The 56,634-nt window shown below is 67.3% G+C and carries 56 protein-coding genes (1 of these 56 only partly in view); 30 read left to right on the top strand and 26 right to left on the bottom strand.

Features of this window, described 5'->3' with window-relative positions; translation table 11 throughout:
• A protein-coding gene (gene dapE, locus HF886_RS13960; RefSeq protein ID WP_169652602.1) for a succinyl-diaminopimelate desuccinylase crosses the window boundary here: on the bottom strand, window positions 1–367 show its beginning. Its footprint begins 710 nt before the window's first position; 367 of the gene's 1,077 nt are visible here — the first part of the coding sequence; its start codon is at window positions 365–367; its stop codon lies off the left edge, out of view.
• A 99-nt stretch (window positions 368–466) separates the two neighbouring features.
• On the opposite strand from dapE, the gene dapD reads away from it, so the two are divergent.
• Together dapD and HF886_RS13950 are read left to right on the top strand one after the other, a co-directional pair.
• Window positions 467–1,420: a 2,3,4,5-tetrahydropyridine-2,6-dicarboxylate N-succinyltransferase gene (gene dapD, locus HF886_RS13955; protein ID WP_169621631.1), complete on the top strand. Its 954-nt coding sequence runs from the start codon at window positions 467–469 to the stop codon at window positions 1,418–1,420.
• 80 nt (window positions 1,421–1,500) lie between these two features.
• Complete coding sequence (locus tag HF886_RS13950; protein ID WP_240955140.1) at window positions 1,501–2,832, top strand: amino acid permease; 1,332 nt, start codon at window positions 1,501–1,503, stop codon at window positions 2,830–2,832.
• Here HF886_RS13950 and HF886_RS13945 read toward each other — a convergent pair.
• The 8 genes from HF886_RS13945 to HF886_RS13910 form a co-directional block, all read right to left on the bottom strand.
• Complete coding sequence (locus HF886_RS13945; protein ID WP_169652601.1) at window positions 2,801–4,366, bottom strand: substrate-binding domain-containing protein; 1,566 nt, start codon at window positions 4,364–4,366, stop codon at window positions 2,801–2,803. The genes HF886_RS13950 and HF886_RS13945 overlap by 32 nt on opposite strands.
• Window positions 4,367–4,521: 155 nt before the next feature.
• Entirely contained in the window at window positions 4,522–5,727 is a 1,206-nt protein-coding gene (locus HF886_RS13940) for a helix-turn-helix domain-containing protein (RefSeq protein WP_346765149.1), read from the bottom strand.
• Between the two features lie 208 nt (window positions 5,728–5,935).
• Window positions 5,936–7,378 (bottom strand): acyl-CoA synthetase, encoded by a 1,443-nt coding sequence (locus tag HF886_RS13935; protein WP_169652600.1) that lies wholly within the window; start codon window positions 7,376–7,378, stop codon window positions 5,936–5,938.
• Window positions 7,379–7,421: 43 nt separating this feature from the next.
• Window positions 7,422–8,117 carry a rhomboid family intramembrane serine protease gene (locus tag HF886_RS13930; protein WP_346765147.1) on the bottom strand — a complete coding sequence of 232 codons (696 nt, stop codon included), beginning with the start codon at window positions 8,115–8,117 and terminating at the stop codon, window positions 7,422–7,424.
• A gap of 84 nt (window positions 8,118–8,201) precedes the next feature.
• A complete protein-coding gene (dapC, locus tag HF886_RS13925) occupies window positions 8,202–9,287 on the bottom strand; it encodes a succinyldiaminopimelate transaminase (protein WP_169621721.1) in 1,086 nt (361 codons plus the stop codon).
• Between the two features lie 57 nt (window positions 9,288–9,344).
• Window positions 9,345–9,668, bottom strand: a complete 324-nt coding sequence (gene fdxA, locus HF886_RS13920) for a ferredoxin (RefSeq protein WP_072699889.1) — start codon at window positions 9,666–9,668, stop codon at window positions 9,345–9,347.
• A gap of 186 nt (window positions 9,669–9,854) precedes the next feature.
• Window positions 9,855–12,410 (bottom strand): bifunctional FO biosynthesis protein CofGH, encoded by a 2,556-nt coding sequence (locus tag HF886_RS13915; protein ID WP_240955139.1) that lies wholly within the window; start codon window positions 12,408–12,410, stop codon window positions 9,855–9,857.
• Window positions 12,411–12,490: 80 nt separating this feature from the next.
• Window positions 12,491–12,691 (bottom strand): hypothetical protein, encoded by a 201-nt coding sequence (locus HF886_RS13910; protein ID WP_169621627.1) that lies wholly within the window; start codon window positions 12,689–12,691, stop codon window positions 12,491–12,493.
• Between the two features lie 210 nt (window positions 12,692–12,901).
• Here HF886_RS13910 and HF886_RS13905 point away from each other — a divergent pair, with 210 nt between their 5' ends.
• The 3 genes from HF886_RS13905 (at window position 12,902) to HF886_RS13895 (ending at window position 15,683) form a co-directional block, all read left to right on the top strand.
• Window positions 12,902–13,378, top strand: a complete 477-nt coding sequence (locus tag HF886_RS13905) for a PH domain-containing protein (RefSeq protein WP_169621626.1) — start codon at window positions 12,902–12,904, stop codon at window positions 13,376–13,378.
• A gap of 95 nt (window positions 13,379–13,473) precedes the next feature.
• Complete coding sequence (locus HF886_RS13900) at window positions 13,474–14,940, top strand: PH domain-containing protein (protein ID WP_169652688.1); 1,467 nt, start codon at window positions 13,474–13,476, stop codon at window positions 14,938–14,940.
• Window positions 14,937–15,683: a uracil-DNA glycosylase gene (locus tag HF886_RS13895; protein ID WP_169621719.1), complete on the top strand. Its 747-nt coding sequence runs from the start codon at window positions 14,937–14,939 to the stop codon at window positions 15,681–15,683. The genes HF886_RS13900 and HF886_RS13895 overlap by 4 nt, the downstream gene beginning before the upstream one ends.
• Here HF886_RS13895 and HF886_RS13890 read toward each other — a convergent pair.
• The 5 genes from HF886_RS13890 to typA form a co-directional block, all read right to left on the bottom strand.
• A complete protein-coding gene (locus HF886_RS13890; protein ID WP_169621625.1) occupies window positions 15,637–16,077 on the bottom strand; it encodes a hypothetical protein in 441 nt (146 codons plus the stop codon). The genes HF886_RS13895 and HF886_RS13890 overlap by 47 nt on opposite strands.
• A gap of 52 nt (window positions 16,078–16,129) precedes the next feature.
• Window positions 16,130–16,273 carry a hypothetical protein gene (locus tag HF886_RS13885; RefSeq protein WP_169652582.1) on the bottom strand — a complete coding sequence of 48 codons (144 nt, stop codon included), beginning with the start codon at window positions 16,271–16,273 and terminating at the stop codon, window positions 16,130–16,132.
• Window positions 16,274–16,373: 100 nt separating this feature from the next.
• The gene (gene mshB / locus HF886_RS13880) at window positions 16,374–17,279 is read right to left on the bottom strand and encodes an N-acetyl-1-D-myo-inositol-2-amino-2-deoxy-alpha-D-glucopyranoside deacetylase (RefSeq protein ID WP_169652598.1); all 906 of its coding nucleotides are present in this window, start codon (window positions 17,277–17,279) and stop codon (window positions 16,374–16,376) included.
• Window positions 17,276–19,219: an ABC transporter family substrate-binding protein gene (locus HF886_RS13875; protein ID WP_169652687.1), complete on the bottom strand. Its 1,944-nt coding sequence runs from the start codon at window positions 19,217–19,219 to the stop codon at window positions 17,276–17,278. The genes mshB and HF886_RS13875 overlap by 4 nt, the downstream gene beginning before the upstream one ends.
• Before the next feature lie 79 nt (window positions 19,220–19,298).
• A complete protein-coding gene (gene typA, locus HF886_RS13870; RefSeq protein WP_169652597.1) occupies window positions 19,299–21,197 on the bottom strand; it encodes a translational GTPase TypA in 1,899 nt (632 codons plus the stop codon).
• A gap of 354 nt (window positions 21,198–21,551) precedes the next feature.
• Between typA and HF886_RS13865 the strand changes: the two genes are divergently transcribed.
• Window positions 21,552–21,731, top strand: coding sequence for a hypothetical protein (locus HF886_RS13865; RefSeq protein ID WP_169621621.1), 180 nt, complete (start codon window positions 21,552–21,554; stop codon window positions 21,729–21,731).
• Between the two features lie 2 nt (window positions 21,732–21,733).
• On the opposite strand, the gene HF886_RS13860 is transcribed toward HF886_RS13865, so the two are convergent.
• Window positions 21,734–22,138, bottom strand: a complete 405-nt coding sequence (locus tag HF886_RS13860; protein WP_169621620.1) for a (deoxy)nucleoside triphosphate pyrophosphohydrolase — start codon at window positions 22,136–22,138, stop codon at window positions 21,734–21,736.
• A gap of 25 nt (window positions 22,139–22,163) precedes the next feature.
• Between HF886_RS13860 and HF886_RS13855 the strand changes: the two genes are divergently transcribed.
• Window positions 22,164–22,460 carry a 4a-hydroxytetrahydrobiopterin dehydratase gene (locus HF886_RS13855; RefSeq protein ID WP_169652596.1) on the top strand — a complete coding sequence of 99 codons (297 nt, stop codon included), beginning with the start codon at window positions 22,164–22,166 and terminating at the stop codon, window positions 22,458–22,460.
• On the opposite strand, the gene HF886_RS13850 is transcribed toward HF886_RS13855, so the two are convergent.
• Window positions 22,396–23,706 (bottom strand): mannosyltransferase, encoded by a 1,311-nt coding sequence (locus tag HF886_RS13850; RefSeq protein WP_296551731.1) that lies wholly within the window; start codon window positions 23,704–23,706, stop codon window positions 22,396–22,398. The two genes, HF886_RS13855 and HF886_RS13850, sit on opposite strands and share 65 nt — an antisense overlap.
• Before the next feature lie 351 nt (window positions 23,707–24,057).
• On the opposite strand from HF886_RS13850, the gene HF886_RS13845 reads away from it, so the two are divergent.
• Together HF886_RS13845 and HF886_RS13840 are read left to right on the top strand one after the other, a co-directional pair.
• Complete coding sequence (locus tag HF886_RS13845; RefSeq protein ID WP_169621717.1) at window positions 24,058–24,894, top strand: hypothetical protein; 837 nt, start codon at window positions 24,058–24,060, stop codon at window positions 24,892–24,894.
• 207 nt (window positions 24,895–25,101) lie between these two features.
• Window positions 25,102–26,541, top strand: a complete 1,440-nt coding sequence (locus tag HF886_RS13840) for an MFS transporter (RefSeq protein WP_169652595.1) — start codon at window positions 25,102–25,104, stop codon at window positions 26,539–26,541.
• On the opposite strand, the gene HF886_RS13835 is transcribed toward HF886_RS13840, so the two are convergent.
• Together HF886_RS13835 and HF886_RS13830 are read right to left on the bottom strand one after the other, a co-directional pair.
• On the bottom strand, window positions 26,528–27,250 hold the full coding sequence (locus HF886_RS13835; protein ID WP_206038784.1) for a DUF1906 domain-containing protein: 723 nt from the start codon (window positions 27,248–27,250) through the stop codon (window positions 26,528–26,530). The two genes, HF886_RS13840 and HF886_RS13835, sit on opposite strands and share 14 nt — an antisense overlap.
• A 112-nt stretch (window positions 27,251–27,362) precedes the next feature.
• On the bottom strand, window positions 27,363–28,295 hold the full coding sequence (locus tag HF886_RS13830; protein ID WP_169621616.1) for a winged helix-turn-helix domain-containing protein: 933 nt from the start codon (window positions 28,293–28,295) through the stop codon (window positions 27,363–27,365).
• A gap of 188 nt (window positions 28,296–28,483) precedes the next feature.
• Here HF886_RS13830 and HF886_RS13825 point away from each other — a divergent pair, with 188 nt between their 5' ends.
• Both HF886_RS13825 and HF886_RS13820 read left to right on the top strand, forming a co-directional pair.
• Window positions 28,484–29,872 carry a carotenoid oxygenase family protein gene (locus tag HF886_RS13825; RefSeq protein WP_169652594.1) on the top strand — a complete coding sequence of 463 codons (1,389 nt, stop codon included), beginning with the start codon at window positions 28,484–28,486 and terminating at the stop codon, window positions 29,870–29,872.
• Window positions 29,873–29,898: 26 nt separating this feature from the next.
• Window positions 29,899–30,486, top strand: coding sequence for a mismatch-specific DNA-glycosylase (locus HF886_RS13820; protein WP_169621614.1), 588 nt, complete (start codon window positions 29,899–29,901; stop codon window positions 30,484–30,486).
• On the opposite strand, the gene HF886_RS13815 is transcribed toward HF886_RS13820, so the two are convergent.
• Window positions 30,458–30,808 carry a DUF1330 domain-containing protein gene (locus HF886_RS13815; RefSeq protein WP_169652593.1) on the bottom strand — a complete coding sequence of 117 codons (351 nt, stop codon included), beginning with the start codon at window positions 30,806–30,808 and terminating at the stop codon, window positions 30,458–30,460. The genes HF886_RS13820 and HF886_RS13815 overlap by 29 nt on opposite strands.
• An 85-nt stretch (window positions 30,809–30,893) precedes the next feature.
• Between HF886_RS13815 and HF886_RS13810 the strand changes: the two genes are divergently transcribed.
• Both HF886_RS13810 and HF886_RS13805 read left to right on the top strand, forming a co-directional pair.
• A complete protein-coding gene (locus tag HF886_RS13810) occupies window positions 30,894–31,673 on the top strand; it encodes a helix-turn-helix domain-containing protein (protein ID WP_169621612.1) in 780 nt (259 codons plus the stop codon).
• 95 nt (window positions 31,674–31,768) lie between these two features.
• Window positions 31,769–31,984: a maltose regulon activator MalT gene (locus tag HF886_RS13805; RefSeq protein WP_169652592.1), complete on the top strand. Its 216-nt coding sequence runs from the start codon at window positions 31,769–31,771 to the stop codon at window positions 31,982–31,984.
• 50 nt (window positions 31,985–32,034) lie between these two features.
• Here HF886_RS13805 and HF886_RS13800 read toward each other — a convergent pair whose 3' ends face one another.
• Complete coding sequence (locus tag HF886_RS13800; RefSeq protein WP_169652591.1) at window positions 32,035–32,814, bottom strand: CPBP family intramembrane glutamic endopeptidase; 780 nt, start codon at window positions 32,812–32,814, stop codon at window positions 32,035–32,037.
• Between the two features lie 244 nt (window positions 32,815–33,058).
• On the opposite strand from HF886_RS13800, the gene HF886_RS13795 reads away from it, so the two are divergent.
• Window positions 33,059–34,756 carry a fumarate hydratase gene (locus HF886_RS13795; protein WP_169621609.1) on the top strand — a complete coding sequence of 566 codons (1,698 nt, stop codon included), beginning with the start codon at window positions 33,059–33,061 and terminating at the stop codon, window positions 34,754–34,756.
• A gap of 73 nt (window positions 34,757–34,829) precedes the next feature.
• Here the strand turns inward: HF886_RS13795 and HF886_RS13790 are convergent, their stop codons facing one another.
• The gene (locus tag HF886_RS13790) at window positions 34,830–35,216 is read right to left on the bottom strand and encodes a hypothetical protein (protein ID WP_169621608.1); all 387 of its coding nucleotides are present in this window, start codon (window positions 35,214–35,216) and stop codon (window positions 34,830–34,832) included.
• A gap of 120 nt (window positions 35,217–35,336) precedes the next feature.
• A complete protein-coding gene (locus tag HF886_RS13785; protein WP_240952353.1) occupies window positions 35,337–36,083 on the bottom strand; it encodes an ABC transporter ATP-binding protein in 747 nt (248 codons plus the stop codon).
• Window positions 36,084–36,512: 429 nt separating this feature from the next.
• On the opposite strand from HF886_RS13785, the gene HF886_RS13780 reads away from it, so the two are divergent.
• From HF886_RS13780 to HF886_RS13735, 11 genes are all read left to right on the top strand, one after another.
• On the top strand, window positions 36,513–37,868 hold the full coding sequence (locus HF886_RS13780) for an 8-oxoguanine deaminase (protein WP_169621606.1): 1,356 nt from the start codon (window positions 36,513–36,515) through the stop codon (window positions 37,866–37,868).
• Between the two features lie 41 nt (window positions 37,869–37,909).
• Window positions 37,910–39,493, top strand: a complete 1,584-nt coding sequence (locus HF886_RS13775; RefSeq protein ID WP_169621605.1) for an ABC transporter permease subunit — start codon at window positions 37,910–37,912, stop codon at window positions 39,491–39,493.
• 11 nt (window positions 39,494–39,504) lie between these two features.
• Window positions 39,505–40,539, top strand: a complete 1,035-nt coding sequence (locus HF886_RS13770; RefSeq protein WP_169621604.1) for an ABC transporter substrate-binding protein — start codon at window positions 39,505–39,507, stop codon at window positions 40,537–40,539.
• 381 nt (window positions 40,540–40,920) lie between these two features.
• On the top strand, window positions 40,921–41,175 hold the full coding sequence (locus HF886_RS13765; protein ID WP_169621603.1) for a hypothetical protein: 255 nt from the start codon (window positions 40,921–40,923) through the stop codon (window positions 41,173–41,175).
• On the top strand, window positions 41,172–41,828 hold the full coding sequence (locus tag HF886_RS13760) for a Rieske (2Fe-2S) protein (RefSeq protein WP_169621602.1): 657 nt from the start codon (window positions 41,172–41,174) through the stop codon (window positions 41,826–41,828). The genes HF886_RS13765 and HF886_RS13760 overlap by 4 nt, the downstream gene beginning before the upstream one ends.
• Window positions 41,825–42,409, top strand: a complete 585-nt coding sequence (locus HF886_RS13755; RefSeq protein WP_169621601.1) for a glutathione S-transferase family protein — start codon at window positions 41,825–41,827, stop codon at window positions 42,407–42,409. Before HF886_RS13760 ends, HF886_RS13755 begins: the two co-directional genes overlap by 4 nt.
• A gap of 20 nt (window positions 42,410–42,429) precedes the next feature.
• Window positions 42,430–42,930 carry a thiamine pyrophosphate-binding protein gene (locus HF886_RS13750; protein WP_169621600.1) on the top strand — a complete coding sequence of 167 codons (501 nt, stop codon included), beginning with the start codon at window positions 42,430–42,432 and terminating at the stop codon, window positions 42,928–42,930.
• Entirely contained in the window at window positions 42,927–43,550 is a 624-nt protein-coding gene (locus tag HF886_RS21105; RefSeq protein WP_240955133.1) for a thiamine pyrophosphate-dependent enzyme, read from the top strand. Before HF886_RS13750 ends, HF886_RS21105 begins: the two co-directional genes overlap by 4 nt.
• Window positions 43,537–45,090, top strand: a complete 1,554-nt coding sequence (locus HF886_RS21420) for a GMC family oxidoreductase N-terminal domain-containing protein (RefSeq protein WP_346765368.1) — start codon at window positions 43,537–43,539, stop codon at window positions 45,088–45,090. Before HF886_RS21105 ends, HF886_RS21420 begins: the two co-directional genes overlap by 14 nt.
• Complete coding sequence (locus tag HF886_RS13740) at window positions 45,087–45,977, top strand: aromatic ring-hydroxylating dioxygenase subunit alpha (protein WP_346765367.1); 891 nt, start codon at window positions 45,087–45,089, stop codon at window positions 45,975–45,977. The genes HF886_RS21420 and HF886_RS13740 overlap by 4 nt, the downstream gene beginning before the upstream one ends.
• Complete coding sequence (locus tag HF886_RS13735) at window positions 45,974–47,467, top strand: aldehyde dehydrogenase family protein (protein WP_169652589.1); 1,494 nt, start codon at window positions 45,974–45,976, stop codon at window positions 47,465–47,467. Before HF886_RS13740 ends, HF886_RS13735 begins: the two co-directional genes overlap by 4 nt.
• Window positions 47,468–47,513: 46 nt before the next feature.
• Here HF886_RS13735 and HF886_RS13730 read toward each other — a convergent pair whose 3' ends face one another.
• Window positions 47,514–48,470: an isopenicillin N synthase family oxygenase gene (locus tag HF886_RS13730; protein ID WP_169652588.1), complete on the bottom strand. Its 957-nt coding sequence runs from the start codon at window positions 48,468–48,470 to the stop codon at window positions 47,514–47,516.
• A gap of 89 nt (window positions 48,471–48,559) precedes the next feature.
• The gene (locus HF886_RS13725; RefSeq protein ID WP_169652587.1) at window positions 48,560–49,138 is read right to left on the bottom strand and encodes a helix-turn-helix domain-containing protein; all 579 of its coding nucleotides are present in this window, start codon (window positions 49,136–49,138) and stop codon (window positions 48,560–48,562) included.
• A gap of 150 nt (window positions 49,139–49,288) precedes the next feature.
• Between HF886_RS13725 and HF886_RS13720 the strand changes: the two genes are divergently transcribed.
• The 5 genes from HF886_RS13720 to add are packed head-to-tail and all read left to right on the top strand — an operon-like array spanning window position 49,289 to window position 54,984.
• A complete protein-coding gene (locus HF886_RS13720; RefSeq protein ID WP_169652586.1) occupies window positions 49,289–50,845 on the top strand; it encodes an ABC transporter ATP-binding protein in 1,557 nt (518 codons plus the stop codon).
• Complete coding sequence (locus HF886_RS13715; RefSeq protein WP_240955131.1) at window positions 50,842–51,921, top strand: ABC transporter permease; 1,080 nt, start codon at window positions 50,842–50,844, stop codon at window positions 51,919–51,921. Before HF886_RS13720 ends, HF886_RS13715 begins: the two co-directional genes overlap by 4 nt.
• Window positions 51,918–52,880, top strand: coding sequence for an ABC transporter permease (locus HF886_RS13710; RefSeq protein ID WP_169652585.1), 963 nt, complete (start codon window positions 51,918–51,920; stop codon window positions 52,878–52,880). Before HF886_RS13715 ends, HF886_RS13710 begins: the two co-directional genes overlap by 4 nt.
• 57 nt (window positions 52,881–52,937) lie before the next feature.
• Window positions 52,938–53,963, top strand: coding sequence for a BMP family protein (locus HF886_RS13705; RefSeq protein WP_296551742.1), 1,026 nt, complete (start codon window positions 52,938–52,940; stop codon window positions 53,961–53,963).
• Between the two features lie 4 nt (window positions 53,964–53,967).
• Window positions 53,968–54,984: an adenosine deaminase gene (gene add, locus HF886_RS13700; RefSeq protein WP_169652584.1), complete on the top strand. Its 1,017-nt coding sequence runs from the start codon at window positions 53,968–53,970 to the stop codon at window positions 54,982–54,984.
• Here the strand turns inward: add and HF886_RS13695 are convergent.
• Complete coding sequence (locus tag HF886_RS13695; RefSeq protein ID WP_169652583.1) at window positions 54,981–55,553, bottom strand: TetR/AcrR family transcriptional regulator; 573 nt, start codon at window positions 55,551–55,553, stop codon at window positions 54,981–54,983. The genes add and HF886_RS13695 overlap by 4 nt on opposite strands.
• Complete coding sequence (locus HF886_RS13690) at window positions 55,550–56,350, bottom strand: ABC transporter permease (protein ID WP_169621590.1); 801 nt, start codon at window positions 56,348–56,350, stop codon at window positions 55,550–55,552. The genes HF886_RS13695 and HF886_RS13690 overlap by 4 nt, the downstream gene beginning before the upstream one ends.
• Window positions 56,351–56,634 lie beyond the last annotated feature (284 nt).

The raw sequence follows: 56,634 nt of genomic DNA, 5'->3' as shown, positions 1-56,634 counted from the left end.
GGGTCAGGTCGTGCGCCGGGTCGGCGATCGTGGCCGCCAGATGCAAGAACACCGCGTCGCCGGCCTTCATGTCCGAGGTGCCGCAGCCCCACAACACGCCACCGTCGAGCCGGGAGGGCACGTTGTCGGCGATGGGCACGGTGTCGAGGTGCCCGGCCAGCATCACCCGGCTCCCGAGCCCGCGGTGGGTACGGGCGAGCACGCAGTTGCCGCTGCGCACGACCTCGAACCCGTCGGTCTGCTCGCGCAGCGCCTTCTCGACCGCATCGGCGATGAGCGTCTCGTCCTGCGACACGCTCGGAATATCGACGAGGGCGGCGGTCAGTTCGATCGGATCGGCATGCAGGTCCAGGTGCGGTACGGCCATATGTGAACGATACGGAGCACGGTGTCTCCCGCGCGGGCCGCGTCGGGTTTTCCCAGGGCCTGATCGGCCCGATCCTGGGCTCAAGTACGATTCTCGACCGTGAGTGCACACGGAGCAGCAGCAGTAGGCATCGCGAACATTGCGGCCGACGGGACCGTTCTCGACACCTGGTATCCGGCGCCCACGCTGGGCGAATACGCCGAAACGGGAACGGTGCGGCTCGAGGGCACCGACATCCCGTCCGACTTGGCGCTCGTTGCCGGCGCCGACGAGGCGCGGGACGTGAACCAGGTCGTGGTGCGCACCACGATCGCAGATCTGTCCGCGCCGCCGGTCGACACGCACGACGTGTACCTGCGTCTGCACCTGCTCTCCCACCGCCTGGTCAAGCCGCACGGACAGAGCCTGGACGGCATCTTCGGGTTGCTCGCCAACGTCGTGTGGACCAACTACGGCCCGTGCGCGGTCGAGAACTTCGAGACCGTCCGATCGCGTCTGCGCATCCGCGGACCCGTCACCGTCTTCGGTGTCGACAAGTTCCCGCGCATGGTCGACTACGTCGTGCCGACGGGAGTCCGCATCGCCGACGCCGACCGCGTGCGACTGGGCGCCCATCTCGCCTCCGGCACCACCGTGATGCACGAGGGCTTCGTGAACTTCAACGCCGGCACTCTCGGAAACTCGATGGTCGAGGGCCGGATCTCCGCGGGAGTCGTCGTCGACGACGGTTCCGATGTCGGTGGCGGCGCGTCGATCATGGGCACGCTGTCCGGTGGCGGCAAGGAAGTCATCTCCGTCGGCAAGCGTTGCCTGCTCGGCGCGAATGCCGGTGTGGGCATCTCGCTCGGCGACGACTGCATCGTCGAGGCCGGCCTGTACGTCACCGCCGGCACCAAGGTGACGGGCCCGGACGGCACGGTCGTCAAGGCCAAGGACCTGAGCGGAGCGTCGAACCTGCTGCTCCGCCGCAACTCTGTGAGCGGTGCCGTCGAGGTCGTGCCCAACAAGGGCACCGGCGTCGAACTGAACGCCGCACTGCACGCCAACGACTGAGGAAGATAGTGAGCCAAGTTCCACAAACGGACGATCCCGAGGACCTCGGGAGCGGACTGAAAGTCCGGCATCTGACGATGATGGGACTCGGCTCAGCGATCGGTGCCGGACTGTTCCTCGGGTCCGGCGTCGGTATCCAGGCGGCCGGCCCGGCCGTGCTCGTCTCCTACATTCTCGCCGGCATCATGGTCATCTTCGTGATGCGGATGCTCGGCGAGATGGGCGCTGCTCTGCCCGTCAGCGGATCGTTCTCCCACTACGCCCGCATCGGTATCGGCCGCTGGGCCGGCTTCTCGATGGGCTGGCTCTACTGGTTCATGCTGATCATGGTGCTCGGCGTGGAGATCACCGGTGCGTCGGCGATCGTGCAGTCCTGGTTGCCGGGGGTGCCGCAATGGACGGTCGCGCTGGTGTTCGTGAGCTTCTTCGCGGTCATCAACCTCGCCCAGGTCGCGAATTTCGGTGAATTCGAATTCTGGTTCGCCGCGCTCAAGGTCGCTGTCATCATCGGCTTCCTGATCATCGGCGTCCTGCTGGTGTTCGGGCTGCTCCCGGGGACCGAACCGGTGGGGACCGAGCATCTGCTGGGCGACGGCGACGGATTCGCACCCAACGGCATGGCGGGAATCGCGGCCGGCCTGCTCGCGGTCGCCTTCGCGTTCGGTGGCATCGAGATCGTGACCATCGCCGCGGCCGAGTCCAAGGATCCCGAGCGGTCCATCGCGGTGGCCGTGCGCACGGTGGTCTGGCGGATCACGCTGTTCTACCTCGGCGCGATCTCCATCATGGTGCTGGTCCTGCCCTGGACCACGGCGAGCGGCGAAACGTCTCCGTTCATCGCGGTGCTGGACGTCGCGGGCCTGCCCTACGCATCCGGGCTCATGGAACTCGTCGTGGTGGTCGCACTGCTCTCGGCGTTCAACGCCAACGTGTACGGCACCTCGCGGATGGCGTACTCGCTGGCCCGTGGCGGCGACGGACCGGCATTCCTCGGCAAGCTCACCCACCGTGGTGTTCCGCGCAACGCTGTTCTGCTCTCGGTGTTCTTCGGCTTCGTGAGCGTGCTGCTCAACTGGTTGCTGCCCGACACCCTGCTGGAGATCCTGCTCAATGCTGTCGGGTCGGCGCTGCTGGCCATCTGGATCTTCATCGTGGTCGCGCACCTGCGTTTGCGGCGACGGTTCGAGGAAGAGGGAACGCTGCGGCTGCGCATGTGGGCCTTCCCCTACCTGAGCTGGTTCACCCTGGCGATGCTGATCGGCTTCATCGCCCTGATGCTGTCCGACAGCAACGCTCGCGTTCAGCTCGCGTCGACGTTCGTCCTGTTCCTGTTCATCACCGCACTCGGTTTCCTGTGGCATCGCAGGCAGGACGCACGGGTCAGCGACGACTTCGGTCTGCCAAGGCACTGACGAGGATCTGGGCCAGTTCGCTGGGGTCGCCCGCCAGGTAGCTCGAGCCCCCGGTTGCCGTCGCGATCTCGGCGAGAACGTCTCCGTCGGCGGTGTCGGTCACTCCGACGGTCAGCACCGGTACGGGCCGGGCGGGGTCGCGGAGTCGGCCCAGAGCGGCGAGAAGTTCGTCCTTCCCGATCCCGCCCGGATCATCGTTCCCTCCGTCCGTCACCACGATCACGCTGTTGACGGCTCTCGGGTCGTATCCGGCCTGAGCCGTACGGAAGGCCTCGAGCACGGTGTCGTAGAGCGCCGTACCGGTGCCGGTGGAGTCGGGAACCCACTTGTCGAGCGAGGTCACGATCTCGCGCTGGGTCTCGCTTCCGATCATCGTGTCGAAGCGGCGAACGGGCGCGATCTCCACGTAGTCGCGTCCCGGGACGCCGATGTCGCTGGCGAACATCCACAGTCCGGCAGACACGCTGTCAGGGAACACGTCGTCGGCGGCCTGCGCGGCCTGCGCCACGAGTTCGAGCGGGGTGGTGCCGTCCACCGGCCGCCGCATCGACTCCGAGACGTCCACCACGATCAGGGTGCGCACCGGCAGCGCGAGCAGAGTCCAGGTTCGCATCGCCTCGCTCATGATCGCGTCGTCCTGAAGCTCGAGCACCGGGACGGTTCCCAGTCCGCGGATATCGGGCAGTGCGTGTCCTACTCCGTCACGGAAGCCTTCGCGCGACAGGATCGCGCGCGCATCCGCCGCGTGCAGCGCGTCGGCGAGCGCCGCGCCGGTGCGCGCCGCACGTGCGTTGCGGTCCGGGTCGGGTGCGGTCACCACGATCGGATAGTCGACCATCACGGTGCCGTTCTCCGGTATCCACACGTCGAGGTCCCGCTCACGGGTCCGGCGGTGCACCTGCACCTGCTGCTCGGTGGTCACGATGACGTCGTCGCCCTCGATGCGCTCGAGTGCCGCCTGACCGGTCGGCGGTTCCTCTCGGCGTGCACCCTCACGCTGAGCGTGCACGGCGAGCGCCGAGCGCACGGTCCCCACGGCGACCGGGTTGTCGGCGGTTTCGGCGAGGGCAGCCCGGATCACGCCTGCTGCCGTACCCGTGCGCAGGGGGTTGCCGAGGTCGAGGCCGGCGAGACCGAGTGCCGACCGCCAGTTGGGGGCTACCGGCACGGCGTCCGGGGCACCCGCGAGAACCAGCGGCGACGTCGCGAGCGGAAACGAGATCGTTCGCACCGAACCGGCAGCGTTGTCCTGGGCCCGTCGCGCCCACCATCCCCCTTCGGGGATCCACAGGTCGGGCGCGCCGGCCCCGGTTCCCAGCCTGCTCGCGACGTCGCCGGGTTCCTCCGCGGTGATCTCGAAGGCCGCGCATCCGGTGTCGGCACGAGCGAGCGCCTCACCGACCGCGGGAGCCAGCGCAGGCGCCACCGCAAGCGCGTACTCGTCCGTCGTGGAGCATCCGATCCCCCATTGCCCCGACACGAACGACAGCGCCGCGACGGCCAGTGCCGCCACCACGATCCCCACCAGAACCATTCGCGCACGATCGGAATTTCTCCGACGCCGCGACGTCGCGCCGGGTTCGTCCGTCACGTGTTCCCCTCCCGCCACGATCGGCCGTCCACCCCGACCCGTGTGAACTAGGCCACATGGTATCGGGTGAACTTCCGATGCGTGACGAGACGGTGAGGTCAGCTCGCTTCGGGATACAGCCCTTCGAGCCTGCGGGCGATCAGAGCGGCCTGCAACTGCCGCAGGCCCGACGGGCGGGTGGGATCGAAGCCGGTGAGCTGCGCGACCCGCTTGAGGCGATAGTCGACGGTGTTGGCGTGCACGTGCAGCGTGCGCGCCGTGAGCTGCCGGCTGAGATCGTGCGCGATGTGCGTCTCGAGGGTCTCGACGAGTTCTGCGGCGTCGTCGAGCGGTTCGAGCACGCGGGCGAGATGCTTACGCGCCGGGCCGGGCCGGGTGAGCTGATACTCGAGGGCGAGGTCCGCGATGCTGTAGGCCCCCGCCGGCCGGCCCAGGCGGCGCACCAGATCGAGGAGTTCGTGCGACTGTTTCGCGGCCGACGGGATCTCCGGAACCTCCGCGTGGACGAGCGCGACGGTCACCTCCACCCCCGCGACGGTGCCGATCCGCTCCCGGAACTCGTCGATGAGTGCGGTAGCCGACGAACCGGGCAGCAGGACGGTGCCGCCCTCCGGGCCGAGCAACGCCAGATGCTTGCCTTCGCACAGCGTTTCGAGTTCGATCTCGACGCGGCGCAGGGTGCGGCGCGCCACCACCTCCGGCCGGACGTGGGGATTGCGTTCGTCGGGGTGCCGCGCAAGCGAGACTGCAAGAACCGTGTAGCCGTCGGCAAGCTGGAGACCCGAGCGTTGCGCGACCGATGCCGCGTCCTGTCCGCTGAGCAGCGCGGTCACCAATTCCTGGGCCGCGACATCGCGTTCACGCCGAATGGCGTCGAGTTCCGCGACGAACCCGGTGGTCGCGGCTACCGTGACCTTTTCGAGGAGCGCCATCCACAACCGTGACGCGTCGGCGACCGCGGCGACGTCACCCTCGCGTGCCTTCTCGGTGACGAGTTCCCAGCCCAGGCGGATGCCCTCGTGGTAGATGCGCAGCATGTATTCGAGACGGAACCCGGCGCGTGCCCATTGCGCGGCGCTGCTGCGCAGGTCGGCAAGATCCGAGTCCGACGGCAACTCTCCGGCGTCGAGCAGATGGATCGCGATACGAAGACAGCGGACGGTGACCTCGGTGACGTCGCCTCGCAGCGACTCGCCAGGGCGCAGCGAACACGGCGCGACATTGTCCGCGAAGTGCGCCACGAGCTTGCGCGCGACGGCGGGCAGATCTCGCAGCGGTACCGACGCAGGCTTCCCGTCGACCACGAATCTGGGAACCTCGCTTTGACGACCGCCACCCCGGCCGTGCTCCGCTATACGGATCTGATCCGTTACAGACATCCCTCGAACCCCCATCGAAGTAACAAACCTATATACCGTGCAGTAGAGAATCCGCCTCGTACCGCGGCATGCGCAACCCCTGGGGCGTCTTTTCTATGATCCGGAGTCGCACGAAACGCTGTACGACCGGCGGTCACGGGGCGTCGGACGCCAGTTGCTTCTTCTGCACCTTTCCCATCGCGTTACGGGGCAGCGCGTCCACGACACGCACCTCGCGCGGGCGCTTGTGAACCGAAAGTTGTTCTGCAACATAGCTTATCAATGTGTCTTCGTCCACCTCCGGGCCCGAGGGCGCGGGGACGACGAACGCCACGATGCGCTGCCCCAGGTCGGCGTCGGGCAGGCCCACCACGGCCACCTCCCCCACCGACGGATGGCCGAGAAGCACCGTCTCGATTTCTCCGGCGCCCACCCGGAAACCGCCGGATTTGATCAGATCCGTCGACTCGCGGCCCACGATCCGGTGGAAACCGGCGCCGTCGACGACCGCCACGTCGCCTGTGACGAACCACCCGTCCTGGGTCCAGGAGGCGGCCGTCGCGTCGGGCCGGTTCAGGTAGCCGTCGAACAGCATCGGCCCACGCACCTGCAGGACGCCGATGCTCTCGCCGTCGTGCGGCACGTCGGCACCGTGCTCGTCCCGCAGTCGCGTCTGCACGCCCGCGACCGGCGTCCCGACCCAGCCGGGACGGCGCTCACCGTCCACCCGGGTACTCAGGGTGAGCATCGTCTCGCTCATGCCGTACCGCTCGATGGGCGTCAGGCCCGTCAGCTCCCGAAGTTTCTCGAACACCGGAACCGGCAACGGGGCACTTCCGGAGACGAGCAGGCGGGCACCGCTCAGCGCGCGGGCCGACTCCTCGTCCTGCACGATGCGCGACCACACCGTCGGAACACCGAAGTACAGGGTGCCGCGTGCGCGTGCGTACGCCTCCGGGGTGGGAGTACCCGTGTGGATCAGGCGGCTACCGATCCGCAGCGGGCCGAGCAACCCGAGCACGAGACCGTGGACGTGAAACAACGGCAGGCCGTGCACCAGTGTGTCGCGGTCCGTCCAGTCCCATGCCTCGGCGAGCGCATCGATTCCGGCGGCGATCGCGCCGCGGCTGAGCAGGACGCCCTTCGGCGCACCCGTGGTACCCGAGGTGTAGAGCACGAACGCGGTGCGACGCGGCGACGGTTCGGGCACGTGGTGCCAGTCGCGGGCGTGGAGTCGCACGGGGAGCACCGGGAGTTGCGGCACCTCGGGGTGCTGGGTGTCCGGAGCGGCGCCGACCCACGCCTGAGCGCCGGAATCCTTCAGAATGTGCGACAGTTCCGCCGGTCCCGAGTCCGGCGGAACCGGCACGACCGTCACCCCCGCGAGAAGGCAGCCGACGATCGCGACCACGGTCGTCGCGGTGGGGTGCGCGAGCACCGCGACCCGCTCGGCCCGCGCGACCCTCGCCGCGAGCGCGGTTCCGGCACCGAGGACGTCGCTCCGGGAGAGGGTGTGGCCGTCGATGCGGACGGCGTCGGGAATGTCGTCGCCGCGAGCGACGGCCAGTGGATTCAGCGAACGGAGGAGTGCAGACACACGCGACAGGATTCCATACCTCCCGGCGGCACCGGCACTCTCGTCACGACGCGACGCCGCCGAGCGACCCCGAGTTGAGCACCGCCGGACGCCGGGGCGGCAGCACGGTTCCGAGCACGGCGCCGAGCAGCATCCCGATCAGCACGGCGACACCGTGGGCATCGTCGAACGCCACGAGCACCACCCCGAGAAGAAATGTGGCCGAGGAGGCCAGCAGCAATCGCCGCCGCGCCCCGACCACCGGCCAGAGCCCCGCGATCGACGCGGCGAGGGCCAGTGTGGCGCCGGAGGTGCCGGCACCCACCGACGGAGAAACGAAGGTCGTGAACAGTCCCCACAGGATCTGTCCGACGACGAAGAGCGCGGCCGCGCGGTACCAGCCCCATATCCGCACTGCTGCGATGGCGACCACCGCGAGCAGGACAAGGTTCGCGGCGGTCACGACGACACCGCCGTCCTCGACGAGCCCCGCGGTCAGCACGCGCCACCACTGTCCCCCGTCGCGCGTGCGGACCGGTTCACGCCGGAACAACTCGACCAGGGACGGCACGATCAGCCTCGTCACCGACGCCACCGCAACCACGCCCCACAGCACGACGGCGGCCATCGGCGGGGGCCACCACCACGCGCGCGCCGCCGCGCGGGACGAGCGAGGATCGGGCATCGCGGCCAGGGCGGTGAGCGCTACGACGGCAGCGTAGAACGCCCACAGCAATGGGTCGTCGCCGGATGCACTCACGCGCTCAATCTACCGGCGATCCGGGTACGGGCACACGGCAACGCCGCCGCGTCGGAGCGTAGGCGCCGGGGACCGGACGGAGCGTCAGCGCAGTCGCCGGGCGGCAGCGTCGATCGCATCGTCGGTGGCGGTGAGCGCGATCCGCACGTGCAGCACGCCGCCGGGACCGTAGAACTCTCCGGGCGCCACGAGGATGCCCCGCTCGGCGAACCAGTCGACCGTCGCCCGGCACTCTTCGCCGCGGGTCGCCCAGAGGTACAGGCCCGCCTCCGAGTGATCCACAGTGAAGCCCGCGCCGCGGACGGCAGCGAGCAGGACGTCGCGGCGTGCCCGGTACTTCTCCCGCTGGATGTTCTCGTGCTCGTCGTCGTTCAGCGCGGCGGTCATCGCCGCCTGGATCGGCAGCGGCAACATCATGCCCGAGTGTTTGCGCACCTCGAGCAGGTCGGCGACGAGTTCGGCATCGCCGGTGACGAACCCGGCGCGATAGCTCGCCAGGTTCGACGTCTTCGACAGCGAATGCACCGCGAGCAGGTTCGTATGGTCTCCGTCGCACACGCTCGGGTGCAGGATCGAGAGGGCTTCGCCCTCCCAGGTCAGCCCGAGGTAGCACTCGTCGGATACGACGATCGCGTCGCGGCTTCGCGCCCAGTCGACGACCTTGCGCAGGTGGTCCAGCCCGAGCACCTTGCCGGTGGGGTTCGACGGCGAGTTGACGAAGACCAGCGCCGCGCCTTCGGGGCCGAGCCGGTTGAGTCCGTCGGCGCGGATCAGGCGCACCCCGGCGAGCAATCCGCCCACCTCGTACGTCGGGTACGCCAATTCGGGGATGACCACGAGGTCGTCGGCGCCGAGGCCGAGCAGCGTGGGCAGCCACGCGATCATTTCCTTGGTCCCGATCGCGGGGAGCACCGCTGCGGGATCGAGGCCGGTGATGCCGTAACGGCGCGCGAGCGCGGCCACGGCCGCCTCCCGCAGTTCCTCGGTTCCGTGGTTGGTGGGGTACCCCGGTTCCGCGGCGACCGATGTCAGTGCATCGCGGATGACCGGAGCGACCGGATCCACCGGGGTGCCCACCGACAGGTTCACGATCCCGTCGGGGTGCGCGGCGGCCTTGGCCTTCGCCTCGGACAGCGAGTCCCACGGGAAGTCCGGGAGATTCCCGGCCACCGACCGGCGTACGCGTGCCTTCACCGCAGCACCGCCCGTTCGTTCATCGAGCGACACCTACTCCTCGCCCATGGGAGGGAGGTTCTTGATGAACGGCGGGTCGTAGGCGACCTTGCCGAGCTTCGCCGCTCCGCCGGGCGAACCCAGGTCGTCGAAGAAGTCGACGTTGGCCTTGACGTAATCGGACCACTCGTCGGGCACGTCGTCCTCGTAGAAGATCGCCTCGACCGGGCACACCGGTTCGCAGGCTCCACAGTCCACACACTCGTCGGGATGGATGTACAGCATGCGTCCACCCTCGTAGATGCAGTCGACGGGGCACTCCTCGATACATGCCTTGTCCAACACATCCACACACGGTTCCGCAATCGTGTACGTCACTGCTGTCTCCCTGCCTCTCTGTCGGCCCGCCGACCCGGCCGCACCGGCGATCCGCCGGCCGTGCGCGGTCCATCGTTCGTGGCGCACTCACCACTCGTCCAGTATCCCCCGTTGTTCGGGCACGCCTGTGCATTAGGGTGCCCTGACCCGGCAACGTGTACCCGCGAGTACCCGGACTCCGAAAGGCTACCGAACTGTGACGTCGAGCCCCCGGGGCGCGTACGCGGTGGTGCGCTGACGCGCGGGACGGCCGATGCCCTCGGCGATCGCGACGAGTTCTTCGACGGACTTCTCCGAGCCGTGCTGTGAACCCGCCATCCGGGAGATCGTCTCTTCCATCAGCGTGCCGCCCAAATCGTTGGCGCCGCCTTCGAGCATCGCGCGCGTTCCGGCGACACCGAGCTTGACCCAGCTGGTCTGGATGTTGTCGATCCGGCCGTGCAGCATCACGCGGGCCAGAGCATGCGCGGCCCGGTTGTCGCGCATCGTCGGACCAGGGCGCGACGCACCGGCCAGATACAGCGGCGACGACTGATGGACGAAGGGCAGCAACACGAACTCGGTGAACCCGCCCGTGCGGTCCTGGATGCCGCGAAGCACGTTCAGATGCCCGACCCAGTGGTGCGGCTGGTCGACGTGCCCGTACATCATCGTCGAACTCGAACGCAGACCCACTTCGTGCGCGGTCGTGACGACTTCCACCCACTCGGCGGCCGGCAGTTTGCCCTTCGTCAGCACCCACCGGACCTCGTCGTCGAGGATCTCGGCGGCTGTTCCCGGAATGGTGTCGAGTCCGGCCTCGCGCAGATCGATCAGCCAGTCGCGGATCGACGTACCGCTGCGTGCCACGCCGTTGACGATCTCCATCGGCGAGAACGCGTGCACGTGCATGGACGGAACACGTGCTTTGACCGCCCGTACCAGGTCGGCGTACCCGGTCACCGGCAACTCGGGGTCGATACCACCCTGCATGCAGACCTCGGTGGCGCCGGCGACATGCGCCTCCCAGGCGCGGTCCGCGACTTCCTGGGCCGACAGCGTGAACGCGTCCGCGTCACCCTTGCGCTGCGCGAACGCGCAGAAGCGGCAACCGGTGTAACAGATGTTGGTGAAGTTGATGTTCCGGTTGATCACGTAGGTGACGTCGTCGCCGACGGTGTCGCGGCGCAACTGGTCGGCGAGCGCGACCAGTGCTTCGAGACCGGCTCCGTCCGCGTTGGCGAGCGCGACGTACTCGTCGTCCGAACATCCCGCGGGATTCCGCTCGGCCGAGCGAAGTGCGGCCAGCACGTCGCTGTCGAGCCGGACCGGAGCCGACTCACCGAGGGCGAGCACCTGTTCGCGCACGGTTTCCCAGTCGCCGAACGCACTGCCCAGGTCGGAGCGGTACTCGGTGTTGCGTCCGCTCACGTCGATCTCGGAGTTGAGGTCCACCCGGCCGGACGACTCCCAGTCGATGTCGGGTTCCTGCCACGGCAGGCCGGTCGGCAGCACGTCGCGGGCCAGTCCGGTCTCCGGGTCGGCGAGGGCGCGCACGTGCGTGGTGATCCGGGGATCGATCCACGGCTGCCCCGCCAGGACGTACTGCGGCTGGGCTGCGATCCGCTCGGTGAGCACGTAACCCGCGTCGGCGCTCACCGCGGCGAGCGTGTCGAGGTTCGGCCACGGCCGTTCGGGATTGACGTGATCCGGGGTCAGCGGCGAGACTCCGCCCCAATCGTCGACGCCGGCGCCGAGAAGAGCGCGGCACTCGTCGAGCGAGACGAGGTTGGGCGGCGCCTGGATACGCATGCCCGGTCCGAGGACCAGCCGCGACACCGCGACCGCCGCGAGGAACTCGCCGAGATCGGCGTCGTCCGCGTCGCGCATCACGGTGTCGTCCTTGGCGCGGAAGTTCTGGACGATCACTTCCTGGATATGGCCGAATGCTTTGTGCGTCTTCCGGATCGCGTGGATCGAGTCGGCACGCTCGGCGACGGTCTCACCGATACCCACGAGAATTCCCGTGGTGAACGGCACCGACAGACGCCCGGCGTCGGTGAGCACGCGCAAGCGCACCGCGGGATCCTTGTCGGGGCTGCCGTAGTGGCACTGTCCCTTGTCGGTGAACAGTCGCTCCGAGGTGGTTTCGAGCATCATGCCCATCGACGGCGCGACCGGCTTGAGCCTCGACATCTCGGCCCAGCTCATGACGCCGGGGTTGAGATGCGGCAGCAGGCCGGTCTCCTCGAGAACCCGGATCGACATTGCGCGCACATAGTCCAGCGTCGAGTCGTAGCCGCGCTCTTCGAGCCACTGCGCAGCCTCGGGCCAGCGCTCCTCGGGCCGGTCCCCGAGCGTGAACAAGGCTTCTTTACAGCCCAACTCGGCGCCCTGGCGCGCGATCTCGAGGATCTCGTCGGGTTCGAGGTACATTCCGCGGCCTTCGGCGCGGAGTTTTCCCGGCACCGTCACGAATGTGCAGTAGTGGCAGCGATCCCGGCAGAGCCGGGTGATCGGGACGAAAACCTTGCGGGAGTAGGTGACGGTGCCGGGCCGCCCGGCGGCGAGCAGACCCGCATCACGCACCCGGGCCGCGGAGGCACACAGGTCCTCGAGATCGGATCCGCGTGCCTGCAACAGAACTGCGGATTCGTCGACGTTGAGCGTGACGCCGTCGCGCGCCCGGCGCAACGCCCGACGCATCGCGGAAGGCGCCGGCGGCGGTACCGCCCCGGGACGCACGGCGGGCGTCGGGAGCATCGCGGACTGCGCGGTGTCGTCTGCGGAATCGGTCATTGGCCGATCATCCGCCTCACCCGGCGCCCATGCCACCTCGGGGTCTATTCCCGCGGGTAGTCGTCGTCCGACGGCACTTCGCGGTGCTGTTCGTAGGTGTCGACGGGGTCGGCTTCGAGGGGCACATCGGAGGGCGGCACGTCTGCGGGTTCCTCACCCACAGGAATAGCCTGATCGATGCGATCGGCTTCGGAATCGTCACCCTGAGGGATGTCGATGTCGAGAGCGTCCGACGATTCGGTCATGGCGATCCTCCTTGTGCGATTCCGGCCCGGACGGGCCGGGCTCGAGTTCCGGCATCAGCCTAGCCTGGATGCCGACACGGATGTCGGGCCGCCGTCACAGGCCCCGGCGAGTATGGGAGGGCCATAGTGAACAGCGATGCCGAGGTGCGTTCGGAACCTCCGGTGGAACAGACGCCGCCGCGGGCCGAGGCGCCGGTGTCACAGGTTCGAATGGCCGACCCGGCGTGGCGCCCGAGCGACAAAGCACGCTTGTTGTGGTCGATCAACGCCGCTCTGCTGTGGGTGCCGGTCGTCGTCGCGCAGATCGTGTGGTGGGTCGTCGATCCCCGTCTCACGCTCTGGCATGTCGCCGCCGCCGCGGCGACCGTCGTCGTCGGCGGACTGCACATCGCGGTGGTGCCGCAGTGGCGGTACCGCGTCCACCGCTGGGAGATCAGCGATACAGCTGTGTACACGCGATCCGGATGGTTCACCCAGGAACGGCGCATCGCGCCCATCTCGCGCATCCAGACGGTCGACACCGAGCGCGGCCCCATCGACCGCCGGCTCGGCCTGGCCACCGTCACCGTCACCACCGCGTCGTCCGCAGGTGCCGTCGAGATCACCGCACTCGACGTGGCCGTCGCGGACGAGACAGTCGCGCGACTGACCGACATCGCCGGCCGCGACGGGGTCGACGCGACGTGACCACCGATCCGCACCCCGACCAGGACCGGGTCGCCGCGGTGTCCGCGCCCGACCGGACCGACGAGCCCGCATCGTGGTCGAGGCTCGACCCGCGCATGCTGCTCGTCCACCCGGTCGAAGAGATCCTGCGCCTGCTGCCCGTGCTGGTCGGCACGGTCGTGCTCGGCAGCAGCAGCGGCAACCCGTACTGGGGACTCGCAGCCGCCGCGGTGCTCGTGGTGATCGGCTTGTCCCGGTGGTTCACGACGACGTACCGCGTGGGACCTGTCCACGTCGAACTCCGGCGCGGGCTGCTCCAGCGACAGGAACTGTCGATCCCGCGGAGCCGGATCAGGTCGGTCGACGTCGAGCAACGGGTCCTGCACCGGCTTCTCGGTCTCGCCGTCGTGAAGATCGGGACCGGCCAGTCCGCCGGCGCAGGCCGCGACCGCAACCGGTTCGAACTCAACGGACTCGCCGCCGACTCCGTTCCGGCGTTGCGCGACGCCCTGCTCGGCGACAGGTCGGCGCGCACCGACTCCGGCGATGCCGACGCAGCGGCGACGGCACCTTCGGCGGAAACGTCGCCCGAAATCGAGATCGCCCGGTTCGATCCGCGCTGGGTTCGGTACGCCCCTTTCTCCGCGACCGGCCTGATCGGTATCGCTGCCGTGGTGGGCATCGCCTTCCAGTACGGGCTGGGCGAGCGTCTCGCCGAGTCCCGCAGCGTCGAACGCGGTGTCGCGGCATTCGAGGCTGCCGGTGTGGCGGTCTCGGTCGTGGTCCTCACGCTGGTCGTGCTGCTGATCGCGAGTATCGGCGCCTGCGTGCGTTACGTGTTGCTCTACGGAAACCTGCGGGTGACCGACGACGGGCGCATGCTGCGCATCGGCCACGGCCTCGTGAAGGTCCGTCATTCGACCCTCGATCGCGAGCGCTTGCGCGGCGTCAACCTGCGTGAGCCGCTCGCTCTCCGGCTCGCCGGCGGCGCGCGTCTCGACGCGATCATGACGGGCGTGGCCGCGGAAAGCGGCGAATCGTCGCTGGTACTGCCGTCGGCGCCGGAACGCGACGTGCACCGCGTCGCCGCACAGGTGCTCACCGATCCACTCCCCGTACACGTGCCGCTGCTCGCCCACGGTCCCGCGGCGCGTCGCCGTCGTTACACGCGCGCACTCGTCCCTGCGGGTCTTGTCGCCGCCGCCGTGATCGGCGCTCTGGCGGTGACCGGGCGCTCGTTACCGCTTCCGGCAACGGTCGCGGTAGCCGTAGGACTCCTCGCGGGGGCATGCGCACTCGCATGGGACCGTTATCGCGGACTCGGCCACGCCGTCGTGCCCGGTCGTCTCGTGACGCGGAGCGGATCGATGGACCGGCAACGCGTGAGCCTGGACGCCGAGGGGATCATCGGCTGGACGGTGCGGCAATCTTTCTTCCAGCGCCGGGCAGGCGTGGCCACGGTCGTCGCCGCGACGCCGGCCGGGGCAGGACACTACGAGGTGATCGACATTCCCGAGGAACTCGCATGGTCGCTGGTCGAGGCGGTCACCCCCGGCTGCGCCGACTCCTGGACGCGGCGATGAGGGGCCCGCTGCCCGGCCCGGAACCGGACAACCTCGAACAGATGGACGCCGAACTCGTCGAGTGCCGGGCGTGCCCGCGGCTGGTGGCATGGCGCGAGCAGGTCGCGCGGGAGAAGCGTGCCGCCTTCCGCGACGAGGAGTACTGGGGACGGCCGGTGCCCGGCTTCGGGCCGGACGACGCGTCCCTGCTGATCGTCGGGCTCGCGCCTGCGGCGCACGGAGGAAACCGCACCGGGCGGATGTTCACGGGCGATCGTTCGGGTGACGTGCTGTACGCGGCGCTGTACGAGGCGGGTTTGGCGTCGCAGCCGGTCGCGACGCACCGCGGCGACGGTCTCGAACTGTTCGGAACGCGCATCACCTCACCGGTGCACTGTGCTCCGCCGGCGAACAAACCGACGGTCCTCGAACGGGACACGTGCCGCCGCTGGCTCGAACAAGAACTCGATCTGCTGTCACCGACCCTGCGGTCGGTGGTCGTACTGGGCGGGTTCGGGTGGCAGTCACTGCTGCCGGTACTGGCCTCCGCGGGATGGACGGTGCCCACGCCACGGCCGAAGTTCGCCCACGGGGCGCATGTCGTCCTGGACCCGGTCTCGGACGCGCGGCAGCCCCTCCACCTGTTCGGGTGCTATCACGTGAGCCAGCAGAACACCTTCACCGGGCGGCTGACGCAGGACATGGTGGCGACGGTGCTCAGGGACGCTGCTCGGGCGGCCGGACTGCCCGTGAAATCTCCTTGATGCGAACCGAGAACAGGTACACACCCGCCGGCGCGAGGGCCGCGACCGGCAGGAGCAGGATGCGCCAGTCGGCGACGACCACCTGGTCGCCGCCGGGACCGCCCGCCAGGCACAGCAGGAACACGACGCCCCACGCCACCAGCGGAAGCGCGGCGCGGCCCAGCGATCCCGTCTCGGTGCGCATCGCTGCCACCAGGAGAAGATTCAGCACGGCGGCCAGCACGATGACAATGGGGAACGGCACCCCGCCGAGATAGAGGCCCAGGTAGAACACGGACAGTACGGCGCACAGCCCGCCGCTGATCACGAGCAGGGCGACTACGCCCCTGCGCGGTGCGGGTTCGGATACGGACGCGGGACCACCGGACAGCCCGGTTGCGGGATCGACCGTCATGACACGATAGTGCGCCACACGGCCACGAGCGGCGCAACCGGGTCCTGTGCGATCACGGGACGGGCGGGTAGCCGAGCATCGTCAGCAGGGCACTCTGCTGATCGGCGAAGTGGTAGAGGGCGTCGTAGTACTCCGCGCGGATCTCGCCTGCGTAGGGCCGCAGCGAGTCCACGAACGCGACGATCTGGTTTTGCACGGACCAGTTGTACATCGAACCCCCTGCGGTGAGGCCGCCCCCGCGCGGCAGTACCTATGACCGCGGCGCCAGGACCGCAGTATCTATGACCCAGGTCACACTAGCCGATGCCGGCGAACAGGTCATCCTCACGACCGGTGTCGTCGACGCGACCGCGTTCCCCCCGGGCCAGCACGAAGTACTCCTCGGCGAACACCGGTTGCGCCACCATGTTCGACAGTGCGAACGCGCCCCCACCGGGAGCCAGGACGACCTGGGTCGCATGGGCGGCCATCGCCGAACGTTTCGCGTCGAGCACACCGCTGACGTCGACGACGGTGGTCACCTGGTCGTCGGGCACACTCGGAAGCTCGTCCGCTTCCGGCATGCGCCAGCCTTCGGGCAGGTGGTCCAAAGCGGCGATTCCCGCGTCCAGAGCCGAGCGTTCGGTGACGGTCCAGTACACCTTCGCGGGAGTCCAGGGCGCACCCGCCTCCGGAAAGTCTTCGGTGCCGGACACTTCGACGGCAGCGGTGACGCGGTCGTGGACCGCGATGTGATCGGGATGCCCGTACCCACCGCGCGGGTCGTAGGTGACGACGACGTGTGGGCGGGTCTCCCGGATCACCGCGACGAGCGCCTCCAGCGCCTCGTCGGCGTCGGCGTTCACCCACGCCCTCGGGTTCTCGGCAGAGGGTGTCCCGGCCATTCCCGAGTCTCGCCAATGGCCTGCACCGCCGAGAAAACGCGGGCCGTCCACCCCGAGCGCCGCAAGAGCGCGACCGAGTTCGAGGATGCGGTACCCGCCCAGTTGGTCGGCCTGATCGGCCGCCAATTGCGCCCAGCGGTCCCCGATGACCTCACCTTCCTCGCCGAGCGTGCAGGTCACGACGGTGACCTCGGCGCCTTCTGCAGCGTAGCGGGCGATGACGCCGCCTGTGGTGAGCGATTCGTCGTCGGGATGGGCGTGAACCAGCAGCAGCCGACGATCCGCAACGTTCGGCGTCTGAACGAAATCTGTTGTCACGGTGTACTCCTCCACCACAAATGTGCGTCTCCGACGATGCCGGCGGGAACCGAACCGGCCAGCGACACGTTGTCGATCTCCGGCCCGGCCGCGACCACGGTGCGATCCTGCAGGATCGGGAGGTTCACGGCGAGCGCCCACAGGCCGGGCTGCGCGGCGGTGATGACCTCGCGGGGGTCGGCGGTGCCGCGCACCGCAGCGAGCAATTTTTCCTCGAGTTCGGGATCGCACGCCCCGGACAGGTTGCTCGGCGCATCGAGCATTGCCCGTATCTCGTCTTCTTCGTCGTCCGAGCTTCCACCGGTCGACCCGGTAGTGCGGGCGGCCTCCGTGGCCTCGTCACCGGGGTTCGTGGAGTCCCCGCCCTCTGCCTTCGGCGGATCGGTGGCGCGGGCAGCGCCCTCGACGACGGGCAGCACCGGCGGACACCCGAACCGGGACAGCGCTGCGGTCGCGGGATCGTCCCCCACCCGCATCCATCCCAGGACCGCATGCACGCTGCCGTCGACCAGCGACTCGCCGTACAACTCGTCCGGGGGTAGCTCCGTCACGGTCGCGGCGATACCGGCGTCGCGCAGGACATCGGCCGCCGTGCGCGCGACCGCGAGGGTGGTCTCGGCGTCTTCCGGCACTCCGATCACGAAGTTCAGAGGTTCGCCGTTGCGGAGAAGGAGAGTGTCGTCCGCTTCCGGGGCGGGCGGTGCGCCGGTAGGTGACGACGTCGGGTCGGCAGACGGACCGTCGGCGTCGGCGGGCGGTTCCTCGGGCAGGGGTTCCGGAGCGACGGGCATGTATCCCGCTTCCGCGAGCAGACCGAGTGCCTCTTCCCTGCTGGGTCGCGGCGGCATCGTGGGCGCGTATCCGGGATCGGACGGCGCCAGCACCTGGGCGCGTGCCGGGACGACGCTGGTCTGAGTCCCCGCACCGACGAGTGCGAGTAGCTCCGGGTCGAGCAGACCGAGGATCCCCCGGCGCACGCGCAGGTCGGCAAGTTCGTCCGCACGGGTGTTGAGGGTGAAGTCGAGCGTGCGCGGCTGCAACTGGACGCCGGTGCGGACGCCGGGCACCGCGTCGAGTTGGGCGAGCAACGCCGCCCCGCCCCGCGCTTGTGCCACCTGAGCGTCACCGCTGCGCAGAGACTCGGCGAACTGGGAGTCGGTGCCCCCGCGGCGCATCAGGATCTCGTCGGGCACAGCGGGAGTGCCCCAGAACCGATCGTTGCGTTCGAGGAGCACCTCGCCGCGGCCACGGTCGACGGCGTCGACGTGGAATCTGCCGCCCGAGACCGGAATCGTTTCGGACAGTCCGCTCAGGAACCCGCCGGGGGTGTCCTTGACGAGATGTGCGGGCAGCAGGTCGGTGAACAATTCGCGCCAGGCCGGATACGGCTCGCGCAGCGTGACGGTGACAGTCTTGCCTCCGCCCGACGAACGCACGTCGTCGATGAGCCGATAGCCCGCGGGATCGACGACTCCCGGCTGCGTGATCATCTGCTGCCACAGGTACCGGAAGTCCTCGGCCGCGATCGGGGCGCTGTCGGACCACTGCGCCTCGTCGCGCACCTGGTACGTGATGGTGAAGGGATCCTGCTCGGTGACCTCGGCGGAGATCAGCACGGTCTCGTCCGGTACCCACAGCGTCGCCGCCGGATTCTGCGGATCGGGCACGGCCCGGAACGCGCTGGGCAGTACCAGGCCCGCGACAGCGTTCGCGACGGGCGACTGGTCGGACAGCAGATGCGGATTGAAGCCGGTATCGACCCTGTCGATCGCCACGACCACGGTGCTGCGGGGTCGCGTCGGAGCCGGAGGAGTCGTCGGCTCGGCCTGTTCGATGGGCGGCGGCGGATCGGCGGTACACGCCGTCAGCACCAGGACCGCCGATGCGAGGAGCGCCGGGACTCCGGCTCGCCACCGGCGACGGACACGCGTACGCAACACTCCGGCTTCCTTCCCGTCGACCAGACGGTACGTGGCGGTCCCGGCCAGCACACTGCTCGCCGGGACCGCCACATCCTTACTACTTGTTACGGGCCTTCTCGCGCGACCGCGCGCGCTGCCGGTCGGTCGCCGAGAGGTGCACCTTGCGGACGCGCACGATCTCGGGGGTGACCTCGACGCACTCGTCGCCGGCACAGAATTCCATAGCAGCCTCGAGGGTCAGCTCGATGGGCTTGGCCAGCGTCTCCATCACGTCGGCGGAAGACTGACGCATGTTGGTCAGCTTCTTCTCGCGGGTGACGTTGATGTCGAGGTCTTCCTGACGCGGGTTGATGCCCACGACCATGCCCTCGTAGGTGTCCGCACCGGGCTCGACGAAGAACGTGCCGCGGTCGGCCAGCTGGATCATCGCGAACGGCGTGACGGTGCCGGTCCGGTCGGAGACGAGCGAGCCGGTATGGCGGGCGCGAATCTCGCCGGCCCACGGGGCGTAGCCGTGGAACACGGCGTTGGCGATGCCGGTGCCGCGCGTTTCCGTGAGGAAGTCGGTGCGGAAACCGATCAGGCCGCGGGACGGGACGAGGAATTCCATCCGCACCCAGCCCGCACCGTGGTTGGTCATCTGCACCATCTTGCCCTTGCGGTTGGCGAGCAACTGCGTGATGGCACCGAGGTACTCCTCGGGGGTGTCGATGGTGAGCTCCTCGAAGGGCTCGTGCAGCTTGCCGTCGACCTGCTTGGTAACCACCTGGGGCTTACCGACGGTCAGCTCGAAGCCTTCGCGGCGCATCTGCTCCACGAGGATGGCCAGCGCCAGCTCGCCACGACCCTGGACCTCCCAGGCATCGGGACGGCCGATGTCGAGCACCTTCAGCGACACGTTGCCGACGAGTTCCGCGTCGAGGCGGGACTTGACCATGCGTGCGGTGAGCTTGTGGCCCTTGACGCGCCCGACCAGCGGGGACGTGTTGGTACCGATCGTCACCGAGATCGCGGGCTGGTCGACGGTGATCCGGGGCAGTGCCACGGGGTTCTCGAGGTCCGCGAGGGTGTCGCCGATCATGATGTCGGGGAAACCTGCGACGGCGACGATGTCACCGGCGATGGCGGACTCTGCGGGATGCCGCTCCACACCGACGGTCGCGAGCAACTCGGTGATCTTCGCGCGGGTGACGACGGGCTCGCCGTCGACTTCGCGCATCCAGCTCACGGTCTGGCCCTTGCGGAGCTCACCGTTGTGGATGCGGACGAGCGCGAGACGACCGAGGAACGCGGACGCGTCGAGGTTGGTGACGTGTGCCTGCAGCGGTGCCGCAACGTCGCCCTTCGGCGCCGGCACGTACTCCATGAGGACGTCGAACAGATCGTCGAGGTTCTCCGCGTCGGGCGCTTGGCCGTTCTCGGGCTGCTTCCGCGACGCCTTGCCCTCACGGCCCGATGCGTAGAGCACCGGAAGTCCGAGCGCGAGTTCGGCAGCCTGGGCGGCTTCGTCGTCGAGATCGGACGCGAGGTCGAGCAGCAGGGTCTGGCTTTCCTCGACGACCTCGGCGATGCGGGCGTCGGGACGGTCGGTCTTGTTGACCACGAGGATCACCGGCAGCGACGCGGCGAGTGCCTTACGCAGCACGAACCGGGTCTGCGGCAGCGGTCCCTCGGAGGAATCGACGAGCAGCACGACGCCGTCGACCATGGACAGGCCGCGCTCGACCTCTCCACCGAAGTCGGCGTGGCCGGGGGTGTCGATGACGTTGATGACAGTCACGCTGCCGTCGGGGTGGTGACGGTGCACCGCGGTGTTCTTCGCGAGAATGGTGATGCCCTTCTCACGCTCGAGGTCACCGGAGTCCATGACCCGGTCCACGAGTTCCGCACGTTCGGCGAACGCGCCCGACTGGCGCAGCATGGCGTCGACGAGGGTGGTCTTTCCATGGTCGACGTGCGCCACGATGGCGACGTTCCGAAAATCAGCGGTGCTCACGCGATGGCTCTCCTGGCTGTTGTCCGCGGCCACACGGCACTGGACCCGGTCGGCACCTCGCCCGTACGGCGCATATTGTTCGAAGCCGCTACGCGATTGCGATACGCCCACACCCGGCCTGAGACGGCCCGAGCAGGCACTGCGGCCACGAACATCCTACCGCTCTTCCGGGGGCGCCTGCTCCGGCCCCTCCCCGTAATGCCAGGTCACGACGCCGGAACGTGAGATTCACCACGCGAGGACGCCGTTATGCGAGCGTTACAGCCCTCCCAGGAGGTCTACAACCGCCTCTTGCGTTCCCGTAAGGGCACGCTAACCTGACACCCGGATGCTGCGACGAGGGCGGGACGATTCATGGGCAAGAAGATCAAGCCGAGCAAGGTCGCCGGCCTGAAGCCGAAGAAGAAGTGCTGCCGCAAGAAGACCCGCTGCGTGAAGTGCCCCGTGGTCATCATGCGCATGAAGAAGGTCGCGAACGACGACCTGAGCAAGAAAGAACTCCGCAAGCACCTGGAGAAGGCGCGCGCCGCCTGAACTCAGCCGGCGAGCAGCGCCCGGAGGTCCGGCAGCCACACCCGGTCCGCTGCCACGAGGTCCACGTCGTCGAGTTCACCGGCATCGACCCAGCGCACCGCGGCGTGATCGAGCGCGCGGGGTTCTCCGTCGAGCAGGTGCACCCGGTACGCACACATCACCAGACCGCCGCGAAGGTGAACTTCGGCGCCGAAACGCTCTCCGCCGCGGACCTCGACACCCAGTTCTTCGCGCAGTTCGCGGCGAAGCGCCTCCTCGGCACTCTCCCCCGGTTCGACCTTCCCGCCGGGCAATTCCCACTGGCCGGCGAGTTCGGGCGGCCGGGTCCGCTGAGCGAGGAGTACGCGCCCGTCACGGACTACAGCCCCGGCGACGACGTGTCCCGTCGGCGGTGTCGTTGCGGTCATGCCGTGCATCGTCCCAGAATGGTTCATGGCCCAGTTACTGACGGACGGCGAGATCGACGCGGCACTGTCCGAACTCCCGCACTGGCGACGAGCAGGTGCGTCCCTGATCCGAACGATCGAGGCTCCGACGTTCCCCGACGCGATCGCGCTGGTCGACAAGGTCGCGGAGGCCGCCGAAGAGGCGGACCACCATCCCGATATCGACATCCGATGGCGGAAGGTGACCTATTCGCTGTGCACGCACTCCTCGGGGGGGATCACCGAATCGGACGCGGAGATGGCGCGCCGGATCGATCAGTTGGCTCAGACGGTCGGTCTGTAGGGGTCGCGGCGTCGGAGGCTTCTTCTGCGACGGTAACCGTCGCGGCGTGCTCAGTCTCCGAGGCCCGCAACTTCCGCGCGCCCACGATCATCCAGACGTAGACGAGGACCGCACCGGCGACGTAGACCGTGCCCAGCCACGCCAGGGGCGCGGGCCGCCCCACCGTCCAGATCGAGTCCTGCGCACTGCTGAGCACCCACGGCACGCCGACGAGCGTCACGACGGCCCAGAACGCGGCGAGGATACGAGTGCCGGTGAGCCCGGCCAGCGGGCCGTACAGGAGCCAGATCAGCATCGGAACGACCCACACCCAGTGATGGGCCCACGAGATCGGCGAAACCAGCAGACCGAGGAGTTGCACCACGAGCAGGGTCCCGAGCAGATCGTCCTTTCCGAGCGAACGCCACGCGGCGAACGCGAGTGCGGCGCACACGACGACAGCGACGAGCCACAGCGGTCCGGTCTCGACGTCCTCCCCCACGATGCGGCTCAGCGCGCCGCGGAGCGACTGGTTCCACACCGATCCGACCGGACCGATCCGGTCGGCGTCGCCGAACAGGGTGGTGAAGTAGGTCAGTCCTTGCTCGCCGAGCGTGAGCACGCTGACCAGGACGGTCACCGCGAACGCGACGGCAGAGAACACGGCTTCCCGCCATCGACGCCGTGCAAGGAAGTAGAGGCCCGTGATGGCGGGCGTCAGCTTGATTCCGGCGAGAATTCCTACGAGGCCGCCGGAAAGCCACCACCGGGAACTGCGCACCGCGACCATGACGCCGAGGACCAGGAAGACGTTGATCTGCCCGTAGTCGAGGGTGGTGCGCAGCGGTTCGGTCCAGATGCCGACGGCCGTCCACGCGAGGGCGACCCCGGTCCACCGCCGCGTGCGCGCTTCGGGCCCGATCACAAGTTCGAAAGCGATACGCACAACGAAGAACAGGGCCGCGACCGTGAGCAGTTGCCACGCCACGCCGAGCACCGCGAACGGCACTACGTGCAGCGGGAGGAATACCAGCGCTGCGAACGGCGGATACGTGAAGGGCAGCGGGAAGTCCGGGGTGTAGCGACTGTAGGTGAAGTTGTAGAGGTCGCCGTCGAGGAGAGCGGCGGAGCCGTCCACATACACATGCAGGTCGACGAGGTTCATCCCGTTGGGCGTGAACAACGTCCAGGCGAGTCGTGCCGCGACGGACACCACCAGCAGTGCCGCGCACCACCGCACCGGATACGAAGGAACTCGTCGTGGCACCGCGGTGCAGCCTCCCGTCGTTCCCTGGCCCGGATGTCCGGACCTTCGGCTCTAGAGACTACCGGCGAACACCCAGCCCTCCGAAACCCTGATTCACTCTGGTAACAATCTCATCTCTACTCACAACAGTCACAAAGGAAACACGTTACCGTCTACCGGGTACCGCCATTCGGAACAAACTGTGGCTACACTCCCCCGAAGGCAACCGCCAACCCGGGTTCGGCACGGTGGGTTGTCCTGCGGGAGGGGACTCCATAGAGTGTCGCCTCGAGCCGTCAGTACCGGCTGGTCTTCCAGGCCTACCAGGTGCTTCAACGACAAGGATGGGGAACAGTGCTTCGTACTCGAGGAATGCGGCGTGCGCTCACAGCGTGCGCACTTGCCGCCACTGCGGGACTGGCGGTGCCGTCGCACGCCTTCGCGCAACCGGCGCCCCCGGCGCTGCCCGACCTGACCCAGTTCGTCGAACTCCCGCAGTTCGAGGTCCCGGCCGACCTGTCCATCGAGTCGTTGACACGTCTGATCCCCGAAATCCAGGCGAACCCCGAGCAGGTAGAAGCACTCGCATCGCTCGCTCCCGCCATCGTCGGAGCTGCGGCAGGGCCGTCGGATGTTGCCGACGTCGCGGACGGCAGCAACGACCTGCTCGCACAGGCGAAGGAACTGCTCGCGAATTCCGAGCTTCCGGAGTCCCTGAAGGGCACCCTTCAGCGCGTCATCACCTTCCTGGACGGCAGCGGCGGCGGCGGCCCCGACATTCCGGCACCGGGCACGGTCGTGATCTCGCAGTTCCTGTACCCCACGCTCGGCCAGGATTGCATCGGTGACGGACAGGACTCCGTGGGCAGCGCGCTCGCAGTGGCCGGTCCTGCTCAGCTGCCGCCCCCGGGCCCGGCCGCCGGTCAGGTCGGATTCGTCTTCACCGCGCTCGGCACCGCGCCTACCGCTGGCGAACAGGACCTGACCCTGAGCTGGATCAACGTCTCCAACGGCCGCAGCGGCACCCAGCCGCTCACCAACGAGGCACGTATCAACCCGGACGGTCCCGCAACGTTGACCGCCATCGCCGACACCGGCGCCGGCCAGGTCGTAGCGGTCGTCTCGGGTGGCATCACCACCCAGAAGGAAGGCGCGGACCCGCGTTCGTGCACCTTCCTCCCCACCCTGGGCCTGGTGTCCGTGCCCTGACGGACACCGATAACAGAACAACCGAAGGCCGCCGGGATTCTTCCCGGCGGTCTTCGCGTGTCTGTACAGGGCTTCGGTCCGGTGCGCTGGACCGAAACCGGTTGTACATCGGCGGTATCCCCGTGCTAGACACGGTGGACCAACTAGTTGATATGGCGCACTAAAGTTTTCGGCCGCGATCTCGCCGGCCCCTGAGCGAGGAGAGGCATGGCCGTCGAAACTCCGATCCCGACGCGGGAGCAACCCGCTCCTTCCGGGATCGTCGCGGTCCTGGCCATGTGCGGGATCAGCGTCGCCCTCATGCAGACCCTGATCGTGCCGATCCTGCCCCGGCTGCCGCTCCTCGTGAACGCATCTCCGGAGAACACGTCCTGGGCAGTGACCGCGACACTTCTGGCCGGTGCGGTCGTCACCCCGATCAGCGGCCGGCTCGGTGACATGTTCGGCAAACGCCGGATGCTGCTCGTCAGCCTCGGCATGATGGTGCTCGGTTCCGCGGTGTGCGCGATGGCGAACACACTCCTGCCCCTCGTGATCGGTCGGACTCTCCAGGGCGCCGCCGTAGGCGCGATCCCCCTCGGCATCGCCATCCTGCGCGACGAGCTTCCGGCCAAACGGGTTCCCGGCGCGATGGCCACGATCAGCGCGACCATGGGTGTGGGCGGAGCAATCGGCTTGCCCCTCGCGGCACTGGTCGCACAGCTCACCGACTGGCACATGTTGTTCGTGGCCTCGCTGGTGCTCGGCGCGGTCGGCATCGCCGCGGTATGGAAGTTCGTCCCGGAATCACCGCGACGCAACCCGGGCCGGTTCGATTTCCTTGGAGCGGGTCTGCTCTCGTCCGCCCTGATTCTCCTTCTCGTTCCGGTGACGAAGGGAAATTCGTGGGGTTGGGCTGAGCCGGCCACCCTCGCCATGCTCGGCGGAGCGCTGCTGGTCTTCCTGGGATTCGGCTGGTACGAGTTGCGCGTCGACCGGCCGCTGGTCGATCTGCGACTGTCCGCCCGCCGTCCCATTCTGATGACGAACCTGGCGTCGATCGCGCTGGGCTTCGCGATGTACGCGAACGTCCTCGCGTTCCCCCAATTGCTCATGGCGCCACCCGAAACCGGCTACGGACTCGGGCAGACGATGGTCGCTGCCGGTATGGCCCTCGCGCCGAGCGGACTCGTCATGATGGCGTTGTCCCCCGTGTCGGCACGGATCACCACCACGTTCGGCCCGCGTGTCACCCTCGCCTGCGGCGTGGTCTTCGTGGGCGCCGGTTATCTCACGGCGTATCTGCTGCACCGGGAGTTGTGGCACATCATCGCGGCATCGATGGTCATCGGAGCCGGTGTGGGTCTCGCCTACGCCGCCATGCCCGCGCTCATCATGAGTTCCGTCCCGCTCCACGAGTCCGCGGCGGCGAACAGTCTGAACACGCTGATGCGGTCCATCGGTACCTCGACGGCGGCAGCGGTGATCGGTGTCGTGCTCGCAGCGATGACCGTGCAGGTCGGCGATGCAGTCGTGCCGGAACTCAGCGGGTTCCGCACCACCTTCCTCATCGCGGCGCTCGCGTCCGTCGTGGCCCTGGTGTTCACCGCGTTCATCCCGCCGCCACCTCCGCGAGTACGCGAGGTCGGACCGGCTAGAGGCGTGTAAGCGACCACTGTCCGTAATCCGCGCTGAAGACGCGGTTGACGTCGATACCGATTCCGTCGATGGTCCCGCCGCCCTTCTGGTGCAGGTGTGCGCGCGGATGGACGTAACCGGCCGACGTGCCCCAGTCGTGCTGCCAGTAGAACGCGCCGAGGCCTACCGCGGACGCCCAGTCGATGGTCGGAGAGTTCGCGTACACGCCGGTGTTCGCGGGGCCGACTACCTCCTGCCACGCGAGAAGGTAGGGCACAATCCGGGTGGTGAACTGCTCGAAGTTCGGGTTGTCGTCGATCGACGCGTAGATCGGCCGGTCGGCGGGTCCGCCCGCCGCGCGGTGCAATTCCAGACCGCGTCGCGCGTGCCTCAGTCCTGCGTCGTAGCCGCCGAGCCAGTCGGCGGTCTCCGCCTTGCCGAACTGGTAGCACGACACCACTTCCAGTCCGTTGTCGAGCAGGGCGCCGGCTTCTCCCCGGGTCAACGGCTTACCGAGCATCCAGTCGGCGCCGGGCCGACGGTCGGATACATACCGGATCGCCCCGATGTGTCCTGCGGCCCTGATCGACGCCGCCGACGGCACACCCGCCGAATAGTCGACGATGGTGCCGAGGACGTCCCGGGCCTGCGCCGCCCCCGGGGCCATGACCGCGGAGGCCACCACGGCGCCCGAGCCGATCGCCGCGTACCGCAACATGTCTCGACGAGAAAACGTCATGGCGCCCCCGTTCCGGAATGTGTGATCGTGCCTTCGGATTGCACCACATTCACACCTGCCACACGCAGCACATCGGTAAAGGTGCTGGTCGGACCTACGCTGCGAACGGTCCTCAGCGGCCCGCCAACTCGGCGAAGAACGCGGGCACGAGCGCGACATCTTCGACGGTGCGCACCGTGGTGCGTATGCCGAGTCCGTGCTCCTTGAGGAGGTCGCACAGACCCTCGCCGTCGACGAGATCGATGGGCGGAGCGCCGTGCCGGTGTGCCTCCGCGCGCGCATCGTCGGTGAAGGATCCGGTGGACACCAGCAGACCCTTCTCCCCGCGACCGACCATCGCCGCACGGAATTCGCGAACGACGTCGGCGCCCGCGCGCTCCTGTCCGCGGACGAACCGGAAGAACACCGAGAAGCTGAGCAGCGAGACACGCAGGATGCCGGTGCCCTCCACCTGCGCGTCGGAGTCGGTGCCCCCACCCGGAGCGGGGACTGTCAGAGTCGTGAAGCCCGCGGACCGCAGCACAGCGGTGACGAGGCGCTCGAAACCCTCCGCGGGAAGGTCGGCGACCGCCCCGAGTACCGGTTCTCGCCACAGCTCGGGATCCTCGGGTGCAGCGGCGAGCGGCACGACCTGCGCGCCTTGGGACGAGTTGCGGACCAGGCGTCGGCGTCGCTTCTCCGCGGTGTACGCGACCTGCATGGGCTTGATCTCGGATTCGCGGACCGCGCGACCGTCGTCGGTCACGCTCCACACGCCTCGACGGGTGTTCGACAGCAGGCCCATGCCCTTGAGGTAGGTGCGCGCCCAGGCGATCCGGTACTCGATTTCGGTGCCGGGCCCGTCACCGTGCAGTACGGCCCGGTCCGCCTCGGACAAACCGACCCGGGCGATCACGGCCCCGTCGATCTCCTCGATGACCCCGGATCCGCCGATTTCGATCACGGCCTGCAGCGTCGGCCACAGGAGATCCGTGTACGGCGGCAACGCGGATTCGTCGCCTCCGGTGTTCCGGACGGAATTACCGATCGCGTTCCGGCGCTGCACACCTTCCCCTAACGTTGCGGCCACGCGGCCGCGGCTTCGGTCCTGGACGTCGGAAAATACCCTAGCCGATTGGTCACGGACCCCGGCCGTCGCGCTCCGCTCCGAAACCGTCCGCTCGCACCCGGCCGGCGACCTACCATGCGAGACGGGGACTCCACCCCTTTCTCCGCTTCGCATGAGGTGACCTCATGAACCGACCCGCACCCGTCGACATGGCCCACCACGCGCACCTGAGCGGCATGTTCGCGCCGCAACGCGACGAGGTGGACGTACGAGACCTCGTGGTCGAGGGACATCTGCCCGACGACCTGGAAGGCAGCTACCTGCGCAACGGCCCGAATCCTCGATTCGATCCGATCGGGCAGTACGTCTACCCGATCGACGGGGACGGAATGGTGCACCGCGTCGAACTGTCCGGCGGTACCGCGCGCTACACGAACCGGTTCGTGCGGACCCCGCAGGTCGTGGCCGAGGAGAAGGCGGGACGAGCCCTGTGGGCCGGCATCACCGACCCGTATTTTCCGCCCGCCGACGAGGTGGGGCCCGATCTCGCGAACACCATGCGCGAACTTCCCGACATCAACGTGGTCCGTCACGGCGGGCGGTTGCTCGCGCTGGCCGAGGCCGCGCCGCCGTACGCGCTCGGTTCGGAACTCGAAACGCTGGGCCGGGAGACATTCGGCGGGGCGTTACCTGTCGGCCTTACCGCCCATCCCAAGATCGATCCGCGCACCGGCGAGATGGTCGCGTTCTGCTACATGCTCGACGCGCCGTTCCTGACATGGTCGGTGTTCGGCCCGGACGGCGCGGTCGTACGCGCGGCCACACCCGTCGACGGTGCCGACCGCCCTCTGATGGTGCACGACATGGCTCTCACCGAGACCTATATCGTGCTGATCCTGGCGCCGATGGTCTTCGACCTGGAAAAGATCTTCACGGGCGCCTCGCCCCTCGACTGGCAACCCGAACTCGGGGTCCGGGTCGCCCTCGTCCCCCGCGACGGTGGCGCAGTGCGCTGGTTCTCCACCGACTCCTTCTGGATGTGGCACACCGCCAATGCCTTCGACCTCCCCGGAGGAGATGTCGCGGTCGACTACGTCGAGTGGCGGTATCCCGGCGCGTTGACCGAGCACGACGGACCCAACCCGTCGCTGTTGCGCCGTGCCGTCATCGGCCGGGACGGCGTCGCCCGCACGACACTCCACGACCGCGACATCGAGTTCCCACGCATCGACGAGCGTCTGTCGACGGACCGACACCGCATCGTCGCCACGCTGGGCCGCAGCGGGTCGCAACGATTGCCGTCCGGCTCCGCCGACGCATTGTTCTGGTTCGACGTAGATTCCGGCGCCGACACGGTGTGGTCCGGGGGCAGGCTCTCCCCCGGCGAGCCGGTGTACCTCACGAGCACGTCCGGCGCCGGTTACTGGGGTTCGATCGCGACCGACTTCACCGATCTGACGAGCTGGTTCCTGGTGTTCTCCGCCGATGATCCCGGCACCGGACCGCGTGCACGGGTGCGGTTACCGATCCGGGTGCCGGCGGGATTGCACGGCACGTGGGTGCCCTCGGGGTAGGGGCAGCCACCGCTTACTGTGGACCGATGGGTTTCACACGTGCCGAACTCGAATCCTTCCGCGACGCCGTGGTTCCCGACCTCGTCGGGCCGGGATGCCGCTTGCTGTTCGTCGGGATCAATCCCGGGCTGTGGACTGCGGCGACGGGTGCCCACTTCGCGCGACCCGGAAATCGGTTCTACCCCGCGCTTTTTCGGGCCGGGATCATCACACACCCGATCGCCCCGTCGGAAGGAATGAGTGCGGCCGATCGCAACCACCTGATCGAACGCGGCGTGGGCATCACCAACCTGGCTCCGCGGGCGACCGCCCGCGCCGACGAGCTGACGTCGGACGAATTGCGTGCGGGCGCCGAACGATTGGCGTCGGTGGTGACCGAGTTCCGCCCGCGGGTCGTCGCGGTTGCGGGGATCACGGCGTACCGGGCGGCGTTCGGCAAGCGCACGGCGCGGACGGGTCTTCAGGACGACACCATCGGGGGCACACCGTTGTGGGTGGTACCCAACCCGAGCGGACTCAATGCCCACGAGACCGTCGAGTCGCTGGCGGTGGCCTACGCGGAACCTGCTCGGGCCGCGGGGATCCTCAGCGCTCCGAGTTCACCCGCCCGCTGATCTTGTCGAGGTAGCCCGCCGCGCGATAACCGGGCGCGGTGCCCTCCACGAGAATCGCCGAACCGTCCGAGTTCTCGGTCCTCAGCGGAAGGATTTCCTGATACTCGGGCGAGTCGTACCACCCGCGTGCCCGTTCGAGGTCGGGGAACTCGATGAGCACCAGGTGGCCGGGCCATTCCCCTTCGAGGACGTGGGGGTCTGTTCCGTGGACGAGGAACCGGCCGTCGAATGCACGAACGGTGTCGTCGATCTTCGTCAGGTATTCGGCGATGGCGTCTCCGAAGTCGACGCTGCGGAGGTGGGCTACTGCGTATGCGGTCATGCCTCGAGCGTGCCGCGCCGGGCGGCGCCGGTCGATTACCTCGGAGGTAATGGCGGCCGTTCCCGGCGGCTCTATTCTCGACAACATGACGGTCGTCGAGGGGGTCCGGCCCGGGGCGTTGCTGCGCGCGTGGCGGGAACGCCGGGGAATGAGCCAACTCGACCTTGCGCATCGGGCAGGCATCTCGTCGCGGCACATCAGCTTTGTCGAGACAGGGCGGTCGCAGCCGTCCCGGGACATCGTGGTGAGACTGAGCGAGCATCTCGATATTCCCTTGCGGGAACGAAACTCGATTCTGCTCGCCGCGGGGCTCGCGCCCGCCTATCCGGAGCACCGGCTCGACGACGTGCCGTTGAGTGCGGTCGCCGATGCCATCACCCGGATCCTGGAACTGCACCGGCCGTTTCCCGCGCTGGTCGTCGACCGGCACTGGACGATGGTCGACGCGAACGACGCCATCACGGCGCTGGTCTCGGACTGTGCGGCGGACCTGCTCGAACCGCCCGTCAACGTGCTGCGGCTGACACTCCACCCGCGGGGACTTGCGCCGCGTATCGCCAATCTCGGCCAGTGGCGCGCGCACCTGCTGGCACGGTTGCGCCATCAGATCGCGGCGACCGGCGATCCCGTGCTCGCGCGCCTGCACCGGGAACTCGAGCAGTATCCGTGCGACGACCCGGTCTCGGCCACGGATCCCCACGCGCTGGTCGTGCCGCTGCAGTTACGGGTCGACACCGGCGTGTTGTCGTTCCTGAGCACGACCACGCTGTTCGGGACCCCCCTGGACGTCACGGTGTCGGAATTGGCCATCGAAGCGTTCTATCCCGCGGACGCCTGGACGGCTTCGGCGCTGCGCGCCGGGTAGGCACCGGAGAGGTTGCCGAAGCGGTGTCGTGGCGGTGTCGTGCGCGCTACCGTTGGGACGGAAACTGTGTTCGAGCAGATCCGAAAGGCTTCGTCATGAGCACTACGAAATGGTGGGTCGTCGACGGACGCGACGACGGTTTCGCTCTCGAGCAGCGTGCCACCGGGGACATCGTGATCATGAACAACACGACGTCGGAAGAGCATGTGCTGCCGGGATACGTGTGGAAGCACTCCCCGAGTTTCGGCTTGCAGATTCAGAGCGACGGGCCTCCGCCCTATGGCTCCTGGATCGAGAACCCGGAAGAGTGACGTCACGGAAGTGACAAGACGGGAGCGGCACGCCTGAAGGGGAAGGCTCGTCAGCCCATCGAGATCTGCCACACGAGGGCTGCCGCCAGCGCCCCGACGCCGTTGAGCGACCAGTGCAATGCGATCGGAGCGAGGATGCTCCCGCTGCGCCGGCGTAGCCAGGTGAAGACGAACCCTGCGGCGGCGGTCGCAATCACCGCACCGGTGACGCCTGCGACCTGCCCCAAGACGCCGGACCCGAAGATCGCCGCCAGGCCGGCATTGCCCGCGGTCAAACCGAGGGAGGACGCGACGTGCCACAGACCGAACAGCAACGACCCGGCAGCGAATACTCCGCGAGCACCCCATACGCGTTCGAGGGTGCCGTGAAGCACGCCGCGAAAAGCGAGTTCTTCGGGAATCACGGTCTGTAGCGGAATGATGATCATCGATGCGACGAGCGCGCCGGACAGTGTTGCGTAGCGCTCGGACAGGAAGAACTGCCGGGTGAACGGGAGCGCGATGCCTATCGCCACGACTGTGAGAACGAGCGCGACTGCGGCCACCGAATAAAGCGTGCCGCGCTTCCAGTGGCGCGGCGACAAGCCGAGTTCCGACCACCGCATACCTCGGCGCCGCATCAGGACGACCAGGATCGCGGCGGAGACCGGCACGGTGGCGATCGACGCCCATACGGTCGTGAAGTGCGCGATCACATTGGTTGCGATCAGGACGCAAACCACTACCGCGACATCTATCCATGCGTGGAAGCGGGGCAGCCAGGCCAAGGAGGGCAATGGTGAGGCTTCAGCGGTCACGCGGTCTTCTCCCGGGGTTTCTCGTGCATCCATACCAGTGTAAGGATTTCGACCGGCAGACTGCATGACGCGCGTCACCTCCGAGTTGCGAGATCGGGCACGGATCTGTGGACCTGGGATGACCGCAGCCCCACACATCCCGAAACTCCCCGATGTTCCGGAGATGCGGGCCACACCACCTGCATGTGACGCCTGCGTCACATGCCCCGTTGTCGAGGTCACGATCTTGCGCGACTAATCTGTCTCCGGAACACCACCCCCTCTTCCAGGAGAAACAATGGCCGACTTCCTCTACGAGGACCTGCTGCCGATCGGGGAAGACCCCACCGAGTATCGGCTGCTGACCAGCGAGGGGGTGTCCACCGTCGAAGGCCCCGACGGCCGCACCTTTCTGAAGGTCGAGCCCGAGGCGCTGCGCCTGCTCACCGAAACAGCGCTGCACGACATCTCGCACTATCTGCGGTCGGATCACCTGAAGCAGCTCGCGAGCATCCTCGACGATCCCGAGGCATCGGACAACGACAAGTTCGTCGCGCTCGATCTCCTGAAGAACGCGAACATCGCCGCGGCAGGCGTGCTGCCGATGTGCCAGGACACCGGCACCGCGATCGTCATGGGTAAGCGCGGCCAGCAGGTGCTCACCCCCGGTGACGACGAGGAGTCGATCGCGCGGGGCGTGTACGACGCCTACACCCGGTTGAACCTGCGGTACTCGCAGAACGCTCCCCTGACCATGTGGGACGAGAAGAACACCGGCAACAACCTGCCCGCACAGATCGAGCTGTACGCGGACACCGCGAAGGGCCACGAGAACTCTTACAAGTTCCTCTTCATGGCCAAGGGCGGCGGGTCGGCCAACAAGTCGTACCTGTACCAGGAGACCAAGGCGATCCTGAACCCGGACTCGATGATGCAGTTCCTCGAGGCCAAGATCCGGTCGCTCGGCACCGCAGCGTGCCCGCCGTATCACCTCGCGATCGTCGTCGGCGGTACGTCGGCAGAGTTCGCACTCAAGACCGCCAAGTACGCCTCCGCCCACTACCTCGACGAACTGCCGACCGAGGGCGCCATGACGGGTCGCGGTTTCCGCGATCACGAACTGGAGAAGAAGGTCTTCGAGCTCACCCAGAAGATCGGGATCGGCGCGCAGTTCGGCGGCAAGTACTTCTGCCACGACGTCCGCGTGGTGCGCCTGCCGCGCCACGGTGCGTCGCTGCCGGTCGCGATCGCCGTGTCGTGCTCGGCCGATCGCCAGGCGAAGGCAAAGATCACTCCGGAGGGCGTGTTCCTCGAGCAGCTCGAGTTCGACCCGGGCCGCTTCCTGCCCGAGATCACCGACAGCGCGCTCGACGCGGAAACGTCCGGTGTCTCCGGGACCGGCAAGGGCGCCGCCGTGAAGATCGATCTCACCCGCCCGATGCCCGAGATCCTCGCCGAACTGTCGAAGCACCCCGTCAAGACGCGCTTGTCGCTCACGGGTCCTCTCGTCGTCGCCCGGGACATCGCGCACGCGAAGATCAAGGAGCGTCTCGACGCGGGCGAGGAGATGCCGCAGTACCTCAAGGACCACCCCGTGTACTACGCCGGCCCGGCGAAGACTCCGGAGGGTCTCGCGTCCGGGTCGTTCGGCCCGACCACAGCCGGTCGCATGGACTCGTACGTCGAGCAGTTCCAGGCTGCCGGCGGCTCGATGATCATGCTCGCCAAGGGAAACCGGTCCAAGCAGGTGACCGATGCGTGCCACAGGCACGGTGGTTTCTACCTCGGTTCGATCGGCGGCCCCGCGGCACGCCTGGCACTGGATTGCATCAAGAACGTCGAGATCGTCGAATACGAAGAACTCGGCATGGAGGCGGTCTGGAAGATCGACGTGGAGGACTTCCCGGCGTTCATCGTCGTCGACGACAAGGGCAACGACTTCTTCGCCCATACCGGCGAGGTGACGCTCACCGTCGGCAAGCGTCCGGGGCTGTAAGACCCGGCGCCACAGCGTGATCGGCCCCGGTGGGAGTTTCTCCCGCCGGGGCCGATTGCTGGGGTTTCGACTCTCAGGCCGCGCAGGCGTGCGTCCGCGAAAGCACCGCCGGCGACTGGGCGACCACCCGCAGGAGGAAGTCGACGATGGTCGCGGGCGTGGGCTCGGCATCCGGCGCGATCACCTCGCACAGCGCGCGATAGGTGTCGGCATCCAGCACCGGCACGGCGCGGAAGTGCGTGGTCATCGCGAGCGTGAAGTCGATGCCGTGTTCACGGGAACGAATGTTGAACTCGGGACCGTGTGCGCCCGCGATCACGCACACATCGAGCACGGCACCCGGCGCGAGGTACTCGAACGAGGCGCTGTGTACCCCGTTGCGCAGCATCTGGCGATACAGCGGCCGCAGCCCACCGAGCACCAGCGGCGGCAGGGCGACCGATCGGTCGACACTGAACATGTGACTCTCTCCTTCTCCCCCCGGCCCCACATGATCCGGCTTTTCTGTAATTAATCCAGTTTTGGAATTATTACAGGAAAAGGAGGGAGGTGCAACTCATGGCCCCTCGTACGCCCGGTCTCACCCCTCGCCGGATTCGCCACTGAACAGCAACTTGCTCAGGGCATCCACATAGCCGTGGAATTCGGCGCTCCGCATCGTCTCAGCGGTGCGCGGCCTGGGGAGATCGATGGGCACCACATCGATAATTCGGCCGGGGCGTGCACTCATGACAGCCACGACATCGGAGAGCAGGACAGCTTCGGCAATTCCGTGCGTGACCATCAAGGTGGTGGCGCGCCGTTCGGTCCAGATCCGCTGCAACTCCAGGTTCAGGCGTTGCCGGGTCATGTCGTCGAGGGCACCGAACGGTTCGTCGAGCAGAAGCACAGAAGGCCGCAACACCAAAGCGCGCGCAATCGACACGCGCTGACGCATTCCGCCGGACAGTTGCGCGGGCTTGGACTTCTCGAACCCACCCAGCCCCACCAGGCCGATGAGTTGCCGAACCAACTCGGGATCCGACGGCAGCCCGGCGACTTGGCGCGGAAGGGCGATGTTCGCTTCGACACTGCGCCACGGCAGCAAGGCGGAATCCTGGAATGCGACACCGAGTTCATGACCCTCGCGCAACTCCTGCGGGCTCATGCCGTTGACAAGGACACGGCCGGCGTCGGGGCGGTCGAGACCCGCCAGAATCCGCAGGACGGTGGATTTGCCACATCCGGACGGACCGAGCAACGACAGGAACTGCCCCTCCGAGGTTCGGATGTCGACGTCGTCGAGCGCGGTGACGCGCGATCGTCCCGACTGGAACGTCCGGGTCAAACCGCTTATATCCAGGCCGGTACCCGGAGGGCGAAGTGCGCCCGCCGAATCCGGCGGGACAACGGATGAGGAGAGAGAAGTCACGGTGCCGAACTCCGATCCGTAGGAGATGCATTGACGAGCGTGTCACGACAGACACCGCCGACGGGCTGTTGATCGCGATGCCCGGGAGGATCTCTACGGTGCCGCGCCCACCATCGCGTGTCAAGAGGGCCGACGAGTAACCCATCATTTACATCCGCGCAAAGCTATCGTCCAAGAGTACTCGTAACTTCTTGCGCCATAGGGCATCAGAGAACGAGCCCGCCGTCCGTCCGGCGCGACCGGTACACGATCTGGAGCTCCCCTCCAGAGGAGGACACCCTCTCCGGTGATGGGTGCGAGGGCCATCACAGACAGGTCCGGTCTGCCAGGAGAGGGAGAACAACCATGCACGATCTGCTTGTGCGCGATATCGGCTATCTGGTACTCGAGCCCGGATCCGAGATCGCGGACGCCTGGCTGGCAATTTCCGCCGGACGTGTCGCCGCAGTCGGGACCAGAGGAACCGAACCTGTTGCACAGCAGACTGTCTCAGCGGGGCAGAGGACGGTCACCCCAGGACTGATCAACACGCATCACCACATGTATCAGAATCTCACGCGGTCCTACGGGCCGGCGGTGAACGGATCGCTGTTCGACTGGCTCACCGGCCTCTATCCGATCTGGGAGAACCTGGACGAGGAGGCCGTGTACGTCTCGACGTATGTCGGACTCGCGGAACTCCTGCTGGGCGGCTGCACGACCTCCACCGACCATCTCTACGTGCATCCGCGGCCCAATCTGATCGACGCTCAGGTCCGTGCGGCTCGTGATATCGGCTTCCGCTTCTACCCCACTCGCGGGTCGATGTCGTTGTCGGTCGAGGACGGTGGCCTCCCTCCCGCGAGTGTGACGCAGGATGCCGACACCATTCTCGCGGACAGTCAGCGCCTGATCGACACGTACCACGATCCGGAACCGGGTGCGATGACTCGTATCGCTCTCGCGCCGTGCTCCCCTTTCTCCGTCGACGACGCCTTGATGCGCCGCACTGCAGAGCTGTCGGAACGGACAGGGGTGCGCTTGCATACTCATCTTGCCGAAGATCTCGACGAACACACCTACTGTACGGAACGGTACGGCCGCACCCCCGTCGAACATTTCGAAGATGTCGGATGGGCCGGAAACCGTTCGTGGGTCGCACACTTCATCCACCCGTCCGACAGCGAGACGCGGCGGCTGGCCTCCGCCGGAGTCGGCGTGGCGCACTGTCCCAGCTCGAACATGCTCATCGGCTCCGGAACGGCCCGCGTGGCGGCCTTGCACAGCGAGGGTATGGCAGTCGGACTGGGCTGTGACGGCTCGGCGTCGACCGATCACGCGTCACTCTGGCTCGAAGCCCGTACCGCGCTGCTCCTCGGTCGATTCATCGGGGGGCCGACCAGCATGACGGCGCGCGACGCACTCGGAATCGCCACAGTCGGATCGGCCCGGTGCCTCGGGTGGGACGACGAACTCGGCAGACTCACACCGGGGTCCGTTGCCGATCTCGTCGCGTGGCATATGGATCCCGTGTCGCTGGCCGGAGCCCATACCGATCCGGTCGAAGCCCTGTTGCGTTGCGGGCCGGCGCGCGCGTGGATCACCGTGGTCAACGGCCGCGTTCTCGTGGAGTCGGGAGAGTTGCGTGTCGCCGGACTGGCCGACGCGCTGGTCGAGCACCGCCGCATCTCGACGCGGATGCAGCACTCGTTCGCGCACTGAGTCCGAGACATTCCCCCTGCTCAGGATCGAGGTATGAAGCCGTGTCGATATTCAGCTCCACCCGTCAGGGGAATCTCACACTGCAACAGCACAAGTGGCGAGCAACCCATCGCGTCGCGGGAATCCTCGCGATGCTGGCGGTGTGGCAATTGCTCGCCGCCACTGTCTTCTCGTCCTACTTCGCCCTACCGACTCCTACTGCGATCGTCGCCCAAGCGGTGACGGATTGGTCGATGGTTTTCCCGAACCTCGTACAGACCGCCTCGGAAGCCGCGCGCGGGTGGTTGTTCGGTAATGCGGCGGCATTCGTCTTGGCCACAGTGTTCATTCTCATCCGGCCGATCGAGAGAGTTGCGACCCAAGTGGCGCTCGCGTTGTACTGCCTCCCCGTGATCGCGATCGCTCCGATTCTCACCGCGGTGCTCGACGGCGACCGACCCCAAGTTGTCATCGCCGCACAAAGCGTCTTCTTCACGACGCTCGTCGCGGTCATGGTCGGCGCGAAGGCCGCAGACCAGGCGGCGATCGATGTGGTACGCACGGCCGGGGGCTCGCGCCGGCAGGAGTTCGTCCGGGTAACTCTGCCGTCTGCATTACCGGCGACCTTCGGTGGCTTGAGGATTGCAGCCCCGGCAGCGGTACTGGGCGCAATCATCGGTGAGTATCTCGGCGCGGACTCAGGACTCGGCGTTGCGATGGTCTATGCGCAGCAATCCCTGGACGTGGAACGCACCTGGGCACTGGCGCTGTACGCAACGATGCTTGCGGGTGCGGCGTATCTGGCCACTGCGGCAGTCGAACGCCGTGTGTGCTCCTGGTCGGCGACCATGACCGGCGGAACCGTCCCGAGGACAGCATCGGGATCGATCCCCAAGAGGATTGCCCTCACTGCGGGTACCGCAGCCGGAGCCGTACTCGGATCGCTGGTGTTGTGGCAGGTCGCGATCATGGGGCTGAATCCGTACTTCGCAAAAGGACCCGCGGACGTGTGGCGTTATCTTGCCACGCCGGGTAGCGAACGAGACCAACTGATCTCGGCGCTCGGCACGACAACACTTCACGCGAGTTACGGGTATCTGGCCGGGACTGTCGCCGCGTTCGTCGTCGCCGTCTCAGTACTCTCGTGGCCCGCTGTCGAAGCTGCCGTGATGCCGGTAGCGGTAGCTCTCCGCGCCGTACCACTGGTTGCGATGACGCCGTTGATCGCGTTGGTCTTCGGCCGCGACGTCGCAACCGTTGTCGTGATCGCAGGAATCGTCACCTTTTTCCCGTCGCTGGTCACTATTGTCACCGGGCTCCGTTCAGTGCCGTCGGGAGCAATCGATCTGCTCAGCGCCTACGGCGCTTCCAGATTCGACCTGATGGTTCGCGCCCGAATTCCGTACGCGTTGCCGAGCGTGTTCGCCGCGGCACGAATCGCGGCCCCTTCTGCCGTGATGGGGGCACTTCTGGCCGAATGGCTGGCGACCGGGGACGGAATCGGTTTCCTCATGCTCAGGGCATCTACCGGCGCAAATTACGGCCGGCTGTGGTCCTCGGTGGTCCTCATCACGGTCGTATCACTTCTTGCCTACGCTCTCGCCACCGCAGCCGAGAACGCGCTCAGTCGCAATCGCTTCCACTAAGGAGTTCTACGATGACCCCTGCGAAACATCCCCTTTCGCGTCGCACTCTGCTCCGCCGTGGGCTCGGCCTCGGTGCGCTGGCCCTCGGAGGGCCCACCCTTTTGTCTGCATGCTCATCCGGGAGCGGCGCAACCACCGCGCCGGACGGGACCACCGCCCTCAACTATCAGCTCAGTTGGCTTCCCACCACCGAGCACTCCGGAAGCTGGATCGCCGCCGACCGCGGCTACTACCGAGAGAACGGGCTCTCGGTCAACTTCCTCAACGGCGGCCCGAACACAAGCCCCGACACGGTCGTGATGTCCGACAAGGCGCTCATCGGCGGCAGCAACGCCGACGTCGTGTCGAAAGCGGTGGTACAAGGCGCAGATCTGCGAATCTTCGGCACGCGATTCCAGAAAAGCCCCTTCTGCCTCCTCTCCCGTGCCGACAATCCCATCAACTCGCCCCAGGACATGATCGGGAAGAAGATCGGTGTCGCCGCGTTGAACGAGACTGCGTTCAACCTGCTACTTCAGATCAACGACATCGATCCCGGGTCCGTCGAGGTCGTTCCGGTCCAGTTCGATCCGTCACCCGTCGCGAACCGCGAGGTCGACGGGCAGGTCGTGTTCGTGATCAACGAACCTACCCAGCTGGAAGTCAAGGGCATCGAGACCCACACGTTCCTCTTCGCCGACTACGGATACGCCGTGTTCTCCGGTGTCTACTTCGCAAAAGCACGGACGGTGCAGGACAATCCAGAGCAGCTTGCCGCCTTCCTCCGAGCAGAACGGCGCGGATGGGAAGCCAATCTCGCCGATCCGGAGCTCGGGACGAACCTCACCGTCGACGTGTTCGGTAAGGACCAGGGATTCGACCGGGCACAGCAACTCCTGGAATCGAAGATCCTCGAACAGATCATGGTTACGCCGGACACGGACTCGCTCGGATTGCTTGCACTTCCCCCGGCGTTGATCGACCAGAACATCAAGACGCTCAATGCTGCCGGGATCGACGTGTCTGCCGACCAGTTGTTCACGACCTCTGTTCTCGACTCGCTCTGACGCACCGGATCCGGTGGCGACGCGTCTCGCGACCCACCGGATCCAGTGCACAGGGGCGCCGTCGGCGGTCTGCCGCCGTGCTGCACCGGCGGCACCCGCCTGTCGCACGCGAAAGTCACACGGCCGTAACGGGAATTTCATCCCCGGCGGCGGTCTTCATTCCAACGCTGTGTAATACTTTGAACCGCATCGCAAATCGAGTCGATGCTGTCCGTCCGGCACTGCCGGCGAACGATCCGGAGCTCCCCTCCGGAAGAGGACATCTCCGGAGACGGGTGCGAGGGCCGTCCCAGACGAAGCACCACACGTCTCCCGGAGGACTCATGAATCACACAGCCGCCACCGCAATCGGACTCGGCCGGCACACCTGCTCCTGTTGACATGAGCAGCGCAATCTCGTCCACGCTCACGCTCGTCGGACGATTCGATCCCGCTGTCATGATCCGGTTCTCGGTGTCCCGAGCCGAGCTTCTCCGCATTCACGCCACTGTGGTGACCGCGACCGAACACCGGATCGAACTCCACACCCACGGCGACCCCGACCTCGTCGGGGCATTCGAGGCAGCGTGCGCGCTCGCACCCGACGACAACGTCGTCCTCGACCTCACATCGACCGAGAGGAGAGTCCTGCCATGACCGTCTGGCTTCCCGTCGCGCTCGGTCGCGACATCGAACCGGGTGCCGCGACCGGCACCACCGTTGACGGGTCGTCCGTCGCCCTGTGGCGCGATGCCGGCGGCACGCTCCACGCCTGGGCCGACCGCTGCCCGCACCGCGGAATGCGCTTGAGCTTCGGATTCGTCCGCGACGATCGGCTCGTATGCCTTTACCACGGTTGGCAATTCGACGGCGACGGCGCATGTCGTCATGTGCCCGCACACCCACGAATGGAACCTCCGGGCTCTGTCCGGCCGACGCGGTACCGGGCGTTCGAGCGCGGCGGTCTCGTCTGGGTGAGTTCGGCGGATCCCGCCGACGACACCGAACTCTCCCGTATCCCCTCCGTGGCCACCCCCGTCCGCTCGGTCTGGATCCGGGAAGGTAGGGAGCAGGTCGTCGATCGGTTGCGTTCTTTCACCGAAGACTTCCAGGACAAGGGCACGGTCGCAGTGGGCATCCTCGACGGAACCGCGATCCTCGCAGGAATTCAGGTAGTCGACGCGCAGACCACCGCCTTGCACCTGATCGCTCCGGGGGCGGTGCCGGACGACACGGTGCGTGCGCTGGTCCGCCGGATACACGACATCCGCGAGAGTGCGACCGCCTTCGCACCGATGGTCGCATCATGACGATTCCGGTACTCCACGACTTTCCGCTCGACCCGCGCTGTTATTCGGTGCGACTTGCGGCGTCGGTGCTCGGTTACGAACACCGGATCGAACCCGTCGATGTGATCCCCGGCGGGGCGCATCTGACCGGCCGGTACCGCGAACTCACACCGTCCGGTGTGCTCCCGGTACTCGAGACCGGTACCGCCGTACTCGTCGGCACCATGGCCGTTCTCGAACACCTGGCAGCTGGAACCGATTGGGCACCAACGACACCGGAATGGCTGACGTTCGCGTCGGGTCCGCTCGAACACGTCTACGCCTGCCGCGACACCGCGCTCTACACCACCGACGCCGTCGACACGCGCGCTGCGCTCACGGTTCTCCAGACATTGGACGACCACCTCGCTCTCCACGCCGACCACGACTGGTTCACCGCCGACCGGCCCACGGTCGCCGATCTGGCGCTGTACCCCGCCGCTGCGCTGAGCCGGGACATCGGCATCGACCACGACACGTTCCCCGCACTCCGGCGCTGGATGCGGCAGGTCAAACACCTGCCGGGCTTCGTCGAGATGCCCGGAATCCCCGTCTTCCCCTGACCACCACCGGAAGGACCGACATGCAGCAATCCACCGTCGACGCGGTGATCCGCGGCCTCGAGCAGGCCGGCGTGAGCACCGTCTGCTATCTACCGGATTCCCTGTTCAAAGAGTTGTACCCCGCACTCGACGCACACCCGGGGATCCGCACCATCCAGGTGACCAACGAGGGTGAAGGTGCCGCGATCTGCGGCGGAATCTTCCTCTCCGGCAAGCGAGCCGCGCTCATCATGGAGAACTCCGGACTCCGCGCCTCGGTCGAACCCCTCGCCCGGATGGGACTCGGAGCCGGCATCCCGGTCATCATGCTCATGAGCTACCGCGGCGAACTCGGCGAGAACAACTGGTGGGCCGTACCGCACGGGATCACCATGGAACCGATCCTCGACGCTCTGCGCATCCCGTACCGCATCGTGCGCGAGGAAGAAGGCATCGAGCGCGCCATCCGCGACGCATTCGAATGGTCCTACTCGGCCTACCACCATTCCGCCATCGCTCTCGGAGGAGGACTCGTCCGATGACCACCATGCGCATGACCCGATTCGAGTGCATGCAGGCACTCGCCGCCCGCCTCGAGGACGAACTGGTCATCCTCTCGCTCGGCGCCAGCGTCGACGAGTGGTACAACGCCGCTCCACACATGCGGCAGGCGAGCCTGTTCCAGCAGCAACTCGGTTGTGTGACCCCGCAGGCGTTCGGACTCGCCGTCGGCTTGCCGCACCGCAGAATCATCTCCCTCGACACCGACGGAGGCATGCTGTTCAACCTCGGCATCCTCGCCACACTGGCCAACGAGAAGCCACGCAACCTGTTCACCGTCGTGTGGGACAACGAGTGCTACCAATCCATCGGTGGCCCACCGACGCATACGGCCCGCGGCAATGTCGACATCGCGGCGATCTCTCGCGGTTGTGGAATCGAGAAGTCCTATACAGCAACGACGCTCGAGGAGTTCGACAAGCACTGTGTTGCCGGACTCGCCGCCGACGAACCCTATGTGCTCGTCGCCAAGGTCTCGAGCAGCGTGCAGCCGGGCATCAAACGCAAGCACAGCGACGGACGCGAAGACAAGTACATCTTCGTCCGCCACGTGGAGGCGACGGAGGGCATCACGATTATGGGGCCCAGTGAACACAATTGACCGGTACGACTACGTCATCGTGGGAGGCGGGTCGGCCGGGTGCGTGCTGGCCGCCCGCCTGACCGAGAGCCCGGACACCACCGTGCTGCTCGTAGAAGCCGGTCCGGACCACACCGGCGCAGCCGCGCTGGACCACCCCGGAACGTGGGCGGATCTCCTGGGGAGCGAGTACGACTGGGGGCACAGCTACGCTCCGAACCCCCTGCTCGACGGCCGTGCCGTCCTCATTCCACGCGGACGGGTGCTCGGTGGGTCGAGCAGCATCAACGCGATGCTCTGGTATCGCGGCCACCCGTCCGACTACGACGCCTGGGAGGGAGCGGGCGCGAAGGGCTGGAACTTCGCGTCCCTGCTCCCCTACTTCCGCCGGGCTGAGGACTGGGAAGGCGGAGCCACCCTGTTGCGGGGGTCCGGAGGACCGATCCGCATCACGCGCCCCTCGGATCCGCACCCCGTCGCACTCGGATTACTGGGAGCCGCAGCAGAACTCGGCATGGCTGTGCTGGACGACTGCAACGGCCCCGAGATCGAGGGCGCCGCGCTCGCGAATCTCACTGTCGACGACGACGGGCACCGCGCGAGCACCGACCGTGCGTATGTCGAACCGGTGCTGTCCCGTCCCAACCTGACGATCCGTACCGACTCGACCGTCACCGGTCTGGTGTTCGACGGTGAGCGGTGCACCGGCGTGCGCGTAGGCCGGGGCGAACACGCGACCGAGATCCACGCCGACATCGAGACCGTGCTGTGCGCCGGTGCGATCTCGAGTCCTCATCTGTTGCTCCTCTCCGGCATCGGCGATCCCGTGCAACTGCGCTCGCACGATGTGCCCGTCCGCGTTGCGCTGCCGGGGGTGGGACGCAACCTACAGGACCATCCGCTGCTCATGGGCGTGAACTTCCGCGCGCGTGAGCCACTGGGACCGGTGCGGGACAACGGCGGTGGAGCAATTCTCAACTGGCGCTCCGACGCGTCCCTCGACCTCCCCGATCTGCACGCGTTCGTCGTCCAGGGGCGCCACGCCACCCCGGAGATCGCCGAACGCTACGACGTCACCGGACACGTCTTTGCGCTCTCACCGGGGCTCATGCGTTCGTACAGCACCGGAGCGCTGACGCTTCAGTCCGCGGACCCGGGCGTGGCACCGCGCGTCGATCCGCGGTACCTGTCCGACCCGCGCGACCTGGACGCGCTCGTGTCCGGCCTCGATCGCGTCTTCGACCTCGCCGGCACCGCTGCACTCCGACCACTGATCGAGGCACCCGTGGCACCGGATCGCCGGCTCGGACGTCACGACGCCGAAGCGTTCGTGCGCGCGAGTTGTGCGACGTTCTTCCACACCGCCGGAACATGCGCCATGGGCGTCGGTCCCGATGCGGTCGTCGACCCGGACCTGCGGGTCCACGGCGTCACCGGCCTGCGAGTCGTCGATGCGTCCGTGATTCCGGTACTGCCCTCGTGCAACACCAACGCCCCCGTGATCGCGCTCGCCGAACGGGCGGCGGCCCTCATCTCCGGTACGGAAGGGAGTATCTCGTGACCCGCCCCGCAACCTCCACCATGTGCGACGACCCCGTGGTGCTCGACCAGTGGTATCCGGTGTGCTCCGAGAACGAAGTCGTCGGCACCACGGTGCGGACACGTCTGCTCGGTGCAGCGATCGAGTGCTGCATCGGCTCCGACGGCGAACCCACCGTGCTGACGGACGGCCGGCAACTACCCGTGCAGCGGCGGTTCGGTTTCGTCTGGACCACCCTGGGGACTCCCGCACGAGACGTCTTCACCATCGACGAGGCGGACGAGCCCGACCGCCGCTACGTGCCCTGCGGCTGGGTCACCATGCGCACCTCACCCGGCCGTGTCGTCGAGAACTTCCTGGACATGGCGCATTTCCCGTTCGTGCACACCGGCATCCTCGGCGGTGAGGCTGCCACCGAGGTTGCGCGCTACAAGTGGGAGATCCGCAAGGAGACGGACGAAGTGTGGGCTACGGACTGCACGTTCTTCCAACCGCAGGTCTCCGCCACGTCCGAAGGGTCCTTCGCACACCTGACATACCGTGTCCCTGCGCCGTATCAGGTGATGCTGTACCGGGTCTCACCGTCCGATCCCACCCGCCTAGACGCGATCGCACTGCTGATCCAGCCGATCGACGAAACACTCTGCCGTGCACAGCCGGTGATGTATCTCGTCGACCCGGATTCGCCGCACACCGACCTTGTGCAGTTCGAGCAGGTTATTTTCCTTCAGGACCGCATCATCGTCGAGAACCAACGTCCCCTGCTGTTGCCCCTCGATCCCCGCGACGAGATCCCTACCCGGGCCGACGCGTCGTCTGTCACCTATCGGCGCTGGCTCAAAGCCAAGGGCTTGCGCTGGGGTGCGCTGCCGTTCCGCCCCGTCCACTCCCGAGGAGCCGACTCATGACCACCGCCGTCCTGCCGCGCTACAGCGCAACCTTCCTCACCAGCGGCGACAAACGTCTACTGGTCGACGGCGAATGGGTCTCGGGATCGGGCACACCGTTCGAAACGATCGATCCTGCTACGGGAAAACCTCTCGCCGTCCTCTCCTGCGCCGGCCAGGACGAAGTGGACGCCGCCGTCATCGCTGCCCGCCGGGCGCTCAGGGAGGAATGGGCGGCACTCACCCCCTCGGCTCGAGCACGGGTGTTGTGGCGGATCGCGGAAGCGATCGACGATCATGCAGACGAACTCGCCGAGCTCGAAACCCTCGACCAGGGCAAATCCTGGGGAACGTCCCGCTTCGCGGAGATACCCTCTGCCGCGGAACAGTTCCGCTACTACGCGGGTTGGGCAACGAAGATCACCGGGACCACGGTGACACCGTCGATCACCTATCAGCCGCTGGGCAAGCAGGTCATCGCTCACACGCTCCGTGAACCGGTAGGTGTGGTGGCTGCGATCGTGCCGTGGAATTCGCCGTTGCTGATGGCTGCCATGAAACTGGCACCGGCATTGGCTGCGGGGTGCACGGTGGTACTCAAGCCGGCTGAGGACACCTCGCTCACCGCACTGCGACTGGGGGAACTGCTCGCGGAGGCGGGGCTTCCCGCCGGGACGGTGAACATCCTCACCGGCGGCGCCGAGGTGGGGCGGATGCTGGCCGAGCACCAGGGCGTGGACAAGGTGACTTTCACCGGGTCGACCGAAGTGGGCAAGAAACTCGTGACATCGGCCGGTGCGGGCCGCCTTGCGCGGCTCACCCTCGAACTCGGCGGCAAGTCGCCCGCGGTGGTGTTCGGCGATGCAGAGCTGGCGCAGACTGTGCCCGGTCTCGCTCGCGGCATCTTCGCCAACTGCGGGCAGGTATGCGTCGCAGGGTCGCGGGTATATGCCGAGCGTGCCGTCTACGAGCAGGTGGTCGACGGTCTTGCGGAGGCTGCCGCCGGACTCCGACTGGGACACGGACTCGACAGTGGTACCGACCTCGGGCCGCTGGTGAGCATGCGGCACCGGCAGACTGTGGCCGCTTACGTCGATGACGGTGTGCGCCGGGGCGCGACTGTCGTGACGGGTGGCCGCGCGGTGGGCGAGTCCGGCAGCTTTTACGAGCCGACGGTCGTAGTCGACGCCGCACCGGATCTACCCATGATGCGCGAGGAGATATTCGGGCCCGTCGTGACCGTCACCCCGTTCGACGACACCGACGAGGTGATCTCCTGGGCCAACGACACCGACTACGGTCTCGCCGCGAGCGTGTGGACAGCGGATCTCTCCCGAGCCCACCGGATGGCCGGCGCGATCCGCGCCGGCACAGTGTGGATCAACTGCCACTCGTACTTCTCCCCTGAACTGGTCAAGGGAGGCCACAAGCAGTCCGGGTGGGGGTACGAGAACGGTGCGGCAGGACTGGAGAACTACCTCGAGACCAAGACCGTGTGTCTTACCGTCTGACGATCCGGACCCGTATCCCGAACCATTCCGGATCGGGGCCGACACCTCATGACGCCTCCTTCTTGAGGTAGTCGTGCGTCGCGTCGAAACGCGAGAGCATGTACTCCCCGACCGTGATGGGCGGGTAGATCGGCTCCGCCCCCTGTTCCACGCACGTGGGGATCGCCTCGATCACCGCATGAAAATCCGGGGCCACGAAGTACGGCAGTGAATACCGGTCCTTCCCAACGGGGTTGAGCACCCGGTGGCGGGTCGACACGTATCGGTGATTGGTCCACCGCGCGATCATGTCGCCGAGGTTGACGATGAGCGCATCCGGTGGGGTGACGACATCGATCCATCCTCCCCCGCGCGCCGCGACCTGCAGCCCCCCGACATCGTCCTGTGCGAGCAGCGTCAGGGACCCGTAGTCGGTGTGGGCTCCCGCGCCGGGCGCGGTGTCCCCCTCCGGGACCGGTGGGTAGTGCAGCATGCGCAGGGAGGCGATGGGATCGGTGAACATGGGCTCGAACGCCTCGCGGGTCAGGCCGAGGGCGAGGGCGAGTCCGTGCATGAGGTGCGTGTTGATCTCGAGGCAGGCGTGCGCGTACTCGTCGGCGACGCTCTTGAATTCGGGCATGAGTGCGGCCGGCCACTGCGCCGGCCCGTGCAACGGTGTGCCCGCGACGACCTCCGGGTGGTCGGGGCCACGGTCGTAGGTGATGTCGAGCGCTTCCTTGGCATCGGCTCCGATCGCCGCGTCGAGAGTCTCGGCCTTCGGCGGGACGTATCCGCTGTGGCACGGCGACTTCGCGATAGAGATCTCCATCTTCTCCTCGAACGGCAACGAGAAGAACCGGCGCGCCTGCTCCATCGTCTCGGCGCGGAGTCCCGGCTCGAGGCCGTGTCCTGTCACGACGAAGAACCCGAGGTCGGTGCACGCGGCGTCGAGCGCGCGAACGACCGTGTGCGGGTCGCTTCCGTCACGTAACGGCCGGAGGTCGATGACGGGCAGTGCGTCCATGGGTGCTCCTGGAAAGAGGGTCGGCAAGTGATCGCTATCAGTTAATTCCTGCGATGCTGCCGTGCCGTCTCGTTCCGGTGAGGTGCGTGTTACGACGGTTCCCGCGGCGCGCCCACGCACAGCACCACCCGCGCGCGTTCCACTCCCCGGTGCTCCCACTGCATTTCGGTGCCGGCGACGGCGAACAGGCAGTCCCCTTCTTCGAGGACGACGGATTCACGGTCCCGCATTCGCACTTCGAGGCAACCATCGGTGATCACGACTACGAGGTCGTCCGGGCGGCGAAACCACCCGCTGACATCGTCCTCGGGGGCGATGACGTACTGGTACACCTCGCCGATCGCTCCGTTGCCCTGTGCAATCCACGTCGTCGGGGTGGTCGGGGCCCCGGTCACAGCCTGCGCGACGCGCCGTTCCGCCCGCACCACCAGCACGTCTCCTTCCGGTGCCGCGTCGAGAAAGTGCGACGGCGAGCACTCCAACGCATCTGCGATCTTGTACAGCGTCGCCAGCGACGGCACGTTGAGTCCTCGCTCGACCTGACTCAGGAACGCCTGGCTGATCCCGGCGCGCGTCGCCAGCGTCCGAGCGCTGAGTCCCGCCTGTCTGCGGGCAATGCGAACAGCCCGTCCGACCCGGGCAACCCGATCGTGTTCTTCCGGTGTCACATCTCCCCCTCCACGTCGCAGGTTCCGCACAAACGAAACCGTCTTCCGAACCCCGAAACACAAACGTCACGGATCGGACATGGTCTCTCAACCCGGACCCTGGATCGTCTCGCCTTAACAAATAGCGAATTACTCGGAAGGTCACACCGAATGGTGACACCAGCTTCAACATCCCGCATCACCACCGCACCGGCGGCCGAACTCTCCGGCGCCGACGACGGCGTCGTGATGCAGGGCATCGCGCGGTCGTTCGGAGACAACATCGTCCTCCGCGACGTCTCGCTGCACATTCGGCCCGGCGAGGTCTACGCACTCCTCGGCGAGAACGGTGCCGGAAAGTCCACGCTGATGCGGATTCTCACCGGACTGCTGCCTCCGGATGCGGGCACCATCACCGTCGACGACCTGTCGCTCGACGCCGGGGGCCGCGACCGCATCGCCATGGTCCACCAGCATTTCATGCTGGTCCCGTCGATGACGGTTGCCGAGAACTTCCTCCTGGGGCGCTCGCGGGGAGTTGTCGGCCGAGGACGGCTGCGCCGCACGTGTGACGAGATCTCGGCGCTGGCAGCCGAAACCGGGCTTGCCTGCGACCCGTCGGCACGCGTCGACACTCTGTCGGTGGGCGAGCAACAGCGCGTCGAGATCCTGCGCGCCCTGCACCTCGGCGCCCGCTATCTCCTGCTCGACGAACCGACCGCGAATCTCGCTCCCGCGGAGGTACATTCACTGCTGGCACAGATTCGCGATCTGGCGGTCGAGCGGGGTGTCGGAATCGTGCTCATCACGCATCACCTCGAAGAAGTGCTCGAAGCGGCAGACCGGGTGGGTGTGCTCCGCGGCGGACGGCTGGTCGCGGAGAAACCGGTCGCAGAGGTCACCACCGCCGAACTCGCCCGCGACATGGTGGGCCGCGACGTCGGACTCGGCATCCGGCGGGCCGCTTCCGAACCCTCCGGAGGACGCATGCTCGAACTCGTCGGGGTCTCGGTGCCCGGAAAGCTGGACGAGGTGACCCTGCGGGTGGGGGCCGGCCAACTCGTCGCGGTGGCCGGCGTCGAGGGCAACGGACAGTCCGCGCTCGAGGACGTGCTTTCCGGTCTTGCCACCGATCCGTCCGGTGCGGTGCGCATCGCCGACAAGGAGGTCGACATCTCCAGTCCGCGCTCGCTCCGCGACGCCGGGGTCGGCATCGTTCCGTCCGACCGCTACACCCGCGGCCTGGTGAAATCACTCGGCATCGACACGAATCTCGCGGTCGACAGCTACACCACCGCTCCCCTCGCGCGGCGATGGGGACGACTGTCGCGCAACGCCGTTCGCGACCGCGCCGAACGCATCATCGCGGCGCTCTCGGTGAAGGCCTCGAGTCCCCGCACCCTCGCGGGCACACTCTCCGGCGGTCACGCCCAGCGTGTGGTGCTCGGCCGGGTTCTCGACGGCGCTCCCGATGTGCTGGTCGTCGCCCAGCCCACGCGCGGCCTCGACGTGGGGGCCACCGAGTTCGTGTGGGACACCCTCGTCGAACACCGGGCGCGTGGTGCCGCGATCCTGCTGATCTCCTCCGACCTCGACGAGATCTGCAGCCTCGCAGACCGTGTCGTCGTCCTGTATCGCGGCCGCATCGTCGCGGAATTCGACGAGGGCCCGTTCGATCGGGAGGCTCTCGGTTCCGCGATGGGCGGATTCCAGGAAGTGGCGGCATGAGCACCGACATGCTGAGTCCGCCGACGGCGGCACCGACCCCGGACCCGGCGACGAGCTCGCGCCTGCGCGGCCTCCTGACCACCGTCGGGATCCCGTTGTTCGCAGTGGTCGTGGGTCTCGCTGTCGGCGCGGTACTGATCGTCCTCGCCGGTGGCAACCCCGGACAGGCCTACGCGACGATGCTGAACGCCGCACTCGGCGGCGACACGCAGCTCGGACGTCTGCTCACCGGCATGACACCGCTGGTGCTCATGGGCCTGGGCTACGCGATCGCCTACCGCACAGGCTTCATCACGATCGGCGCACAGGGTCATTACGACGTGGGAGCGATCACCGCTGCGGCCGTGGTCCTGAGCATTCCGCTCGGTACCTCCTGGGTGGCGATCCCCGTCGTGGCCGTCACCGCCGCCGCTGCCGGCGCCTGCATCGGCGGTATCGCCGGCGTCCTGAAATCGCGACTGGGCGTGAACGAGATCATCTCCTCGCTCATGCTCAACTACCTCGTCTTCTACGCTCTGGCCTGGGCCGTCCGCAAACCTCTCGCCAACCCCAACGGCTTCACTCCCGAATCCGAACGCATCCCCGACTGGGCGGCCCTGGCGACCATTCCGGGCACGCGCATCCACATCGGCGTGTTCGTGGCTGTCGCAGCGGTCCCGCTGGTCTGGTGGCTGATGCGCTCGACCCGATTCGGGTTCTCGTCCCAGATCGTCGGTGAGAGCCCCAGTGTGGCTGCGGCAAACGGCATCTCCGTCGCCCGGACCATCGTCACCTCCGCACTCGTCAGCGGCGCGCTCGGCGGCATCGCCGGAGCGATCATGTTGCTCGGCAGCGAGTTCCGCCTGTCGCTCGCCGTCTCCTCGGGCATCGGTTTCACCGCGATCGTGGTGGCCCTGCTCGGACGGCGAAATCCGTTCGGCATCGTCCTTGCGGCGGCCCTGGTCTCGGGCCTGACGCTCGGAAGCCAGGCCGTGCAGCGCACCCAGGAGATCCCGGCCTCGATCGGCACCGTCGTGCAGGCCGTGATGATCCTGACGGTGTTGCTCGCCAATCGAATCGTGGAGCGTGCCCGATGAACTGGTCCGACGTCCTGGGCGCCGGAGCGCTCGTCCCCCTGCTCACGGCGGCGCTGCGCCTCGCGGTGCCCATCATCCTCGCGGCTGCGGGAGCCTGCCTGGCCGAACGTTCCGGCCTCATGAACCTGGGTATCGAGGGCCAGATGATGGTCGGCGCCATCACGGCGTTCGTCACCGTCTACTACACCGGAAACCCCCTGTTCGGAGCTGCCACCGGCGCCCTCGCCGGCCTCCTGACCGCTGCGGTCGTCGGGTATCTGACGATCACCATGGCAGTCGACCAGATCATCACGGGTATCTCGGTGGTCATCCTCGGGACCGGGCTCGCGTCGTTCCTCTACCTCCAAGTTTTCGGGATCACGGGCACGCCCCCGCGCATCCAGGGCAGCACGCCCGTCGACCTGCCCGTGCTCTCGGACATTCCGGCGATCGGCCAGATCGTTTTCTCGCAGTCGCCCCTGGTCTATGCAGCACTGCTGCTGGTGGTGGCACTGTGGTGGGTGCTCTCGCGCACCGCGTTCGGGCTCTCCGTGCGCGCGGCGGGAGAGAGTCCCGAGGCTGCCGATTCGGTCGGCGTCTCGGTTCCCCGCACCCGCTGGATCACCCTTCTGATCTCCGGCGCAACAGCGGGCATGGCCGGCGCTCTCGTGATCGACGGACTCGGCTTCTTCCAGGACGGCATCACCGGCGGCCGAGGCTGGATCGCCCTCGGTGTGGTGATCCTGGCCAGGTGGAACCCGCTCGGCGCCATCGCCGGCGGCTTCATGTTCGGCCTCGTCGATGCCTTCCAGTTGCGCGTGCAAGCAGCGTCCGGTGGTCAAGCGACCTCGGTGCCGTACGAACTGTTCCAGGCGATGCCGTATGCGGTAACCCTCGTCGCCGTTGTCGTGACCACCGTGGGTTTCGCCCGCAACAACGCACCCAAGGCACTCGGCGTTCCCTTCGTTCCTGCCAGATAACTACCCCCCCCGAGACAGGCTCGTGTACACGAGTCTCCGTTCCCCTAGGAGAAACACGTGAAGAAACTGGGTACCGCTGTTGCGGTGATCGCCGCGGCCGGAGTCGCCGTTTCCGGATGCTCGTCGAGTTCGGAGTCCGGAGCATCGTCGTCGTCCGACGGCGTCGTCAAAGCCGCCATCATCACCTCAGGCCCGGTCAACGACCTCGGGTGGAACCAGGGCATGGTGGAAGGCGCCGAGAAACTCGAAGCCGAGGGACTCATCGATCTGACCGTGGTGCAGCAGGATTCGGGCGCCACCTCCGAACAGATCGCCCAGATCGTGACCGACCTCGCCGAGGACGGCCACGACCTCGTCGTGGGACACTCGTTCAACTACGGCGAGCCGATCAAGGGTGTCATCGCGGACTACCCAGACGTGTTGTTCGCCTACGCCGGCGGGTTCGGTGACATCACTGCCAACCTCGCCGACTACAGCCAACCGTTCTACGAGGGCTCCTTCCTGTCGGGCATTCTCGCCGGTGACCTGACGAAGTCCGGAATTCTGGCCGGCACAGCCGGTTTCGAGATCCCGGTGTGCAAGGCGCAGATCGAGTCGTTCGCCGACGGTGCCCGCCTGAGCTACAAGGGACCGGGCGAAATCCAGCTCCGGCCGTCCTACATCGGCGGATGGTCCGACGCTGCGGCCCAGACCCTCGAGGCTGTCAACGCGCTCGTCGACCAGGGCGCCGATCAGTTCACCACGTGCGGCGTGGACGCGGCCACGATCGAAGGTGCCAAGCAGCGCGGCGTGGGTGTCGCCGGTTACGCGATGGACCAGACGCCGCTCGCCCCCGAGAACGTCGTGTCCTCGATCGTGTGGAATCTCGACGAGGTCCTCCGCGCGATGGTGGCAGACGTCGAGTCGGGCAACATCGATCCCGCCAAGTACTACGACGTGGACTTCGCGGAGGGCGGCGTCGACGTCGCGGTGAACCCTGCGTTCGCCGACAAGATCTCCCCCGAGGCGATGGCGCTCTTCGAGGAGTACCGGGAGAAGATCAAGTCCGGCGAGTTCGAGGTCGAATACAAGGGCGGAGCGTAACCCGATGACGGTGACCCTCGAGGCAGTGCGGGCGCTGCCCAAGATCGAACTGCACCGCCACCTCGAGGGCACCGTCCGCCCCGACACGGTGCACGCACTCGCCGCAGCCAACGGCACGCCGCTGCCCGTGGACGACATGCGCACGCTCTACACGTACCGCGACCTGCGGCACTTCCTGGACGTGTACGACACGGTATGCAGCACACTCGTCTCCGCCGCGGACTTCCACCGCATCGCGTACGAATCGGTGCTCGACGCAGCAGCGACGGGAATCGTCTACACCGAAATGTTCTTCACCCCGCACGTCCACCTCTCGCGTGGAGTGCCCGCGGCCCACGTGTGGGACGGGATCACCGCGGGGTTGCGAGACGGAATCGCCGACACCGGAATCGGCGTCCGGATGATCATGGACTGCACCAAGTTTCTCGGCCCCGCACTCGCGCAGATCGAACTCGATCTGTTCACCTCACTGCCCGATCCCGACGGATTCCTCGTCGGGATCGGCGGTGACGGTATCGAAGCCGGCGTCGATGACGCCGCGTTGGCTCCGGTATTCGCCGAGGCCGCGCGGCGCGGGTTGCGCCGGACCTACCACGCCGGAGAGTTCAGCGCCCGAAGTGTCGCCGACGCGGTCCGGGTCCTCGGCTGCGAACGCGTCGATCACGGTCCGCTCGTGGTCGAGGATCCTGCGCTGGCTGCAGAGGCAGCGGACCGCGGCATCGTCTTCACGCTGTGCCCGAGTTCGGACGTCCTGATATCCCAGGTCTACCCGTCGGTGCGTGACCACTCCCTCCCGCGCATGCTCGAGGCCGGGCTGCACGTCACCGTCAACAGCGACGACCCCGCGATGCTGGGCCGCGATATCAGCGACGAGTACGTCACGGTCGTCGAAGAAGGACTGGTGACGCCGGAACAGTTGTGCGACATCGCGATCGGCTCCGTCGACGCCTGCTGGCTACCGGACGACGACAAGGCCGCGCTCCGCGCACGACTCGGTGCCGCCTGGGGCACCGCGTTCTAGCCGACCCCGTCGGGGCGTGGCCGTGCGCCGTTCAGGAACAACTCCGTGATCCGGCGTGCAACGGCAGCTCCGCCGGACTCCGTCGCGCGTGCGAGGTGAAGGAAGGCGTTCATCAAGAACTCGGGTTCCCCGGTGAGTTCGTTCCTGTCGACGGCGTCGGCAAACAGGGCGACCACCGGGTCGAGGACTTTGCGGACATAGAGTCCGGAAATCTCCTCGCGGGTCGTCTCGCCCACCTGGTCGAGGGCGTCGTAGATCCGTTGCTCGAACGTGATCGTGGACCGGTGGTGCTCGGAGGAGACAACGGCGAGCGCGGTCAGACGATCGTCCAACGGTCCGTCGCTTCCGAGCGCCTCCAGGATGTGCACGTGGAGACCTTCGATGAACTCTTGCGCCACTGCCCGGTAGAGGTCTTCCTTCCCACCGGGAAAGTGGTGGTAGATCGAGGGTTTGCGGATCCCGACGTCGTCGGCCACCCCCACGAGCGAGATGCCGGAGTAACCGGTCGCGGCGAGTTGGTCGGCGAACGCCCTCATGATCTGCGTCCGGGTATCGGTTCCGTCGATCATCGGTTCCTCCGGGCATGGTTCGACGACAGGACACAGGCAAGTGCACCCGCTACCAGGAGCGTAACGAGCACGGCGGTCGCGAGGGGCGCCGCCTCGAGGGCGGCTCCGCTTTCCAGATGGCGCGCGGTCTCCACGAGGTAGGTGATCGGGTTGATGGTGGCGACCGCACGCATCCACCCGGAAAGCTGTTCGACGGGAGCGAAGAATCCCGTGAAGAACGACATGCCGAACACTACGAGGGTGACCAGGTTGATGCTCGATGTCGAGGCTCCGCGCACGGCGAGTGCCACCGTGAACAATGCCACCGCGAGGCCGAGAACGAGCATGAGACCGAGCATGGCAACCACTCCCGGCAGCGCCCCCGGGCGGTAACCGACCAGTACGGCGCCTGCGACGGTCACGACCTGCTGGAATGCGACAACGATGAGGGTCGCGACGAGTGTCCCCGCGAGAAAAGGCGCGGACGTTCCGTGCGCCATGCGGAGCCGGTCGAGATATCCGCTCGACACGTCCTGATGGACCAGGGTGCCCGCCGCTCCGGCACCGGTCGCGACTCCGGTGACGAGAATCAGTGGCAGGAGAAAGGCGATGAAGCTACCGCCGGGCAGATAGGTCTCTCCGACGGTGCTCAACTGACCGGTGTAGACGAGCAGGAAGAACAGCGATTGTGCAAGGGGGCTGACCAACAACGCCGGGGAACGCAGCAGCGTCCGGAGCGAGCGGATCGTCGCTGCCGTGACGACCGTGATCGGGATGGCGGCCGGGGTGTGAACGGGAGATGTTGCAGTGGAGATCATTCGTGTCCTTCGAGCAGAGAAGCCGACGTGTCAGCGAGATGCGAGTGCAACGAACACATCGTCGAGAGATGTTTCCGACAGCCTGATTTCACGTACCGCTCCCGCCATGGCACCGATGTCTTCCAGGGCGGTCTCGAGCACGTTCGAATCCTCCGGCAAAGCGAGGCGAACGAGGTCTTCCGCTCGAGGCTCGGGTAAGTCCCGGGAAGTGGTGGGAATCGGCTGAGCGCATCCGGCCAGGTCCGCGGCGTGTCGCTCCCTCGCCGAGGGTGGGCCATCGCGTA

This window comes from Rhodococcus sp. 105337, from assembly GCF_012844225.1.
In the GTDB taxonomy this organism is placed as follows: Bacteria; Actinomycetota; Actinomycetes; order Mycobacteriales; family Mycobacteriaceae; genus Rhodococcus.
Note: the sequence above shows the minus strand (reverse complement) of the source record. Positions and strands in the feature narration are given on the sequence as shown.

Excerpts from the sequence above, each read along its gene's own strand:
- HF886_RS13860 (WP_169621620.1), bottom strand. The coding sequence starts at position 22,138 with ATGACCGCAACGACACCGCCGACGGGACACGTCGTCGCCGGGGCTGTA.
- HF886_RS13800 (WP_169652591.1), bottom strand. The coding sequence starts at position 32,814 with ATGGATGCACGAGAAACCCCGGGAGAAGACCGCGTGACCGCTGAAGCC.
- HF886_RS13855 (WP_169652596.1), top strand. The coding sequence starts at position 22,164 with ATGGCCCAGTTACTGACGGACGGCGAGATCGACGCGGCACTGTCCGAA.
- HF886_RS13845 (WP_169621717.1), top strand. The coding sequence starts at position 24,058 with ATGCGGCGTGCGCTCACAGCGTGCGCACTTGCCGCCACTGCGGGACTG.
- HF886_RS13905 (WP_169621626.1), top strand. The coding sequence starts at position 12,902 with ATGGCCGACCCGGCGTGGCGCCCGAGCGACAAAGCACGCTTGTTGTGG.
- HF886_RS13835 (WP_206038784.1), bottom strand. The coding sequence starts at position 27,250 with ATGACGTTTTCTCGTCGAGACATGTTGCGGTACGCGGCGATCGGCTCG.
- HF886_RS13805 (WP_169652592.1), top strand. The coding sequence starts at position 31,769 with ATGAGCACTACGAAATGGTGGGTCGTCGACGGACGCGACGACGGTTTC.
- HF886_RS13710 (WP_169652585.1), top strand. The coding sequence starts at position 51,918 with ATGAACTGGTCCGACGTCCTGGGCGCCGGAGCGCTCGTCCCCCTGCTC.
- HF886_RS13780 (WP_169621606.1), top strand. The coding sequence starts at position 36,513 with ATGCACGATCTGCTTGTGCGCGATATCGGCTATCTGGTACTCGAGCCC.
- HF886_RS13915 (WP_240955139.1), bottom strand. The coding sequence starts at position 12,410 with ATGCTCCCGACGCCCGCCGTGCGTCCCGGGGCGGTACCGCCGCCGGCG.
- HF886_RS13735 (WP_169652589.1), top strand. The coding sequence starts at position 45,974 with ATGACCACCGCCGTCCTGCCGCGCTACAGCGCAACCTTCCTCACCAGC.
- HF886_RS13900 (WP_169652688.1), top strand. The coding sequence starts at position 13,474 with ATGCTGCTCGTCCACCCGGTCGAAGAGATCCTGCGCCTGCTGCCCGTG.
- HF886_RS13765 (WP_169621603.1), top strand. The coding sequence starts at position 40,921 with ATGAGCAGCGCAATCTCGTCCACGCTCACGCTCGTCGGACGATTCGAT.
- HF886_RS13760 (WP_169621602.1), top strand. The coding sequence starts at position 41,172 with ATGACCGTCTGGCTTCCCGTCGCGCTCGGTCGCGACATCGAACCGGGT.
- HF886_RS13890 (WP_169621625.1), bottom strand. The coding sequence starts at position 16,077 with ATGACGGTCGATCCCGCAACCGGGCTGTCCGGTGGTCCCGCGTCCGTA.
- HF886_RS13840 (WP_169652595.1), top strand. The coding sequence starts at position 25,102 with ATGGCCGTCGAAACTCCGATCCCGACGCGGGAGCAACCCGCTCCTTCC.
- HF886_RS13950 (WP_240955140.1), top strand. The coding sequence starts at position 1,501 with ATGGGACTCGGCTCAGCGATCGGTGCCGGACTGTTCCTCGGGTCCGGC.
- HF886_RS13715 (WP_240955131.1), top strand. The coding sequence starts at position 50,842 with ATGAGCACCGACATGCTGAGTCCGCCGACGGCGGCACCGACCCCGGAC.
- HF886_RS13820 (WP_169621614.1), top strand. The coding sequence starts at position 29,899 with ATGGGTTTCACACGTGCCGAACTCGAATCCTTCCGCGACGCCGTGGTT.
- HF886_RS13810 (WP_169621612.1), top strand. The coding sequence starts at position 30,894 with ATGACGGTCGTCGAGGGGGTCCGGCCCGGGGCGTTGCTGCGCGCGTGG.
- HF886_RS13795 (WP_169621609.1), top strand. The coding sequence starts at position 33,059 with ATGGCCGACTTCCTCTACGAGGACCTGCTGCCGATCGGGGAAGACCCC.
- HF886_RS13895 (WP_169621719.1), top strand. The coding sequence starts at position 14,937 with ATGAGGGGCCCGCTGCCCGGCCCGGAACCGGACAACCTCGAACAGATG.
- HF886_RS13750 (WP_169621600.1), top strand. The coding sequence starts at position 42,430 with ATGCAGCAATCCACCGTCGACGCGGTGATCCGCGGCCTCGAGCAGGCC.
- HF886_RS13720 (WP_169652586.1), top strand. The coding sequence starts at position 49,289 with ATGGTGACACCAGCTTCAACATCCCGCATCACCACCGCACCGGCGGCC.
- HF886_RS13770 (WP_169621604.1), top strand. The coding sequence starts at position 39,505 with ATGACCCCTGCGAAACATCCCCTTTCGCGTCGCACTCTGCTCCGCCGT.
- HF886_RS21105 (WP_240955133.1), top strand. The coding sequence starts at position 42,927 with ATGACCACCATGCGCATGACCCGATTCGAGTGCATGCAGGCACTCGCC.
- HF886_RS13790 (WP_169621608.1), bottom strand. The coding sequence starts at position 35,216 with ATGTTCAGTGTCGACCGATCGGTCGCCCTGCCGCCGCTGGTGCTCGGT.
- HF886_RS13690 (WP_169621590.1), bottom strand. The coding sequence starts at position 56,350 with ATGATCTCCACTGCAACATCTCCCGTTCACACCCCGGCCGCCATCCCG.
- HF886_RS13865 (WP_169621621.1), top strand. The coding sequence starts at position 21,552 with ATGGGCAAGAAGATCAAGCCGAGCAAGGTCGCCGGCCTGAAGCCGAAG.
- add (WP_169652584.1), top strand. The coding sequence starts at position 53,968 with ATGACGGTGACCCTCGAGGCAGTGCGGGCGCTGCCCAAGATCGAACTG.
- HF886_RS13730 (WP_169652588.1), bottom strand. The coding sequence starts at position 48,470 with ATGGACGCACTGCCCGTCATCGACCTCCGGCCGTTACGTGACGGAAGC.
- HF886_RS13945 (WP_169652601.1), bottom strand. The coding sequence starts at position 4,366 with ATGGTTCTGGTGGGGATCGTGGTGGCGGCACTGGCCGTCGCGGCGCTG.
- HF886_RS13815 (WP_169652593.1), bottom strand. The coding sequence starts at position 30,808 with ATGACCGCATACGCAGTAGCCCACCTCCGCAGCGTCGACTTCGGAGAC.
- HF886_RS13825 (WP_169652594.1), top strand. The coding sequence starts at position 28,484 with ATGAACCGACCCGCACCCGTCGACATGGCCCACCACGCGCACCTGAGC.
- HF886_RS13910 (WP_169621627.1), bottom strand. The coding sequence starts at position 12,691 with ATGACCGAATCGTCGGACGCTCTCGACATCGACATCCCTCAGGGTGAC.
- HF886_RS13755 (WP_169621601.1), top strand. The coding sequence starts at position 41,825 with ATGACGATTCCGGTACTCCACGACTTTCCGCTCGACCCGCGCTGTTAT.
- HF886_RS13695 (WP_169652583.1), bottom strand. The coding sequence starts at position 55,553 with ATGATCGACGGAACCGATACCCGGACGCAGATCATGAGGGCGTTCGCC.